Source organism: Pseudohalioglobus sediminis, assembly GCF_008370495.1.
Classification (GTDB): domain Bacteria; phylum Pseudomonadota; class Gammaproteobacteria; order Pseudomonadales; family Halieaceae; genus Halioglobus.
In genome coordinates this window covers 225,810-283,480 of the sequence record NZ_VTUX01000005.1, presented here as the reverse complement: position 1 = coordinate 283,480, position 57,671 = coordinate 225,810, and the positions used below count along the sequence as shown (strand labels likewise).

The 57,671-nt window shown below is 61.3% G+C and carries 51 protein-coding genes and 1 pseudogene (2 of these 52 cut by a window edge); 23 read left to right on the top strand and 29 right to left on the bottom strand.

Annotated features, from left to right (window positions below; genetic code table 11):
- Positions 1-190, bottom strand: partial view of a TonB-dependent receptor plug domain-containing protein gene (locus F0M18_RS12585; protein ID WP_149611795.1) — the start only. It extends 2,657 nt beyond the left edge of the window; 190 of the gene's 2,847 nt are visible here — the first part of the coding sequence; it begins with the start codon at positions 188-190; its stop codon lies beyond the left edge, outside the window.
- 334 nt (positions 191-524) lie between these two features.
- On the bottom strand, positions 525-1,655 hold the full coding sequence (locus F0M18_RS12580) for a tetratricopeptide repeat protein (protein ID WP_188109704.1): 1,131 nt from the start codon (positions 1,653-1,655) through the stop codon (positions 525-527).
- Between the two features lie 156 nt (positions 1,656-1,811).
- On the opposite strand from F0M18_RS12580, the gene F0M18_RS12575 reads away from it, so the two are divergent.
- Positions 1,812-2,417, top strand: a complete 606-nt coding sequence (locus F0M18_RS12575; RefSeq protein ID WP_149611793.1) for a YhgN family NAAT transporter — start codon at positions 1,812-1,814, stop codon at positions 2,415-2,417.
- A gap of 48 nt (positions 2,418-2,465) precedes the next feature.
- Here F0M18_RS12575 and F0M18_RS12570 read toward each other — a convergent pair whose 3' ends face one another.
- The 4 genes from F0M18_RS12570 to F0M18_RS12555 all read right to left on the bottom strand — a co-directional run bounded on the left by F0M18_RS12570 (position 2,466) and on the right by F0M18_RS12555 (position 6,458).
- On the bottom strand, positions 2,466-3,053 hold the full coding sequence (locus tag F0M18_RS12570; protein ID WP_223177978.1) for a YceI family protein: 588 nt from the start codon (positions 3,051-3,053) through the stop codon (positions 2,466-2,468).
- A 104-nt stretch (positions 3,054-3,157) separates the two neighbouring features.
- Positions 3,158-5,044, bottom strand: a complete 1,887-nt coding sequence (parE, locus tag F0M18_RS12565) for a DNA topoisomerase IV subunit B (RefSeq protein WP_149611791.1) — start codon at positions 5,042-5,044, stop codon at positions 3,158-3,160.
- A gap of 110 nt (positions 5,045-5,154) precedes the next feature.
- On the bottom strand, positions 5,155-6,000 hold the full coding sequence (gene cpdA / locus F0M18_RS12560; RefSeq protein ID WP_149611790.1) for a 3',5'-cyclic-AMP phosphodiesterase: 846 nt from the start codon (positions 5,998-6,000) through the stop codon (positions 5,155-5,157).
- A gap of 14 nt (positions 6,001-6,014) precedes the next feature.
- Complete coding sequence (locus F0M18_RS12555) at positions 6,015-6,458, bottom strand: DUF1249 domain-containing protein (RefSeq protein ID WP_149611789.1); 444 nt, start codon at positions 6,456-6,458, stop codon at positions 6,015-6,017.
- A gap of 211 nt (positions 6,459-6,669) precedes the next feature.
- Between F0M18_RS12555 and F0M18_RS12550 the strand changes: the two genes are divergently transcribed.
- The gene (locus tag F0M18_RS12550; RefSeq protein WP_149611788.1) at positions 6,670-8,082 is read left to right on the top strand and encodes a TolC family outer membrane protein; all 1,413 of its coding nucleotides are present in this window, start codon (positions 6,670-6,672) and stop codon (positions 8,080-8,082) included.
- Positions 8,083-8,106: 24 nt separating this feature from the next.
- Here the strand turns inward: F0M18_RS12550 and waaA are convergent, their stop codons facing one another.
- A complete protein-coding gene (gene waaA / locus F0M18_RS12545) occupies positions 8,107-9,387 on the bottom strand; it encodes a lipid IV(A) 3-deoxy-D-manno-octulosonic acid transferase (protein ID WP_149611787.1) in 1,281 nt (426 codons plus the stop codon).
- A gap of 160 nt (positions 9,388-9,547) precedes the next feature.
- Here waaA and F0M18_RS12540 point away from each other — a divergent pair, with 160 nt between their 5' ends.
- Complete coding sequence (locus F0M18_RS12540) at positions 9,548-10,744, top strand: FAD-dependent oxidoreductase (RefSeq protein WP_149611786.1); 1,197 nt, start codon at positions 9,548-9,550, stop codon at positions 10,742-10,744.
- Positions 10,741-11,526, top strand: coding sequence for an aldo/keto reductase (locus F0M18_RS12535; RefSeq protein ID WP_149611785.1), 786 nt, complete (start codon positions 10,741-10,743; stop codon positions 11,524-11,526). Before F0M18_RS12540 ends, F0M18_RS12535 begins: the two co-directional genes overlap by 4 nt.
- 4 nt (positions 11,527-11,530) lie before the next feature.
- On the opposite strand, the gene hldE is transcribed toward F0M18_RS12535, so the two are convergent.
- Complete coding sequence (hldE, locus tag F0M18_RS12530) at positions 11,531-12,961, bottom strand: bifunctional D-glycero-beta-D-manno-heptose-7-phosphate kinase/D-glycero-beta-D-manno-heptose 1-phosphate adenylyltransferase HldE (protein ID WP_149611784.1); 1,431 nt, start codon at positions 12,959-12,961, stop codon at positions 11,531-11,533.
- 111 nt (positions 12,962-13,072) lie between these two features.
- On the opposite strand from hldE, the gene F0M18_RS12525 reads away from it, so the two are divergent.
- On the top strand, positions 13,073-13,690 hold the full coding sequence (locus F0M18_RS12525; protein WP_149611783.1) for a class I SAM-dependent methyltransferase: 618 nt from the start codon (positions 13,073-13,075) through the stop codon (positions 13,688-13,690).
- A 306-nt stretch (positions 13,691-13,996) separates the two neighbouring features.
- On the opposite strand, the gene F0M18_RS12520 is transcribed toward F0M18_RS12525, so the two are convergent.
- Genes F0M18_RS12520 through F0M18_RS12510 form a run of 3 tightly spaced genes read right to left on the bottom strand, consistent with a single transcriptional unit; the run spans position 13,997 to position 17,008 of the window.
- Positions 13,997-15,067, bottom strand: a complete 1,071-nt coding sequence (locus tag F0M18_RS12520; RefSeq protein WP_149611782.1) for a prenyltransferase/squalene oxidase repeat-containing protein — start codon at positions 15,065-15,067, stop codon at positions 13,997-13,999.
- Positions 15,064-15,780 (bottom strand): class I SAM-dependent methyltransferase, encoded by a 717-nt coding sequence (locus F0M18_RS12515; RefSeq protein ID WP_149611781.1) that lies wholly within the window; start codon positions 15,778-15,780, stop codon positions 15,064-15,066. The genes F0M18_RS12520 and F0M18_RS12515 overlap by 4 nt, the downstream gene beginning before the upstream one ends.
- Positions 15,767-17,008, bottom strand: coding sequence for a glycosyltransferase family 4 protein (locus F0M18_RS12510; RefSeq protein ID WP_262500932.1), 1,242 nt, complete (start codon positions 17,006-17,008; stop codon positions 15,767-15,769). Before F0M18_RS12510 ends, F0M18_RS12515 begins: the two co-directional genes overlap by 14 nt.
- 287 nt (positions 17,009-17,295) lie before the next feature.
- Between F0M18_RS12510 and rfbA the strand changes: the two genes are divergently transcribed.
- Positions 17,296-18,201 carry a glucose-1-phosphate thymidylyltransferase RfbA gene (gene rfbA / locus F0M18_RS12505; RefSeq protein WP_149611780.1) on the top strand — a complete coding sequence of 302 codons (906 nt, stop codon included), beginning with the start codon at positions 17,296-17,298 and terminating at the stop codon, positions 18,199-18,201.
- A complete protein-coding gene (gene rfbC, locus F0M18_RS12500; RefSeq protein WP_149611779.1) occupies positions 18,191-18,739 on the top strand; it encodes a dTDP-4-dehydrorhamnose 3,5-epimerase in 549 nt (182 codons plus the stop codon). The genes rfbA and rfbC overlap by 11 nt, the downstream gene beginning before the upstream one ends.
- A gap of 15 nt (positions 18,740-18,754) precedes the next feature.
- On the opposite strand, the gene rfbB is transcribed toward rfbC, so the two are convergent.
- The 3 genes from rfbB to F0M18_RS12485 all read right to left on the bottom strand — a co-directional run bounded on the left by rfbB (position 18,755) and on the right by F0M18_RS12485 (position 22,875).
- On the bottom strand, positions 18,755-19,819 hold the full coding sequence (rfbB, locus tag F0M18_RS12495; protein ID WP_149611778.1) for a dTDP-glucose 4,6-dehydratase: 1,065 nt from the start codon (positions 19,817-19,819) through the stop codon (positions 18,755-18,757).
- A 1-nt stretch (position 19,820) separates the two neighbouring features.
- Positions 19,821-20,690, bottom strand: coding sequence for a dTDP-4-dehydrorhamnose reductase (rfbD, locus tag F0M18_RS12490; protein WP_149611777.1), 870 nt, complete (start codon positions 20,688-20,690; stop codon positions 19,821-19,823).
- 136 nt (positions 20,691-20,826) lie between these two features.
- Positions 20,827-22,875: an acyltransferase family protein gene (locus F0M18_RS12485; protein ID WP_149611776.1), complete on the bottom strand. Its 2,049-nt coding sequence runs from the start codon at positions 22,873-22,875 to the stop codon at positions 20,827-20,829.
- Positions 22,876-22,971: 96 nt separating this feature from the next.
- Between F0M18_RS12485 and F0M18_RS12480 the strand changes: the two genes are divergently transcribed.
- Both F0M18_RS12480 and F0M18_RS12475 read left to right on the top strand, forming a co-directional pair.
- On the top strand, positions 22,972-24,507 hold the full coding sequence (locus F0M18_RS12480; protein WP_149611775.1) for a hypothetical protein: 1,536 nt from the start codon (positions 22,972-22,974) through the stop codon (positions 24,505-24,507).
- A gap of 78 nt (positions 24,508-24,585) precedes the next feature.
- Complete coding sequence (locus F0M18_RS12475) at positions 24,586-25,299, top strand: lipopolysaccharide kinase InaA family protein (RefSeq protein WP_149611774.1); 714 nt, start codon at positions 24,586-24,588, stop codon at positions 25,297-25,299.
- A 1-nt stretch (position 25,300) separates the two neighbouring features.
- Here the strand turns inward: F0M18_RS12475 and F0M18_RS12470 are convergent, their stop codons facing one another.
- Positions 25,301-25,915: a sulfotransferase family 2 domain-containing protein gene (locus F0M18_RS12470; RefSeq protein WP_149611773.1), complete on the bottom strand. Its 615-nt coding sequence runs from the start codon at positions 25,913-25,915 to the stop codon at positions 25,301-25,303.
- Positions 25,916-26,046: 131 nt separating this feature from the next.
- Between F0M18_RS12470 and F0M18_RS12465 the strand changes: the two genes are divergently transcribed.
- On the top strand, positions 26,047-26,817 hold the full coding sequence (locus tag F0M18_RS12465; protein ID WP_149611772.1) for a sulfotransferase: 771 nt from the start codon (positions 26,047-26,049) through the stop codon (positions 26,815-26,817).
- 5 nt (positions 26,818-26,822) lie between these two features.
- Here F0M18_RS12465 and F0M18_RS12460 read toward each other — a convergent pair whose 3' ends face one another.
- Genes F0M18_RS12460 through F0M18_RS12430 form a run of 7 tightly spaced genes read right to left on the bottom strand, consistent with a single transcriptional unit; the run spans position 26,823 to position 36,256 of the window.
- The gene (locus F0M18_RS12460; protein ID WP_149611771.1) at positions 26,823-27,581 is read right to left on the bottom strand and encodes a lipopolysaccharide kinase InaA family protein; all 759 of its coding nucleotides are present in this window, start codon (positions 27,579-27,581) and stop codon (positions 26,823-26,825) included.
- On the bottom strand, positions 27,578-28,423 hold the full coding sequence (gene rfaP / locus F0M18_RS12455; protein WP_149611770.1) for a lipopolysaccharide core heptose(I) kinase RfaP: 846 nt from the start codon (positions 28,421-28,423) through the stop codon (positions 27,578-27,580). The genes F0M18_RS12460 and rfaP overlap by 4 nt, the downstream gene beginning before the upstream one ends.
- The gene (locus tag F0M18_RS12450; protein ID WP_262500931.1) at positions 28,416-29,603 is read right to left on the bottom strand and encodes a glycosyltransferase family 4 protein; all 1,188 of its coding nucleotides are present in this window, start codon (positions 29,601-29,603) and stop codon (positions 28,416-28,418) included. Before F0M18_RS12450 ends, rfaP begins: the two co-directional genes overlap by 8 nt.
- Complete coding sequence (gene waaC / locus F0M18_RS12445) at positions 29,564-30,559, bottom strand: lipopolysaccharide heptosyltransferase I (RefSeq protein WP_149611769.1); 996 nt, start codon at positions 30,557-30,559, stop codon at positions 29,564-29,566. The genes F0M18_RS12450 and waaC overlap by 40 nt, the downstream gene beginning before the upstream one ends.
- A complete protein-coding gene (gene waaF, locus F0M18_RS12440) occupies positions 30,559-31,602 on the bottom strand; it encodes a lipopolysaccharide heptosyltransferase II (protein WP_149611768.1) in 1,044 nt (347 codons plus the stop codon). The genes waaC and waaF overlap by 1 nt, the downstream gene beginning before the upstream one ends.
- Positions 31,602-34,484 (bottom strand): bifunctional [glutamate--ammonia ligase]-adenylyl-L-tyrosine phosphorylase/[glutamate--ammonia-ligase] adenylyltransferase, encoded by a 2,883-nt coding sequence (glnE, locus tag F0M18_RS12435; protein ID WP_149611767.1) that lies wholly within the window; start codon positions 34,482-34,484, stop codon positions 31,602-31,604. The genes waaF and glnE overlap by 1 nt, the downstream gene beginning before the upstream one ends.
- A gap of 23 nt (positions 34,485-34,507) precedes the next feature.
- Positions 34,508-36,256, bottom strand: a complete 1,749-nt coding sequence (locus tag F0M18_RS12430) for a GspE/PulE family protein (RefSeq protein ID WP_149611766.1) — start codon at positions 36,254-36,256, stop codon at positions 34,508-34,510.
- Positions 36,257-36,478: 222 nt separating this feature from the next.
- Here F0M18_RS12430 and F0M18_RS12425 point away from each other — a divergent pair, with 222 nt between their 5' ends.
- From F0M18_RS12425 to ilvD, 7 genes are all read left to right on the top strand, one after another.
- Positions 36,479-37,159: a TIGR00153 family protein gene (locus F0M18_RS12425; RefSeq protein WP_149611765.1), complete on the top strand. Its 681-nt coding sequence runs from the start codon at positions 36,479-36,481 to the stop codon at positions 37,157-37,159.
- 17 nt (positions 37,160-37,176) lie between these two features.
- Positions 37,177-38,457 carry an inorganic phosphate transporter gene (locus F0M18_RS12420; RefSeq protein WP_149611764.1) on the top strand — a complete coding sequence of 427 codons (1,281 nt, stop codon included), beginning with the start codon at positions 37,177-37,179 and terminating at the stop codon, positions 38,455-38,457.
- 145 nt (positions 38,458-38,602) lie between these two features.
- A complete protein-coding gene (argE, locus tag F0M18_RS12415) occupies positions 38,603-39,754 on the top strand; it encodes an acetylornithine deacetylase (protein ID WP_149611763.1) in 1,152 nt (383 codons plus the stop codon).
- A gap of 400 nt (positions 39,755-40,154) precedes the next feature.
- Entirely contained in the window at positions 40,155-41,459 is a 1,305-nt protein-coding gene (argA, locus tag F0M18_RS12410; protein WP_149611762.1) for an amino-acid N-acetyltransferase, read from the top strand.
- Between the two features lie 4 nt (positions 41,460-41,463).
- The gene (locus F0M18_RS12405) at positions 41,464-42,642 is read left to right on the top strand and encodes a porin (RefSeq protein ID WP_188109703.1); all 1,179 of its coding nucleotides are present in this window, start codon (positions 41,464-41,466) and stop codon (positions 42,640-42,642) included.
- Between the two features lie 4 nt (positions 42,643-42,646).
- Positions 42,647-43,669, top strand: a complete 1,023-nt coding sequence (locus F0M18_RS12400; RefSeq protein WP_188109702.1) for an MBL fold metallo-hydrolase — start codon at positions 42,647-42,649, stop codon at positions 43,667-43,669.
- Positions 43,670-43,744: 75 nt separating this feature from the next.
- Complete coding sequence (ilvD, locus tag F0M18_RS12395; protein WP_149611759.1) at positions 43,745-45,589, top strand: dihydroxy-acid dehydratase; 1,845 nt, start codon at positions 43,745-43,747, stop codon at positions 45,587-45,589.
- Positions 45,590-45,612: 23 nt separating this feature from the next.
- Here the strand turns inward: ilvD and F0M18_RS12390 are convergent, their stop codons facing one another.
- From F0M18_RS12390 to leuA, 4 genes are all read right to left on the bottom strand, one after another.
- A complete protein-coding gene (locus tag F0M18_RS12390) occupies positions 45,613-46,464 on the bottom strand; it encodes a DUF6279 family lipoprotein (protein WP_149611758.1) in 852 nt (283 codons plus the stop codon).
- 23 nt (positions 46,465-46,487) lie between these two features.
- A complete protein-coding gene (locus tag F0M18_RS12385) occupies positions 46,488-47,432 on the bottom strand; it encodes a pyridoxal-phosphate dependent enzyme (protein WP_149611757.1) in 945 nt (314 codons plus the stop codon).
- 1 nt (position 47,433) lies between these two features.
- On the bottom strand, positions 47,434-48,120 hold the full coding sequence (locus tag F0M18_RS12380) for a Frag1/DRAM/Sfk1 family protein (protein ID WP_149611756.1): 687 nt from the start codon (positions 48,118-48,120) through the stop codon (positions 47,434-47,436).
- Positions 48,121-48,207: 87 nt separating this feature from the next.
- Positions 48,208-49,881, bottom strand: coding sequence for a 2-isopropylmalate synthase (gene leuA, locus F0M18_RS12375; protein WP_149611755.1), 1,674 nt, complete (start codon positions 49,879-49,881; stop codon positions 48,208-48,210).
- A gap of 313 nt (positions 49,882-50,194) precedes the next feature.
- Here leuA and F0M18_RS12370 point away from each other — a divergent pair, with 313 nt between their 5' ends.
- The 4 genes and pseudogenes from F0M18_RS12370 to F0M18_RS12350 all read left to right on the top strand — a co-directional run bounded on the left by F0M18_RS12370 (position 50,195) and on the right by F0M18_RS12350 (position 53,867).
- Positions 50,195-50,689: an Lrp/AsnC family transcriptional regulator gene (locus F0M18_RS12370; RefSeq protein ID WP_149611754.1), complete on the top strand. Its 495-nt coding sequence runs from the start codon at positions 50,195-50,197 to the stop codon at positions 50,687-50,689.
- 103 nt (positions 50,690-50,792) lie between these two features.
- Positions 50,793-51,566: pseudogene (locus F0M18_RS20120) on the top strand (SDR family NAD(P)-dependent oxidoreductase).
- 39 nt (positions 51,567-51,605) lie between these two features.
- Positions 51,606-52,805, top strand: a complete 1,200-nt coding sequence (locus F0M18_RS12355) for a multidrug effflux MFS transporter (protein WP_149611751.1) — start codon at positions 51,606-51,608, stop codon at positions 52,803-52,805.
- 54 nt (positions 52,806-52,859) lie between these two features.
- A complete protein-coding gene (locus tag F0M18_RS12350; RefSeq protein WP_149611750.1) occupies positions 52,860-53,867 on the top strand; it encodes a cysteine synthase A in 1,008 nt (335 codons plus the stop codon).
- Positions 53,868-53,951: 84 nt separating this feature from the next.
- On the opposite strand, the gene F0M18_RS12345 is transcribed toward F0M18_RS12350, so the two are convergent.
- The 3 genes from F0M18_RS12345 to F0M18_RS12335 form a co-directional block, all read right to left on the bottom strand.
- Positions 53,952-54,584, bottom strand: a complete 633-nt coding sequence (locus tag F0M18_RS12345; RefSeq protein ID WP_149611749.1) for a thiol:disulfide interchange protein DsbA/DsbL — start codon at positions 54,582-54,584, stop codon at positions 53,952-53,954.
- A 114-nt stretch (positions 54,585-54,698) separates the two neighbouring features.
- Complete coding sequence (locus F0M18_RS12340) at positions 54,699-55,322, bottom strand: c-type cytochrome (protein WP_149611748.1); 624 nt, start codon at positions 55,320-55,322, stop codon at positions 54,699-54,701.
- Positions 55,323-55,357: 35 nt separating this feature from the next.
- Positions 55,358-55,651: a c-type cytochrome gene (locus F0M18_RS12335; protein ID WP_149611747.1), complete on the bottom strand. Its 294-nt coding sequence runs from the start codon at positions 55,649-55,651 to the stop codon at positions 55,358-55,360.
- 116 nt (positions 55,652-55,767) lie between these two features.
- Between F0M18_RS12335 and yihA the strand changes: the two genes are divergently transcribed.
- Together yihA and F0M18_RS12325 are read left to right on the top strand one after the other, a co-directional pair.
- Entirely contained in the window at positions 55,768-56,430 is a 663-nt protein-coding gene (yihA, locus tag F0M18_RS12330; RefSeq protein ID WP_149611746.1) for a ribosome biogenesis GTP-binding protein YihA/YsxC, read from the top strand.
- Between the two features lie 504 nt (positions 56,431-56,934).
- Positions 56,935-57,671, top strand: the 5' portion of a protein-coding gene (locus F0M18_RS12325; protein ID WP_149611745.1) for a M90 family metallopeptidase. The gene runs 85 nt beyond the window's last position; 737 of the gene's 822 nt are visible here — the first part of the coding sequence; it begins with the start codon at positions 56,935-56,937; its stop codon lies off the right edge, out of view.

The window sequence follows — 57,671 nt, the reverse complement described above, 5'->3', positions numbered from 1 at the left end:
TCTGCTCACCTGAAGTGATGGACATCCCACCAAGGTAGGACTCGGGATTACGAGTAATACGCGAACCGGTTACTACCACCTCTTCCAGCATGGTCTCTTCCTGGGCGAATGCGCCTGGAGAGGACAAGCTCAAAGAAGCCAATCCCAGCGCAGCGGACACTGCTACCGACAATCGGTTTTTCTTGATCATTGTTTTACCCCTGATATTTTGACTTTAAGACTGGACCCTCATCACGGATTGAGAGTTCCTGTGCCAATAAGAAACGAATTAGTTCCGTAAAACCACAATGCCAACCGCCAATTTGTGCAAAATTCACATCAATTGCCTTGTTTCGCACAATATTCACGCAATTTTTTTCTTCAGGTCGTTCAGGAACTGCCAGTGTTAGTGGGAAATGGACCACGGCCAGCTGAACCAGCTGGAATCTTGTTGAGGGTCAATCACGTGACGGCGCTGGTGCTTGCGATTTGTTCAACCCCAGTGAGAACCTGGATAGCAGGCTGTCTGCTGAAGCCAAACCCATTCAGAGGTTCGCCAGCAGGGACAGCTTGCGGTTATAGGTGCCGCGCTGCAACTCGTCCACCGCCCGCTCGCGCGCGGATTCGAAGGCGTCACTCGCGCGTTCCACCTTACCCAGGCGCACATAGGCGAGCCCCAACAGGCGATGGAACTCATGCTGGCTGCGATCCCTGCGAATAGCTGATCTAGCGCGCTGCACAGCAAGTTCGTAGTCGCCCGCGGCATAGGCTTCGGTGGCCAGGTTGTGCAGATAGTACGGGTTCTTGCGCCGGAACAGCTCCACTTTTTCTTCGTAATACGTCGCCGCCGCATCGCGGCCCTGGTGCCGGTACAGGCGCGCGAGATTGCTCATGCCGGCCGCGTCTCGGGAAACCTCTATGGCCGTCAGGTAGGCAGATTCCGCCGCCAATTCCAGATCGGCGCGGCGATAGAGACTGCCAAGATTAGTCCAGAAATAGCCGGTGCGAGGAGACAGCTGTAACGCGGTGCTGAAATGCGTAAACGCGCGTGCGGTCTGGCCAGCGGTCATGTGATGCACGCCTACGTTGTTGTGATAGCGGGCGAGGGCTTCATCATCATCCAGCAGGCGCCGGCGGAAATCTGAATCGAATGGCTCCCGGGCGAAGTCGATCATAATGCTGCTACCATGCAGGTCGACCACCGCATTGATATGCTTGTTATACATCCAGGTGTCGCCCTGTGATTCCCAGGAAGGCGGTACCTCCACTTCCTGGAACCGCACGCGCAGGCCGGATTCACGGGCCAGCGCGACAAACAGGCTGGTAAACGACATGCAATTACCCTGGCGGGAATAAAATGCCTCCTCTGCCGTCAGCGTCTGGAACAGGTTGTAGTCCAGCCTGAGGCCGTCATCCAGGATTGCCGCAAGTATCGCCTCGACGCGCTGCTTGCTGCTGGCACCGGGCGGCACGTGCGCTGCAAGGAACGCCCGCATGTCATCATTGACCGCCAGCAACTCCGCCTCCGCCGCCTGCGGCAGCGGCAGGTCCAGCAACTCACCGCTCAACAGGGTCTGCCGATCAAAGGCATTGGCAGCCATGCCGGACAACACCGGCTGCTGCGAACAGGCAGCAAGGGCTGCGATCAAGCCTGCCGCAAGAGCTAAACGACTCATTGTGCGCATCATAGGGCACCTCCATGCAGTGGCATCCTGCCCGGGGATCACTGCAGCTCCAATACCCCTGATTGTAGTCGGTTTAATTGCATGGGTTAACCACACTTAAGGCGATATACTGCGTCGACACCCACGCCACCGGGAATACTCGATACCTTGGACACGATTTCTGCCTTTATCACCCTGCTTTTTGTCATGGACCCGCTGGGTAACGTGCCCATCTTCCTGTCTGTGCTCAAGGACGTGGACGAGAAACGCCGCCAGTGGGTGCTGGCGCGGGAGCTGCTCATTGCGCTGGTGGTGTTGCTGATCTTCCTCTGGCTCGGTGGCGCACTGCTGGACATACTGGGGCTGAAGCAGGAATCCATCAGTATCGCCGGCGCCATTATCCTGTTCCTGATCGCAATACGCATGATTTTCCCCTCGCCCTATGGCCTGCTCGGTGAAACGCCGGAAGGCGAACCGTTCATCGTGCCACTCGCCATACCCATGGTAGCCGGGCCCTCTGCCCTGGCCATTACCGTATTGCTGGTCTCCTCCGACCCCAATCGCATGTTCGACTGGACGCTGGCGCTGGTCGGCGCCTGGGCGGCGGCCGCCGTACTGCTGATGTGTGCACCGCTGCTGCTGCGGGCGCTCGGCAACCGGGGACTGATCGCGGTTGAACGGCTGATGGGAATGATACTGGTGATTATTTCAGTGCAGATGTTCTTTGATGGCGTGGGCGCCTTCCTGCACCTGAACGAGACCCCGGCGTTCTGAAGGCCATGCCGGGCGCTTCAGCGCTGCAGCTAGCTTACCGGCAATACTTCACTCTGCCTGCCGGAACTGCAGGTTTAGCGTTACCGGTATCGCAGTGCTGATGCTCGACAGGCCGGCAACTTCACGCAGTGCGTCCACACCCGCCGCGAGCCCGAAATCTTCTGCACGCAGCAGCACCGGCCTGGAAGACATAACCCTCAGGTGGCCGCTGTCACTGAACACCACTACCGGCACGGAAACGCTCTGTTCCACCCCGTGCAGCGAGACGTTTACGGGCAACTCGGTCGTCACCGTGCCGCCGCGACTGGCCTCTGCAAGCACTTCTGTGTCGACCTCTGCAGACACTTTCGCCGCAGGGAACTTCGCCGTGTTGAATAGCATTTTACGCATGCGCTCATTGCGGATGGGTATCAGTGTTTCCACGCTGTTGAGGTCGATGCTGACGCGCACAGCACCCTGCTCGCTGATGTAGCCCATCAACACCGGGAAGCTGTGGGTCTCGGCGATACTCGCATTTTTCACCGAGACAAAATTGATCACGGAATTACTGTCGTTGAGTTCCCACTGGGCATTGGCCTGGGCAGCGATCAGTGCGCTGCCGAGAATGATGCCGAGAATCCTGCCTGTAATTGCCACGTTTCTGCCTCCTCTTCGCCGCGAGCTGCGCGCCCTGCCTGCTCCGCCCATCCTGGCGCCGCCTCGACCCGCTGGCCAAGGTTTGTGAATAAAATAGACTGCGATCAAACCACCTCGGCAAGGTCGCCCTTCTTCTCCAGCCAGGCCTTGCGATCCGAGGCGCGTTTTTTGGCCAGCAGCATGTCCAGCATGTTGTTGGTGCCATCGCCAGCATCCAGTACCAGGCGCACCAGACGGCGGGTATCCGGGTCCATGGTGGTCTCACGCAGTTGCAGCGGGTTCATTTCACCGAGGCCTTTGAAGCGCTGAACATTCACCTTGCCGCGCAGTTTTTCCGCCTCGATTCGGTCGAGCACGCCCTGCTTCTCGCCCTCGTCCAGAGCATAAAATACCTCTTTGCCCACGTCGATACGATATAGCGGTGGCATCGCCACATACACATGCCCGGCGGCAACCAGGGGGCGGAAGTGGCGCACAAACAGCGCGCAAATCAGGGTAGCAATGTGCAGGCCGTCGGAGTCGGCGTCGGCGAGGATGCAGACCTTGTGGTAGCGCAAACCGGAGAGATCGTCCGAAGCCGGGTCGATACCGAGGGCCACGGAGATATTGTGTACCTCCTGGGAGGCCAAAATCTCCTGCGAGTCCACTTCCCAGGTGTTGAGGATCTTGCCACGCAGCGGCAGGATGGCCTGGAATTCCCGGTCGCGGGCCTGCTTGGCGCTACCACCGGCAGAGTCACCCTCCACCAGGAACAATTCGCCGCGGCTGGGATCCTCGCCGGAGCAGTCTGCCAGCTTACCCGGCAGGGCGGGGCCAGCGGAAACCTTCTTGCGCACCACTTTTTTCGCGCTGCGCATACGGCTCTGGGCATTGGAGATACACATCTCCGCCAGTTTTTCCGCTTCCTCGGTATGCTGGTTGAGCCACAGGCTGAAAGCGTCCTTGGCGATACCCGAAACGAAGGCAGCCGCTTCCCGCGATGACAGGCGCTCCTTGGTCTGGCCGGAAAACTGGGGGTCCTCCAGCTTGGAAGACAGGACATAACAACAGCGGTCCCAGATATCATCCGGGGTCAGTTTGATGCCACGCGGCAGCAGGCTACGCAGCTCGCAGAAGTCACGCATGGCATCGAGCAGCCCGGTACGCAGGCCGTTGACGTGGGTGCCGCCCTGGGCGGTGGGAATCAGGTTGACGTAGGATTCAGCTATCACCTCGCCGCCCTCCGGCAGCCATTGCACAGCCCAGTCCACGCCCTCGCTACTGCCGCTGAAGCTGCCGACAAAAGGTTGTTCAGGAATAGCCGGGAAGTCAATGGTGGCATCGGCGAGGTAGTCGGTGAGACCGTCCTCGTAAAACCACTCCTGTGATTCGCCTTTTTTCTCGTCCTTGAACTTCACCCGGAGCCCCGGGCACAACACCGCCTTGGCGCGCAAAACATGCACCAGGCGCGAGACCGAGAAATTCACCGAGTCAAAATACTGCGCATCCGGGGTAAACGTCACCGTGGTGCCGGTATTGCGTTTACCGCAGGTGTCGATAACAGTGAGGTCGGAGGTTTTTTCACCACCGGCGAAGCGGATCTCGTGCACCTTACCGTCGCGACGGATAGTCACCACCAGGTCGCTGGAAAGGGCGTTCACAACCGAGACACCGACACCGTGCAGGCCGCCACTGAACTGGTAGTTCTTGTTCGAAAACTTGCCGCCAGCGTGCAGGGTGGAAAGAATCACTTCCACTCCGGGCTTACCCTGTTCCGGGTGGATATCCACCGGCATGCCGCGACCGTTATCGCTGACCGATACCGAGCCGTCTTTATGCAGGATCACGTCGATCTGGTTGGCATGGCCCGCCAGCGCCTCATCCACGGAATTGTCTATCACTTCCTGGGCGAGGTGGTTGGGCCGGGTGGTGTCGGTATACATGCCCGGGCGCTTGCGCACAGGCTCAAGTCCCGTGAGGACTTCGATATCTTCGGCGGTATATTGACTCATTATGGAGAACGCGTTGAAACGACTGCAAGGAAGTTGCCGCCATTGTACATGAGGGTAGCAGCATGGTGACGCAGCCCGGCAAAAAAATTAGCCAGGAAACGCGGGTGAGACTAGAGGTAGCCGCCTGACTCCAGGTCCACGTTGAAGCTGGCGTCCATCACCCGGGAAATACCGGTGCCGATACCCCCGTCAGCCTTCAGTTCAAGCCAGCGGTAACCCGGGGGCTGGGCATCGGCCTTGAACTGCTCACTGCCAGGAGCGAACTGCACACAGGTTGAAGGGGACGCCATCAATGCGACATCGCCGCGCCAGGTATCGATTTGCTGGTGTACATGGCCCCACAACACACCGCGCACCCCGGGATGCCGATCGACCGTCTGCCAGAATTGCTCTGCGTCAGCCAGCTGTTGCTGGTCTATCCACGCGCTGCCAACAGGTACGGGCTGGTGATGCAGGCAGACCAGGGTGTACAGGCCCTGCTCCTGCGCCGCCTGCAACGCGCTTTCGAACCGCTCTTGCTCCGCGGCACCGAGCTCTCCCCCTACCTCACCGGGAATCTGTGAATTCAGCATCAGTATCTGCCAGTTGGCCGCCCGCACTTCACCACACAGATGCGCCTGACCGGCGATCGCAGCAGCCATCTGCTCACGGTCATCGTGGTTGCCCGGCAGCCAGAAGCTCTCGGCGTCAAAAGCCTGCAGGTACTCGATCAGGCGCTGGTACGCCTGTAAATATCCGCGGTCGGACAGGTCGCCAGTGCAGAGAACACCGTCGATCACCTCGCGCTCGCGCAGTACTTGCCTGATCACCAGTTGCAGGGAGCGGTCCGTGTCCATGTCGAGCAGGGTGCCGCCGCGCTGGGCGCAGAGATGGGTGTCGGTCAACTGCACCAGGTGCACGCTGTCACCCGCTGGCTGGATGCGGCAAAGGGGTGCTGAACTGCTGAGGTTACCCACGTTGACGCCGCCGCTCAGGCCCTGACCGCAACGGGATGCGCACTGAGGCCATTGCCAAGGCAGTGCTCCAGCCAGTCCGCCAGAAAACGGTTCTGCTGCGATTTTTCATCCTGCTGGTGCATCTTGCTGTTGGGGTAATCGTAACGGGGCTGGATTCGCTGATGGGACTGGAAACTGCCCACCTCCAGCATGCCTGCGTCATGGTACGCGCGCACCTCGACTTTCAGGCTGCCCAGCCAACGGGCTTCCGCGTGCTGCTGGTGGATGCGAAAAATCGTGGTGTAGCGACAGCGCTCGACCACTTCGAGGCGTACCCGGGAGGGGCCGATCTGGAAGCCATGGTGGTTACTGCTTTCGTAATGCGGGAACAGGCGCAACAGGCGGGCATAATTGGCTTCACACACCGCATGTAGCTCGGCGATATCCACTTTGAATGGCTTGTTAACTGGCTTTTGCACTACAACCGTTCTCCAGACCCACCCTGCGAAAGGCTGGGAATTAGGCTTCCGAACATGATCTGCGACATGGTTCAGCCACGAGTTTAACACTTATGATAACTAACACTAGGCGCATTTTTGAGTGGCAGTTCACACAATGCAAGACTGTCCGGGTACTGCTAGAATCGTGCCCGCGGCGCATTGAGCCGTCGCGCATCATCGAGGAGAAATCATGAAACGGACCGGAGTCGCGCTGATCGCGCTGACACTTACCCTGGGAACGCTGGGCGCAAAGGCCGAGTCCCTGCTGGACATTTACGAGCTGGCGCTCGAAAACGACGCTCAGTTGAAGGCGGAGGAAGCCACCTACCTGGCCAATCGTGAAGCAAAGAACCTGGGCATGTCGGCCCTGCTGCCAAAAGTGAACGCGAACTACTCGCGCGCGGGCTCTGACACCAGCACCGATTCAGAGACCTTCCAGGTGGTAGAAGACGGCATTACCGCGGTGAACTCCACTACCGACAACGACACCATAACCGATGCCTTCCAGGTGTCACTGAACCAGGCCCTTTTTGACCTGCCGGCGTGGTTCAGCTTCAAGGCCGGAGAGGAGACCACGAAACAGGCTGAAGCGACTTTCGCCGGTAACCAGCAGAACCTGATCGTACGCGTGGTGGATGCTTACCTTGGGGTACTGCGTGCGCAGGACAACCTTGAAGCATCCAGGGCCCAGGAACGCGCCTTTGAACGCCAGCTGGAGCAGACCCAACAGCGCTTCGAGGTGGGCCTGATTGCCATTACCGATGTGTATGAGGCACAGGCAGCGTATGACCTGTCGCAGGTTAACCGCATTGTCGACGAAAACAACGTGGCCGTTGCCCTGGAGCAGTTGTCAGTGCTTACCGGGCAAAAACACGGCAACCTGAGCGTGCTCAAGGAAGACTTCGAGATCAATCCGCCGGAGCCGCTGGATCGCTCCGCCTGGGTGGATTTCGCGCTGGAGAACAACTTCAGCCTCAAGGCTGCCAAGTTCCAGGAAGAAGCCGCTCGGCAGTCCTCCAAGTCCGCGGCCCTGGAACATGGCTTCAAGATCAGCGGCAACTACAGTTATTCCGATAACCAGACCGACGGTCGTCGCACCATCACGCCGGAAACGCAGTTCAACAGCTCGCCTTTCAACAATACCGACGGCGACCGCTGGGAGCTGCGCGTGGATATGCCGCTGTATTCCGGTGGCGCCATCAGTGCCAATCGCCGCCAGGCAGCGCAGCAATTCAATGCCGCGCGCGAGCAGCGCATCAACCTCGGCCGCACTACCGTGACTAATACGCGGTCGCTGCACATGACCGTGGTCAGTGACGTGTCCCGGGTCAAGGCACGCAAGCAAAGTATCGTTTCGTCCAGGAGCGCACTCGATGCGACCCAGGCCGGTTACGAGGTAGGTACACGGAATGTGGTAGACGTACTGAATGCGCAGAACACCTTGTTCGCCGCGCAGCGGGATTACGCCAACAGCCGCTACGACTACATCATCAACATGATGCGCCTGAAAGAGCAGGCGGGGTTGCTCAGCCCGCAAGACGTGATCAACCTGGATTCCTACCTGCTCACACCACCAGCACCAGCGGCCAGCAGTTCCAAGTAGCTGGCCCGGCCGGCCGGCGCCACCTCAGGCGCCGGCGGATTCCAACACCTCACCCACCAGCTCCAGCAGACGCGCCAGCGCGCCCCGATTGGCATCGACGACAGCCTCGGCGGCGTGCCCCATGTCACGGCGCCGGTTTTCATCGGCCAGCAGTTCCCGCAGCGTTGGGGTCAGTTCGCCGGCGTCGGCCACCTGTATCATGCCGCCCGCGGCAAGCAGCAGTTCAGTAATTTCGCTGAAGTTGAACATATGCGGCCCGCTGACCACGGGCACTCCCCAGGCTGCGGCCTCGAGCACATTCTGCCCGCCGTGCTCGATAAAACTGCCACCGATCACGCAAACCGTGGCCACGCCGGAGAGCAGGCGCAACTCACCCATGGTGTCGCCGAGCAGGACAGCGTGCTCCGGGGACACCGTCTCTGCCTGAGAGCGCCGCGCTGTATGCAATCCCCTTGACTGGCACAGGGCGTACACGGATTCGAAGCGCTCCGGGTGTCGCGGCACGATGAGGCAGAGCAGCTGTGGCTGTGACTGTCGCAACTGACAGAAAGCATCCAGTACCACTTCGTCTTCGCCCTGGTGGGTGCTGGACGCCAGCAACACCGGCCGCTGACCCAGCGCCACCCGCAGCGATTGCGCCTGGGACCGCAGCGCCGCATCCAGTTCAATATCAAATTTGATACTGCCGGTCAGGCGCAGGCGCGACGCCTCCAGACCCAGCGTTAGCAAGCGCTCACCATCAGCCTCCGACTGGCAGGCAACGCGATCCAGCCCGGCAAGCATAGACCCGGTCAAGCCGGCAAAACGCGCGTAACCACGCGCGGAGCGCGCCGACAGGCGGGCGTTGGCAAGTACGATGCGACACCCGCCCCGCTTGCTGTAGTGGATCATATTGGGCCACAGTTCTGTCTCCATGATGATCAGCAATTCGGGGCGCACCCGGGCCAGGAAGCGCTGCACGGCGCCGGGGATATCCCAGGGCGCATAAACATGGAACACCCGCGCGCCGAACTGGGCGCGAACACGTTCGGAACCGGTCGGGGTAGTGGTGGTCATCACCACGGAGTGTTCCGGCCACTGCGCGAGCAACTCCTCCACCAGCGGCACCGCTGCCAGCGCTTCACCAACGGACACCGCATGCACCCAGATGACTCGCCCCTCGATGATCTCCCGCGGGCACTGGAACACCCCCAGACGCTCCGCCAGGCGCTGTCGGTAAGCGGGTGCTCGCCGGGAACGCAGCAGCATGCGCAACCACAACAGCGGCAGCAGCGCATAGAACAACGCGCTATACAGGTAGCGCATGGGTGACTCCTTTTAACTGAATAGCGAGAGAATACCAGCCAGCAACCCTGCGGGCCTGTTTCCGTGGCGTGTTTTTTTCACTCAGTTGGTGACCCGGCAGGCGGCACCACAATCGCGTTATCGGGCTATAATCGCGCTTTGCAATTTCCTGGAGCGCCCAATGGGCACGCCTGTGCTACACACAGACATAGCCATTATCGGCGGCGGTATCGCCGGGCTGTGGACTCTCAACCAGCTGCGCAACCGCGGCTTTAACGCCGTGCTGATGGAACGGAATGCCCTTGGCAGTGAGCAGACGATTGCCTCCCAGGGCATGATTCACGGCGGCATCAAATACGCACTGTCAGGCGCCTGGAGCGGCAGCTCCGAGGCGATCTCGGCCATGCCTGCCATCTGGCGCAGTTGCCTGCGCGGCGAGGGCAAGGTCGATCTGCGCACTTGCAATGTACTGAGCGAGAATTTCTATCTCTGGTCACACACCGGGCTGACCTCTCGGGTCAGCTCCTTCTTTGCCAGCAAGATGCTGCGCGGACGCGTGGAAAAACTCACTCGCGATGCCCTGCCCCGGCCGCTGGCATCACCCCGCTTCAAGGGCCAGGCCTACCGGCTGGTGGACCTGGTACTGGATGTTCCCTCGCTGGTGCAAACCCTCGCCGAGCAGCACCGGGACGCTATTTTCTCCGTGGACTGGAACACAGCCTCGCTGGAAGTTGAGAACCGCCTCGCCTACCTGCGGTCGCCACAGATGGAACTGCGACCTCGGCAACTGTTGCTCACAGCCGGCGTCGGCAACGAGGCCCTGGTGCAGGCCCTCGGCGGCAGTGAGCCCGCCATGCAGCGCCGGCCGCTGCAGCAGGTCCTGGTCAAGCATCAGTATGCGGAGCCGTTCTACGCACACTGCACTGGCGCCAGTTCTTCACCACGACTGACCATTTCCAGCCATCGCACGAGCGCGGGCGAACCGGTCTGGTACCTGGGAGGTGACCTGGCCACGGAAGGCGCCGATGCGCCTGCCGAAGAGGTGATTGCCCGGGCGCAGGCTGAACTTAACGAACTGCTGCCCTGGATCGACTTTGGCGATTGCCAGTGGCGCACCCTGCGACTGGACCGCGGGGAGCCGCGACAGTCGGCCCTGCTGCGACCCGACAGCGCCTACGTGGGTGCTGTAGACAGTGTCGATAACGCCCTGGTCGCATGGCCTACCAAGCTCAGCCTGACGCCCAACCTGGCAGATGAAGTTGACCTTGCCCTGGCAGCCCGCGATATCGCGCCCGGCCCGGAGACAGACATCGCGCCGCTGGCGGCCTGGGGTCGTCCGGGTATCGCCGAGACCTGCTGGGACACGCTGTTCTCGTGAGCTGGCTGCGGCAGTTGGGAAGCACCGGCATAGAGGTCAGTGCACTGGGGCTGGGCACGGTGAAGCTGGGGCGTGACCAGGGCGTCAAGTACCCGCGGGGCTTCACCATTCCAGACGACAGCGAGGCGACAGCGCTAATCAACCAGGCCCGTGACCTCGGCATCAACCTGATCGACACCGCACCGGCCTATGGCAACAGCGAGGAGCGCCTGGGGCAGCTGCTGCGCGGTCAGCGGGGGCACTGGGTGATATGCACCAAGGTCGGGGAAGAATTTGACGGTAGCCAATCCAGTTTCGACTTCAGCCCCGAACACACCCGCTTCTCGGTGCAGCGCAGTTTGCAGCGCCTGCGTACCGACGTGATAGACATGGTGCTGGTGCACTCCAATGGCGACGACCTGGACATTATCCAGCGCTGGGGCACGCTGGAAGCCCTGGATGAACTCAAGTCTGCAGGGCTGATTCGCGCCTTCGGCATGTCCACCAAAACCGTCGCCGGCGGCCGGGCAGCTGCCCGCGCCGCAGACCTGGTAATGCTGACCTACAACCTGGCACAGCGGGAGGAAGCTGCAGTACTGGATGCCTGCGCTGAACTGGGTAAAGGTGCGCTGGTGAAGAAAGCGCTGGCCAGTGGCCACCTGCAGCCGGTAGCCGACCCGGTACAGGCGGCCATGGACCTGGTATTCGGCCACCCGGCCACCGGGGCCGCCATTGTCGGCACTATCAATCCTGAACACTTACGGGGGAACGTCGAGGCTGCCCGGCGCTCTCTACAGAAGTAAGCGCTTACTTGTTACCCTGTATGCGGCTGACAATGGCGGTCGTGGAAAGGTCGTCTACAACACCCAGGACCTTCACCTCCCCACCGTAGGCTTCGACTATTTCCCAGCCCACCACGGCTTCCTTGTCGGCATAGTCACCGCCCTTGACCAGCACATCCGGCTGCAGCGCCTCCAGCATGGAGCGCGGCGTGTCGTCCTCGAAACAGACCACCCAGTCCACCGCTTCCAGGCCCGCCAGCACCGCCATACGCCGCTCCTGTGGGTTGATCGGGCGGCCCTTGCCCTTGAGCCGCCGCACCGAGGCATCCGAGTTCACCGCCACGATCAAGCGATCGCCCTGCCGCCGCGCCTCTTCGAGGTAGGTGACATGCCCGGCGTGAATGATGTCAAAACAACCATTGGTAAACACCACTTTCTCGCCATGGCTGCGGGCATCGGCTACGGCGATCTGTAACTGCTCCAGGGTCACCGCACCGCGCTCCGAGCCCTGGTCCTGCTGCACCGCGCGCCGCAGTTCCGGGCCGCTCACTGTCGCCGTGCCCAGCTTGCCCACCACGATGCTGGCGGCGATATTCGCCAGGGCAACTGACTGTGGCAGCGAGGCCCCGGCGGCGACGGCGGCGGCGAGTACGGCAATCACCGTGTCCCCGGCGCCAGTGACATCAAATACTTCCCGGGCCCGGGCCGGCAAATGCAGTTCTTCCGCGCCGGGACGCAGCAGGGTCATGCCGTGCTCGCCGCGGGTAACCAACAGGGCCTGAAGTTGCAACGTATGCATCAGTTCTTCGCCGCGTTCCACCAGTTCAGCTTCGGTGGGGCATGGGCCCACCACCGCCTCGAACTCGTGGAAGTTGGGGGTCAGCAGGGTGGCGCCGCGATAACGCGTGAAATCTGTCCCCTTGGGATCCACCAGCACCGGCACGCCCGCATCGCGGGCCGCCTCGATCAGCGGCGCCGGATCATCCAGCGCGCCCTTGGCATAATCCGACAGCACCAGTGCGCCACAGTGCGGCAACAACTGCGGCAGACTTTCTTTCAGCGGGGCGCCGGAACTGGACAGCCCGGGCTCTTCAAAATCCAGGCGAATCAGCTGCTGGTGCCGACTGAGGACCCGCAACTTGGTAATCGTGGGGTGGCCCACTACGCGGGTAAAGCCACAGTGCACGCCGGCGCCGGAAAGCATGTCTTCCAGCGAGTCGGCCATCTCGTCGTCACCGGTGTAGCCGGCCAGCTGGGCACCGGCGCCGAGGGCGGCAATATTCAGGGCCACGTTACCTGCGCCGCCAGGGCGGTCCTTGATCTGCTCTACCTTGACCACGGGCACCGGCGCCTCCGGCGAGATTCGCGAAGTGCCGCCCTCCCAGTATCGATCGAGCATGATGTCCCCCAGAACCAGTACCTGCGCCTGATCGAAACGCGGCATTTCCAGTTTCATCGCTAGCTGTCCTCGGGGTTGTTTGACCTGCGGCATGATAGCACGGCGGGCGCTTGCCAAGGCTCGACAAAAACGCTACTTTGCCCTGCCCGTTACCCCGAGATTTCTCGCATGATCCCCGACCTTCCCGGCAATATCGACGAGATCAAGGGCTTTCTCGCCGACGACGAGGCCCATGCATTGCACCATCACGCGCTGGTGGAGAGCCGCAAGGGTCCGGTGCTGGAAATCGGCAGCTACTGCGGTAAATCCACTATATACCTGGGCCTTGCCTGCCGCCGCAACGGCGCCACCGTGTTCGCGCTGGACCACCATCGTGGCTCCGAGGAGCACCAGCTGGGTGAGTATTTTCACGATCCGGACCTGTACGACACTGGCGAGGGCCAGGTCGATACCTTCCGGGAGTTCCGCCGCAATATCCGCAGCGCGGGGCTGGATGAAACCGTGGTGCCGCTGGTGGCCGGCTCAGATGCCGCAGCCCGGCAGTGGCAGACACCTTTGGCCATGGTGTTCATCGACGGCGGCCACAGCCTGGATGCGGCGCTGACCGACTACCGCTGCTGGACCGCGCACCTCATGCGCACCGGGATACTGGCCATTCACGACCTGTTCGAAGATGCCCACGAAGGTGGTCAGGCACCCTGGGCCATCTACCGTATGGCGCTGGCGTCGGGTTTGTTCGAAGATCTGGGGCGGGTTAACACGCTGGGGCTGTTGCGCAGGCTGTAGCGGTCATTGGTGTCTTCTCTTGGCCGGGCCGGCCTGGGCGATGACGATTCCCTCTCGAAAACCGCAAAATCGTGCCATCCCTGGCTGCTTGGGCTCCCGGTGCGCCGGCCGCGCCATCCATGGCTCCGCACATTTTCGTGAGGGAATCGTCATCACCCAGTCCTTGCTCAGCAATCCACGAATTCAAGTTCTTTGCGGGAGGGTGTTGGTTCTCGCTTGGCGACACAGCAAGTGCTTCTGGCGGTCCCGCCAAGAGGTCATACCCTCCCCGGGCCCGGCCGGCTCAAAGCGCTCAGATACCAGAAATCAATCTGCTTTCACGATCCGCTTCTGGGCACCTTCACCCAGCAACTGCACAGAACAGAATAGCCGGGACGCCGACGTGTGCTCGGTGAGCGCATCAGCGGCCATAAGAATCGCGCCCGCAGTCCAGGTCGGCTTTTCGTCCGGCCACAGCAGGTCTTCCACCATCTGGTAACCGGTCCAGTAGGACCCGTCCTGCAGGCGCCACTGGTGCAGCCAGCTGTAGACCTCCACCGCGCGAGCGTGATCACCCGCTGCGAGCAGGGCCAGCACCAGCTCGCAGGACTCGGCCACGGTCACCCAGGGTTCGTCAGAAACACAGCGACAACCCAGCCGGTTTTCCACGAACTCATCCCAGCGCGCCGCGAGACGGGCACGGGACTCTTTCTGCGGCAACACACCCGTGAGCACCGGGTAGAACCAGTCCATGGAATAGCGCGCCTTGCTCTCCCAGTTGCGGTCGAAGCGCTCGGGCTTGTGCCGCAGGGCGTTACCAAGGCGTTGACGCGCCTGCAACCAGTGCGGTCGCGGCTCATCGAGGGTATAGGCGATATTGTGGGCGCATTCCAGGCTCTTGTAGATAGAGCTGCAGCCGGTTACCAGTGCGTCATCCTTGGGCCTGCCCTCCCCATCTACCGCCCAGAGAATCTCACCGTGCTCTGTCTGCAGCGCCAGCACGAAGCCGATAGCGCTATCCACCATGGGCCACATGGCGCGCAGGAAATCGCGATCTTCGGTTATCAGGTAGTGATGCCAGATACCGGCTGCGATGTAAGCGACGAAATTGGTCTCGCGGCGCTCGTAATTGTCCACCTCTTCACCGCGATAGGCGGCCCACCAACTGCCGTCCGCCAGCTGCATGCTGTACAGCCATTCATATGCCTTGCGGGCGGCATCGTATTCTCCGCCGATAGACAGGCCCATCGCCGCCTCGACATGATCCCAGGGATCGGCGTAACCGCCTTCAAACCACGGTATCTCGCCGCTATCCCGTTGCGTTTGCAGGATAAATTCCACGGTGGGGCGCAGAAACTCGGCGGGGAACAGGCCGCGGCTCAGGTACAGACCGCTCATGCCGCGGCTCCCTTACGAAAATACATCACCACACTCTTGCCCATCAGTGGATTCATCATACGCTCGGTAACGCGCGTAAGCGCCGGGCGCTCCATCAGGTCCCAGACCAGCAGGCGATGATACTGGTTCACCAGCCAGTTGCTGTCCTGCTGCTCCCAGAACAGGCACTTCAGCCACCAGAACGGGGCGTGCAAGGCGTGCGCCCAGTGGCGGTGGTAGTGCTTGAAACCGAGCTGCTCGATATCGCCGCGCAACTCACTGGCGCGAAATATGCGGATATGGCCGCCCGGCGTATTGTAGTACTCCTCACTCAGGGCCCAGCATATTTTCTCTGGCCAGCGCCTTGGCACACTGGCACAGAACAGGCCCCCGGGCTTGAGTACGCGCTGGATCTCACGCAGAGCACCCTGGTAGTCAGGGATATGCTCCAGCACTTCACTGCAGATGACCTTGTCGAAAGTGTTGTCAGCGAAAGGCAGTTCCAGGGCATTGGCTGAAGACAGGCCAAAAGACTTTGCCGGGTTATCGGGTTCGGCGAAGTCGCTGAACTTTTCCTGGGTGGTCCTGAGGTCATCGAGAGACAGATCCACCCCGATGGAATGCACCTCTGCTTCCAGATACGCAGAGATCACATGGCGCCCCTCGCCACAGCCCAGGTCCAGGACGGTGTCGCCGGCCTGCAGCGGGAAGTGCTTGAAATCAACTGTTTGCATTAGCCAATACTTCCCGATAGTAGGCGGTCATTTCCCGTGCGCAAACCTGCCAGCAGAAGGCGTCGTCGATGCGCTGGCGCCCTGCCTCTCCGAGTTGGGCACGCCGCTGCGGGTCGCGCAAAAGACCATCTATCGCGTCAACCATGGCCTCCACATTTTTTGCCGGCACGATAATGCCGGCATCGCCAACCACTTCCGGCAACGCGCCGCCGTCTGTCGATACCACCGGTACGCCGCAGGCCATGGCTTCCGCTGCGGGCAGACCGAAGCCTTCATATACCGAGGGCACAATGGCCACGGTGGCTTCTGCGTAATAGCGCACCATCTGTTCGGTGCTGATACCGCTGACAAACTGGATGCGGTCGGTAAGCCCCAGCTTCTTCACCAACCTCTCGGTCTTGCCGCCGGGCAGCGGCTTGCTCACCATCAACAATTCCAGCTCCGGGTAGGTCTCCAGCAACCGGGCATAGGCCCTGACCAGGAACCGCGTGCCTTTGAGGGGAGCGTCAGCGCTGCAGGTGGCCATCAGGCGCAGGGGCCGGCGCTGGACGCCCTCCAGAGGGCGGAACATGTCTGTGTCGACGCCGTTGTGGACGATGCTGATGCCCGCAGGCTGCAGGCCGAAATCGCGGGCGATATCCTGGCGTGAGCAGTCGGAGACAGTGACAATATTGTGCAGCTGCTTGACCACTTTCTTCTGCATCTCCAGAAACGAGTGCCAACGCCGAATCAGCAGCCGCTCCCAGGGGTTGCGCGCAGCATTCAGGGCTATGCGCAAGTCCGAGGTAATCGGGTGGTGCACTGTGGTGACCAGCGGCAGGCCCATCTCCTGCAGTTCGAGCATCCCGTAGCTGAGACTCTGGTTGTCGTGGATAAGGTCGTACTCAGCGCCGTGCTGGCGCAGGTACTTCACCGCCCGACGACCAAACGTGTAGGGCTCGGCAAAGCCTCCGGTCAGCTTGCTGGTCCACTCGATGATGTTGGTAAACGAGCGCAGGTGATGTGGCCTTAGAGACAGTAGCCCGTTTTCGAACAGATCCAGGCTGGGTAGCTTGATCAAGCGTACCCGCGGGTCCAGGTGCGGATAGGGCGGCCCCGAAATCACGTCCACGGTGTGTCCCGCGTCAACCAGCCCTTTACTGAGGTAACGCAGGTAAACCCCCTGCCCGCCGCCGTGTGGCTGGCTGCGGTAACCCAGCAGGGCAATACGCAGCGGTTTATCCGCCAAGCCGGGCGCGGCGGCGTCTGCCGCTGCCAGGGGTTGCGCCGCTGCGGCGGATACTGACTCTAGCTGCCTGATGGGGGCATCCTCGTTTGCTGATGGCGGGGTAACAGTCTTTCGGGGCGGTGGACGCGCCTTCAAAGCGACTTTGCCCGCAAGACAAAAGCCCAAGATTGTAAGCAGCGCCTGCTCAAAAATCCACCCCCTGCAACTGCGGCGCCGGGGTACCGGCTCGCCAAATCAGCGCTGTTACCAGTATAATCAGCGCTCATATCCGGGGAATCCAGACATCCATGAGCGACACGGCCTACAAGGGCATTATCCTGGCAGGCGGGTCCGGCACTCGCCTGCATCCACTTACCAGCACCGTCTCCAAGCAACTGATGCCGGTATATGACAAGCCGATGATCTACTACCCGCTGGCAACCCTCATGCTGGCGGGCATTCGCGACATCCTGGTCATCACCACACCTCGCGACCAGGAAGCCTTCGCAGACCTGCTTGGCGATGGCTCCCGGTGGGGCGTCAGCATAAGCTACACGGTACAGCCGGATCCGGACGGCCTGGCTCAGGCTTTTATACTGGGCGAGGAATTCATCGGCACCGACAAGGTAGCCCTGGTACTGGGCGACAACATTTTCTACGGCGGCGGCTTCACCCTGAAACTGCGCAACGCCGCGCAGCGCGATTCCGGCGCCTCGGTCTTCGCCTACTACGTGCAGGACCCTGAGCGCTATGGCGTGGTGTCATTCGACAAGGACGGCGTGGCCCGGGACATCGAGGAAAAGCCCACCGACCCGAAGTCGCATTACGCGGTGACCGGCCTGTATTTCTACGACAACGACGTGGTGGATATCGCCAGGAGCATTACCCCCTCACCGCGGGGCGAGCTGGAGATCACCGACGTCAACAAGCGCTACCTGGAGCGCGGCGACCTCAAAGTGGAAGTCATGAGCCGCGGCAGCGCCTGGCTCGACACCGGCACCCACAACTCGCTGCTGGATGCGGCCAATTTTGTGCGCGTGGTCGAAGAGCGGCAGGGATTGAAAATCGCCTGTCCCGAGGAGGTCGCGTTCCGTATGGGTTACATTTCCGCGGAAGAGCTGCTGGCCCTGGCCGCACCACTGGAAAAGAGCGGCTACGGCCTCTATCTGAAGAGTCTGCTGAACGAACAGGGCATGGTGTTTCATGAAGTTTGAGCCCACCACCTTGCAGGGCGTCTACCTGCTGACACCGGATGTTTACGGCGACGAGCGCGGCTTCTTCATGGAGAGCTGGAATGCGCGCACCTTTGCCAACGCCGGCTTCGATATGGAATTTGTGCAGGACAATCACAGTCGCTCCGCCCGCGGTATTCTCCGCGGCATGCACTACCAGACGCAGCATACGCAGGGAAAATTGGTGCGGGTAACCGCCGGGGCAGTATTTGACGCAGTGGTGGATATGCGCCGCGACTCGCCCACCCTGGGACAGTGGTTCGGCGTTACCCTGAGCGAGGAAAACCGGCAAATGCTATGGGTACCGGCCGGGTTTGCACACGGCTTCTATGTGCTAACTGACGTTGCCGATTTCCAGTACAAGTGTACCGATATGTACCACCCCGAAAGCGAGATTTCGCTGGCCTGGGACGACCCCGCAGTCGGTATAGAGTGGCCGCTTATAGATGGCCAGGCGCCACAGCTCTCGGGCAAGGACGCGCAGGGGCTGCCCTTCAGCGAAGCCCCGCTGCTGGATTGACCCAAAGCGTATCGACTAAACCAGGAGCGGTCGCCACCAGGTCTCGTTATCCAGGTACCAGTCCAGCGTTTTCGACAACCCCGTCTCGAAGGTTTCAGCCGGAGAAAAGCCGAGTTCATCACTGATTTTTGTCGCATCGATGGCGTACCGCCAGTCGTGACCGGCCCGATCTTCGACAAAGGTGATCAAATCGCGGGCGCTGCCGCCACTGGCACCGGGGGCATCGGGAAAGCGCTGCGCCAGGTCCGGGCTGGCGCCAAAGCGCGAATCGAGTTGATCGCACAACAGGTGCACGATATCCAGGTTTGTCCACTCATTGTTGCCGCCGATGTTGTAGGTTTCCCCGACCCGACCCGCTAGCAGCACGTTTTCGATTCCCCGGCAGTGATCTTCCACGTACAGCCAGTCACGGATGTTGCTGCCATCACCATACACCGGCAAAGGTAATCCCCTGAGAATATTGGTGAGGCAAAGCGGTATCAGCTTCTCAGGGAAGTGATATGGCCCGTAGTTATTCGAGCAATTACTGGTTGTTACCTGCAGGCCATAGGTGTGATGGTAGGCCCGTACCAGGTGATCCGAGGCGGCCTTGCTCGCCGAATAGGGCGAATTTGGCTCGTACTTCTGCTCTTCATAAAAGCCCGGGGCATCCGCCGCCAGCGAGCCGTAAACCTCGTCTGTGGAAACATGGTGGAAACGATGCGACATCGCAGCGTCACCCCCGAGCCAGTATTCACGCGCGGCCTTCAACAGGGTGTGGGTGCCCACAACATTGGTTTCGATAAATGCATCCGGGCCGGTGATGGAACGATCCACGTGGCTTTCCGCAGCAAAGTGCACCACCGTATCGACCTCGTGCTCGCGCAGTGTGGCCAGCACCGTCGCCTGGTCGCAGATATCCGCATGCACGAAGTGAAAGCCCGCGCTACCCTCAAGCGTCGCCAGGTTTTCGCGGTTACCCGCGTAAGTGAGCGCGTCGTAGGCAACGATCACATCCTGCGGATGCTGGCGACGCCAGTAGTGCACAAAGTTGGCGCCGATGAAACCGGCCGCACCAGTGACCAATAGTGAACGGGGCAAGTTAACTCTCCTTCAGTTCCTGCAACATTTTCCGCAGCTGAACCCGCCAATGCACGCCGGCCACGCCAAGGGCTTCCCAGGTGTCCTGTTTATCCAGCACGCTGAATGATGGGCGCCGCGCCGGGGTCGGGTAAGCGCTGCCGGGAATCGGTAACACTCTCGGTGCGCAGTCTAGCAGGCCAAGGGCTGCTGACTCCTCGGCGATCGCCACCGCAAAATCATACCAGCTGCAGACACCCGCATCGGTCCAGTGATAAATGCCCTGCAGGGTCGGCCGATCGACGACCTGCCAGAGAGCGCGCGCCAGGCCGTTGGCCCAGGTTGGCGTGCCGACCTGGTCCGCAACCACGGACAGGGTGTCGCGCTCGGCCATCAAACGCAGCATGGTCTTGACGAAGTTGCCGCCAAAGGCGGAATACACCCAGGCCGTGCGCATGATGACCGCCGCCGGCAACGCGTTTCGTACCGCCTCCTCCCCCGCCAGCTTGCTGCGACCGTACTCGCCGAGGGGCGACGTGGCCGCCTCAGCCGTGTAGGGAGTAGAACTGTTGCCATCGAACACGAAATCGGTAGAAATATGCAGCATGCGTACGCCATGCTCGGCACACGCCGCTGCCAGATTGCCTGCGCCCTCAGCATTGATGCGCATGGCGGCATCCGCCTCGGTCTCGGCCTGGTCAACTGCGGTATAGGCGGCGGCGTTAATCAACACCTCGGGGCGCTGTTCGCCGACCACCCTGCTAACCGCTGCACTATCGGCAATGTCGAGTTGCCCTCGGCCCAGGGCCAGGCAGTCAACGCCATCCGGCACGCTGCGCTGCAGTTCACGCCCCAGCTGCCCACCGGCACCTGTCACCAGTACCCTGGTCATATTCTGTATCCGTCGCGCCCCATCTTCGCTGGTGCCTCCGCAAAAAGTTCGTCGTAAACCCGACAAGTGTATTGGGCCGCCGCGAGAATGCCCAGAATTTTTACGGGTCGCTGAAGATCCTGCGACAAACCCGGACTCAGTCCGACGCCGACTGCAGGATATTCGAGCCCGCTTGCAGCATCACTCGCGCCAGGGCGCCTCCACCGGAGAAGTTGATGTGGGTGACATCATGGTAGATGTAGCGCCCCTCCAGCGCAGCCCTGCACTGCCCCTGCTCACAGAGAAATGCCATGGGATCGATCATCCTCACCCCGCTTATGCCGGCGGCAATATGCTCCAGGCGCTGCCGTGTGCGGGTACGATTGTCTTCGTGCAGGCCCGCGGGATAAACCAATTGCAGCTCCTGGCAACTGTTGCCCGGGTGCAGCAGGCCGCTGCTGAACAGGCCACTCCAGCGCTGCGAGAGATCGAAACTGTCCAGGCCGATACAGCGCACCTCGGGATTGTCCGGCAGGTCCTGGATTGCCAGGTAGATAACCACCTCGTTACCGTGGTCCGCGAGCCAGCGCAGGGTATGCGCCAACGCATCTTCGAATTCGGGCTTGAAGTTGATGCTTCGGTCATCGAGATAGCGGTGCCAGGCCGCTGCCAAAACCACCGTACCGCGGTACCCGCCCTCAATCCATTCACGGATGTTCTCCATGCGCTCACGGTAACGCGGCCGCAGCTCGTTCAGGCCAGCTGAGTCAACACGATAGCGGTCCGCATCGACCAGGAAGGGAGAGCTGCCCGAGGTAATCATCAACCCCTGTTGGCCGGCGGCTTTCCCCAGCTGGTCAAACACCCCGGCAGCGGAATTGGCGTGGGAGTCACCGAGCAACAGAAAGCCCGGCGTCGAATCTGCATGCTCCCCGGCACCTATCAGGCAGCGTGAACTGGTATCTATTACCACCGACTTGTCATGGCAGGTCGGGAACAGCCGACCGGGTTCGTCATTGAGATAGGTAAGCGCCACGCCGCGCAAAGGTTCAACCAGGCGCTGCGGCCAGCCCTCGGTTTTGCGCAGGTACTGGTGGAAACCGACCGCACACACTATCGGCAGCACAAAAAGAACGGCAAAAACGCCGGTGAAATGCCAACCCGCCTGCCGCCGCACGGGCTGCTCTACCAGCAACCAGGTAAGCCACGCCAGTACCAGGCTGGCCAGCACAATAGCCAGGCCGGTGAATCCGCCCAACGCAATGTTCAGGTAATTGGCTGTTGCCACCAGCGGCCAGTGCCAGAGGTAAAGTGAATAGGAAATCAGGCCGATAAAAACCAGGGGGCCCTGCGACAGCAGGCGATAGCTGGCCGCGCGCGTGCTGACACCCCCGGTGTAGATGACCAACGCCGAGCCCAGGCAAACCCAGAACGCGTTGAAACCGGGAAAAACACTTTCGCGGGTCAGGGTGAACGCGGGCCACAATATCAACGCCAGACCAAGCAGGGACAGCAGCGACAGCACGGTCTCGCGAGGTCTCGGCAGATAGGCGCCGTACACCGCCAGCAGGCCGCCCAGCATCAGCTCAAACACTCTCGCCGGCAACAGGTAATACGCCAGCGCCGGTGCGTGGCGGGCCAGATACTCGGAACCAACCAGCGCCAGCATAAACAGCAGGGCCGCAAACGCAGTCAACTGCTCCCGCGGCATGCGCCGGGTGAGCGCATAGACTCCCAGCAGCAGTGGCGGCCACAACACGTAGAACTGCTCTTCCACCGCCAGGGACCAGGTGTGTATCAGCGGTATCAGCTCGGCATCGGCGGCAAAGTAGCTCTGCGTGGTTTCGAAAAAATGGAAATTGCCAAGGCCGACCAGTACGTAGCGCAAGCTTTCGCCGAGCGCGAGGTAGTCGCCAGGCATGAATACCAGGCCAGCTATCAACACGCTGGCTGCCACCACCAGGCAAAGGGCCGGCAGCAAACGCTTGAAGCGTCGCAGGTAAAACGCGGCGAAGCTGAAACGCCGCGAACGTACATCAGCCCATACCAGCCCGGTAATGAGGTAACCGGATATCACGAAGAACACATCCACGCCGACATAGCCGCCACTGACAGGGAAGCCGGCGTGATACCAGAGCACCAACAACACCGCGATGGCTCGCAGCCCGTCTATGTCTGGCCGGTATGTGCTTGCTGCTTTATACATGGTGGCGCTGGCGCTGTAATCGTGTGAGGCCCGGTCAGGCGCGCTAGCTTACGCAATTGCGCGCGGTTAGACTATGCGGCAAACAAAAACCTCCTGGTGCCCGAGATTTCCGACATCGCTTCCGAAGCCAACATTCGCTACCGGTGGATCGTTGCCGCAAGCCTGCTGGTCTCAGCCTGGCTGATCTGGCTCGACCCGCTGATAAACCGGGACGCCATCATATACTTGCGCGCGGCAGAGGCCTACCTGCAGGACGGGCTCGCCGCCAGCCAACAGGTATTCGGCCGCCCGCTGCTGCCTGTCTGCATCGCTTTGCTGCACCAACTCACCGGCATTCCGCTGCTCTATTCGGGCCTGCTTATCACCACCTTTTTTTACGTGGTGCTGTGCCTTGCCTTTGTGGATACGGTCCGGGTACTCGGCGGCAAGCGCAGCGTACAGCTGATCGCGGCCATCGTGATCCTCTCTCACCCGTGGATAAACCATACCCGCGCGTCAATTATGCGCGACCCGATATACCTCGCTTTCGTAATGCTGTCGCTGCGGGAGCTACTGCTCTATGTCCAGCACCAGACCGTAACACGGCAACTGCGCTGGACAGTGTTCGTATTGCTGGCGACCCTGTTTCGTTTCGAGGGTGCCTTTCTCGCAGTGCTCGCACCCCTGGCGCTATTGTTTACCAGGGACCTGCCACACCGGTTCCGGCGCTGCCTGCAATTCCTGGTGCCAGTGCTGCTGGCCGGCGGCATCGCGATGCTGGCGGTCTATGCGTACCAGAACCTGAGGGCTGAAGGCACACCCCTCTTCCCTGCGATCGGGCTGTATGTAGACAGGCTGCTTGCTTTTCCCGGGGTATTTACTGAACTGGCACGGGCCTCCGCTGAACCCATGCTCTTGTTCACCTCCCGGGAGGACGCACCGGTTGCGGCCGTCGCCGGGCTCGCCGCCATATTGCTGCTCAATCTGTGCCGGGCCATCACCTGGCCGTGGGTCCTGGTGCTGTTCTGGGGCGCGCGCGCCGGCATCGGCCACCGCTTCCGGCGCGACGACCTCGCAATTATCTTTGGCTACCTGCTGACGGTACTGCTCTACCTGTGTATTTTCACAGCGATCAATCGCTTCATGCTCGAGCGCTATGCCATACAGGCCGGCGTCTTGCTGTTGCTGTTCCTGCCCTTTTTCCTCAGCTCACTCTGGCACCGGGGCGGCTGGAAGAAATACCTGGTTGCCATTCTCCTGCTGGGTACCACCGCTGACACCCTGCACAACGGTGAACGTGACAAGCTGTTTATCGTCAGCGCGACACGCTGGGTTGCCGAGAACACTGCAGAACAGGCATCCGTGGTCACCAATGAGAAATACATCGCCCATTTCAGCCATAGGCAGGTCGACTGGAGTACGCTGCAGCGCAAGCGCTTCAAACTGGAATCTATCCTTGACGAGCCCGCGATCTGGCGGGACAGCGACTATCTGGTGGTGTACCTGCGCCCGCGCCAGGAAGCTTTCTGGCAACAGTTCGTGGCAACACACGCCCTGCAGGAACTGCGCTCGTTCGAAGGCGAGCGCACCGGGCGCGCCGTGGTCGTTGCCCTGAGACCCGCTGGTCCGCAGCTGCCGCCGCGCATAAACTAGTGCAGCGCATTCACTGAGGCTGCGACAATCGAAACCGAAGACAAAGCACCGCGCCAGCTTGAGCAGCTGGCACTGCAGTTGGCAAGCGACCAGCTGCCACAGGGCTGGCACATGGTGGGCAGTTCCGCCTATGCGCGCGTGATCGCGCAGCCCGACGAGAAACTTTATTACAAGGAGTTCCTGCCGCGCAGCCCACTCGAGACCGTGAAAGCTCTCGTCAAGGGCAGTCGCGCGACGCGGGCGCGCAAACAGAATGACGCCCTGCGGGAAGCCGGCATCGATGCCCCGCTCAACATCGCCTGGGGAAAGCTTCCCGGCGGCAGGGAATACCTTTTCAGCACGGCGATGCCCGGATATGGCGTGACCCGATGGCTACGCGAAGAATTGCCAGGGCGGGGTGATAGTTTCATGCGACGTCGCCGTAATTTGCTTTGCGGCCTGGGAGAGTTCATTGGCCGGCTGCATGCGGCCGGCTTTATCCACGGTGACCTGCGTACCAGCAACGTGCTGGCAGACTGGCGCGAAAACACTTTTCACTTTTCACTGATCGACAACGAGCGCAACACCCGGCGACAGCCCCCGGCAGGACGCGACCTGCTGCGCAACCTGATGCAACTCAGTATGTTGACGCCCGCGGACGTCAGCAACACTGACCGTATGCGATTTTTCCGGCAGTGGCGTCTGCAGATGCCGGAGCTCAATGACGCCGAAGCCAGGCTACTGGCCGTGGAGGCTCACCGCTGGGCGATGCGCCGGCTGCGCGCCAAGGGCAAACTCCAGGCCCCTGACTGATTCAGAATTCGTAGCCGAAGAGTTGCAGGTCTTCGGCGAAGTGTTCCCTGATCAAGGCCTCGCTGTCGGCGTCGTAGTACTGCCGGTAACTGCCGCGCGATGAGGGTTTGGCATGACCCAGTGTCGCGTTCACACCCAGGCGCTGGCAGATCGTTGCGAAATCCTGCTCCAGATTTTCAAAACGACCGATGAATTCCACCAGCAGTTCATCATTCTCGTTCACCAGCCAACGCCGCTGCGGCATGAACATTCGCGGCTGGTCGTAATAGCGGGGATCACGATCGACGTAACATCGCTGTAACCATTCGCTGAAGGGCAAGGTATGCTCAGCCAGCCCCGTCTGGTTGGTCCGCACGCGATAATGGTAGTGACTGACGACCTTGTCCCAGGGGTTGCGCACCATGGTAAAGGTGAATTTGCCTCGCCAGGCCTTTGCCCCCAGCTGCTGGTATTTTTCCAGGGCTGTACTGTGGTCCAGGCCAATCCCCAGCGCTTTCTCGATGCTGCTGCCCCCGGTTTTATTGATATGTATGAACACGTAGGAACGGAGATGACGCTCCCTCAGCGTGCGGTGCCAGTGCCTGAACTTGCTCGCCCCGTCCTGCAACAGGCCCATGAACGTACTCCTGTGATTTGTACACCCGCCCGGTAGCAGACGCAGCGGTCATCGTAGGGCTAGAATACCACGACACCACCAGCGACAGGACGCCTCATGAACCTTTACCCACCGCCGCGGGAGCACAACGCGTGAAACGTGTACACATCGTTGGCTGCCCTCGCAGCGGCACCACGCTGCTGATGGAACTTGCCAGCACCTGCTTTCATGCCGGCGGGTTTTGCGAGCACGAGCTGAGCATCTTCGAACCTGTAGTCGAGGTAGAGGGCGTCTACTTCACCAAGCAACCAAACGATATCAAGCAGTTGCGTCATATTTTCTATGCAGACCCGGCATTGCATATCATCTACATGGGCCGTGATCCCCGGGCGGTTATTACCAGCAAGCATCGCGAGAGCCCGGACCAGTATTTTTGCAACTACCGCGTATGGCGAGAGTGTGAGGACAGCGCCGAACGCTACGAGGCCCACCCCCGTTTCCTGCGCCTGCGCTACGAGGACCTGGTAAGCGACCCCGACGCGGTGCAGCAACAGATCCAGCAGCGCTTTACTTTCCTGCAACAGCTGCATCGCTTCAGCGAGTTCCAGCAGTTCGCGCGGCCTTCCGCAGCCTCCCAGCGCGCCATGAACGGACTGCGGGCCGTAAACCGCGAGAGCCTGCAGAAATGGCATGCACACCTGCCCCGGATCGCCCAGCAACTGGCGGCACACCCGCAAATGCAACAGGACCTGGTGCGACTGGGTTACGAACCCGACGAGCAATGGACGCAGATACTGCGAGGCGTCGAGGCGCAATCTTTCCCGTGCCGCTACCCGGAACGCAAGCCCTACCTGAAGGACTGGGAGCGCGACCTGCGCGTGTGGCTGAAGTCGCGGCGCTACCTGCGCCGCCGCACCGACTGAAAGCGCTACAGCAGGCGCGCGCCGCGCTCACCGTATTTTTCCAGGTGGCGTGCGCGAAAACGTGCCAGGTGGGGTTGTATGCGCGCCGCGACATCAGCGGCCGACTCGCCCATGGCGCCACAATACACCTCTAGAAACTGCCTGTAGGCGGCGCTGTCGACGCCGAGATCCTCGGCATTGACGGTAAAACGTGCCAGGTCCCGCGACTGCTGGCCGTGGCCTCTGGCGCATTGCTCCACCGCCTCCAGGTCCACCAGGAATAGCTGCTCACCCTGCCACAGCAGGTTACTCCACTTGCAGTCACCGTGGGCAAAACCGGCACTGTGCAGTTGCGCCAGCAGGCTACCGGCGTTGTCGAGCACGCGCTGGCGCCATGCCCGGGTGGACTCATCCAGCCAGATGGCCTTGATGTCGAGCGCACCGCGCAGCCCCTCTGTCACCAGCAACAACCCGTCCTGTCGCCGCAGGCAGGCCAGGGGCGCTGGCACCGGGATATCGCGATCCTGCAGCAGTCGGGCGGCATCGAACGCGCGCACGGCACGCCCCAAGCCAAAGCGAAAAGCCACGCGCTGCAGCAAGTGCTTGGCTGCGAAATACTTGCAGTACCGAAGCTGGCCCGCGTGTTCCAGCAGTGTGACCAGACTGTGATCGTCCCGCTTCAGCACGCGGCCATTCTCTGCCAGCCAACTGGCCGTGGCGCCACCCGGCAACACATCAGCCAGAGCGAAAGCTTCCGCTCCACCGCGCAGAACGGCCGCTGTCATCGCTGCTCACCCGGCGGTTCGCGCTGGTGTTCACTACGGTAGAGGCGTTCAGCGCGCACGGCCACCTCGCGCCACAGAGCGGCCTCGCCACGCAGCGCCTGGCGCAGGCCGCCGTCACTGTAGTGCGCGATAAACCGCAGCAGATCGCGCCGGGAGAGACCGCAGTCCATGGCCGAGAAGTATAGCCCGGCAAGGTCCTTGACCTGCCAGCGGCGCGGAGTACTGCCACGGATCTGCGCACGATGCAGATCGATCAGGTAACACCGCGGCACAGCCTCTGACAAGGTCGCCGTGTCGAGGTGAAAATGGCAAATGTAGAAATCGCGGTGATTGATCCCGGCGCGGTGCATACGCCCGGCACTGTCGGCCAGCTTGATAACCAGCTTCAGTCGCTCGGCAAAGGGCGGGGGTCGCTGTGCCCAATCGCGGCAGTAGTCCTCAAGACTTACCGTGCCGACGAGGTCGTCCGTCACGATCATTGAACGACGGCGGGCGGGATTCAGGCCCATGCTCGCATAAGCCGCCACGGACATGGTATCAACGCCTATTCCACGCAGTGCGGCAATGGCACGGTATTCATTGCTCGCGCCCAGCACCGGCAAACGCCCCTGCAGCAGATTCTTGAAAATCTCCTTCCAGCCGACGCCGGTATGCAGCTTGAGAAAGTAGGACTGCCTACCGAGTCGGAAGCGCAGGGTCTTGCGGCCTTCCTTGTTGCGATAGACGTCTTCCGGTGCCGCACTGTTCGCCACTGAAGCCGACCACTCCAACAGTGCCGGTGCACTACTGTCCACGGTACCGCCCGCTACCGCCAGGTCGTCACGGAGGAACGCTTCAGGCATTTTCATTTCCCTGTTTACCTTGCAACAACTGCTCTATCAGCTGTGCGCCCGTTGCATGCATGGAATACAGGTCTGTGAGGCGCGCGTAGGTCAATCCGGTCTCGCGACACTGGGAACGGTAGACGCCATCAAGCGAGCGCAGCAGCGCTGTGTTGAGGTCGTCCTGGGAATACGGGCTGCGCAGAACCATGCCGGCACGCGCGTCGGCGATGTGGTGGGCGTAACCGCAAACATCGGTGGTGATGACAGGCAGCCCGGCAACGAGCGCCTCCAGCAGCACGATGCCCGCCGCCTCGTCCAGGGCCGGATGTACCAGCGTGTCCGCCGCCAGCAGCAGGTCAGCCACGTCATCGCGCCCGCCGAGAAAGTGCACGCAGTCCGCTATGCCCAACTTTTTTGCCAGACGCCGGAAGCGACGCTCGCGGTCCTGCCCCACCACCAGCAGGCGCATGGGGTGATGCGGTTGCTCGGCACGGGCATTGGCGAGACCGCGTATGGCCCTGTCCAGGCCTTTCTTGATGAAACCGGAGCCCACGAACAGGAATACCTGTTCGCCCTCGGCAACAGCCAGTGCAGCGCGCGTCGCACGCCGCCGGGCCGGGGCGTCTTCCCCGGCACAGCGATCCCGTGAAATTCCCGGCGGCAACATGTGCATGCGCGCCTCGGGCGTCTGGTAGTAATGCAGGAACTTGGCCTTCTCTGTCTCCGATATCAGCAGTATTTCGGTAGCGGAATCGCGTCCGAATACGGCCTCTTCATAGGCGGCAAAGTGGCGAAAGCGTTTGCTCATTCGGTACAGGCGGCCGCGCTCATTGAAGGCCTTGTCGAGATAACAGGAGTCAGCCGCGTAATACACATCAAGGCCCGGCATCTTGTTGAAACCGATTACCCCGTCAACCGGATCCTGGTCCAGGTCGCGCTCCACCCATGCACTGAAACGTTCATTGCGCAGGTGGTTGCTGCGCGCCGAAACCGGTACGCGGCGCAGTTCGGCATCGGCGATTTCGTCACCCTGCCAGCTGTTGTAGTAGACACGGCAGTGATGCCCTCGCGCCTGTAGCGCTTCCACAAAGCGGCGAAAGTCGCGCTGCATGCCACCGTAGGGAAAATACTTGTACAGCAGCAGGGCCAGGCGCATGCTCAATCCGCCTGCGGCAGCATCGGCTGCAGTGCTGTCCATACCTGCTCCGGCTGGATGGCGTCCATCATGGCCACCGGGTCGTTGGTATCGGCAGCGCCCACCGGGGACTGGATATGCACCTGGTTGTGCCCATAGGCGCCAATCAGCCGGGTACTCGTGGGGCCGTAAAGCGACACTGTGGGCACGTCCAGCGCAGCGGCCAGGTGACCCAGGCCGGTGTCCACTGCAACCGCGCCACTGGCCTCCAGCAACAGTCCGGAGAGGCCCAGGAGATCCAGCCGCGGCAGCACTGCAGTGCCCGAGCTTTGCCCGGCAATGCGTTCGGCGCGGGCTCTCTCAGCCTCGCTGCCCCAGGGCAACCACACCGCATAACCGTCGGCCTCCGCCAGTTTCGCCAACTGCACCCAGTGAGGCTCGGGCCAGAGTTTTTCGTCGCGCGCCGTGCCGTGGAAGAATAGCAATCCGCGGGTGCTCTTGGTTTTACCATGGGTGAGATTTTCGCGGACACCGTAATCCCCCTGTGCCGTGGGTACGGGATAGTTAAGCGCCTTGGCAAACAGCATGCGCGTACGCTCCACTGCATGCATGTCTCGAGGCACGGCAATGCGGTAGTGATACGCCCTCGCAGCCAGCGGCTCGCGTGCGGACTGCTTGTCCAGGCCATAAATCGGTGCCTTGATCAGCCGCGAAACCAGCGCACTCTTCAGCAGGCCCTGCGCATCAATCACCGCGTCGTAATGCTGTGCCCGCACCTGGCGGCGAAACTCCCGCCACTCGGGACCGGTGAAATCCCGAAACGGGTGCTTGCGCCAACGGCGCAAAGCGATGGGCAGTGTCCGCTGCACCGCCGTGTGCCAGCCCGGAATCTCCGCGAACGCCTCCTCCACCACCCAGTCAAAGCGGATGCCCGGTATTGCCCGAGCCGCGTCGGTAAGCGCCGGCAGCGTGTGTACCACGTCCCCGAGGGAAGACATTTTAATGAGCAGGACGCGCATCAGTTTTCAGCAGCCGCAGCCATAAGATCGTCAAGTTTAGCAGCTACCAGTTCCACCGGCGTATCGCGCATGCAGCGATGGTGCTGCAGCGGGCACTCACGCTGGAAACACGGTGCACAGTCAATGTCGCCGATAACCACGCGGCTGTTATCGTTGAGCGGTGGCGTAAACCCGGGCGAGGTAGGTCCGTAAACCACTACCAGTGGTCGCGACAGCGCCGCCGCAATGTGCATCAACCCGGAATCATTGCTCACCACCGCATCTGCCAGCGACAGCGTGTCGACGGCTTCCGCCAGGGTGGTGTGGCCAGCCAGGTCATGACAGCGGTCGCCAGCGCCCGCATACGCGGCGATGGCTGCGGTCACCTCACGATCATTGGCGGAACCGAACAGCACCACCTGCCAGTCGCGCTGCAGGTATTGCTGCGCCAGCTCGGCGTAATACTCCGTCGGCCAACGCTTGGCCCCGCCAAACTCCGCACCGGGGCACAAAGCCAGCAGGGGCCGATCCTCGGCCAGCTTGAAGCGCCGACGACAGGCCTGTGCCTGCTCACCGTCAACCACCAGTCGCGGCGCGGGCAAGTGCTGAGGCAGCGACGCATCTTCGTCCAGTGCCAGCGCCGCGAACTGCTGCACCATCAGCGGCAATGCGTTCGGGTCCAGGCGGCGCAGGTCATTGAGCAGGCCGTAACGCATCTCGCCTCGCCAGCCGGTACGCCGCGGAATTCCGGCGAAGAATGGAATCAAAGCGGATTTGAATGAATTGGGCAGCAGGATCGCCTGGCCATAGCCCGCACAGCGCAGGCCGCGGCCTAATTTCCAGCGACGACCCAGAGCCGGCTCTCCGTGGCCGATAGGTTTGGTGATGGCGCGCTGCACCTCCGGCATCCTCGCCAATATGGGTTCGCTCCAGGCCGGAGCCAGCACATCGATTTCGACACCCGGTCGGGTCTGCTGCAGAAAGCGGTACAGCACCTGGGACATGACCATATCACCGACCCAGGAGGGACCAACCACCAACACTTTGTCTGCGCCGGCCGTCATCACTCGATCGCTTCGGCCTCAGCAAAGAGCGTATTCCAGCAGCGCACAACCTGTTCGCGCTCGGTGGCAAACAATGCGGCATCCACTTCCCCGGGTTGCTGTTGCAGAGCCAGCTGGTGGGCTGCGCCGCGGTATTGCAGGTAGGCCTCGGTAAGCGCCTGAGCCTCGCCTTCCGGCAACAGCTCTTCCCGCGCCAGGGTCTCCAGTATGCGCACGTTGTCCGACCAGTGCGCCAGCCGCGGATGACGGTTGGCCCAGGCGAGGACCGCGAACTGCACGATGAACTCGATATCCACAATACCACCGCTGCCCTGCTTGAGGTGGAAGCGGTCAGGCGCCTCCCTCGGCAGCAGGTGGTCGCGCATGCGCCGGCGCATTTTCACCACTTCAGCGGCCACTTCCGATTCATTCCTGGGCAGGCAGAGCACCTGTTCGCGAATGCCTGCAAACCTGTCTGCCACGCCGGAGTCGCCGGCGACAAACCGCGCCCTCACCAGGGCCTGGTGTTCCCAGGTCCAGGCGTCATCCTGCTGGTAGCGGGCAAAGCGCTCCAGCGAGGGTACCAGGGTGCCGGAATCGCCATCCGGCCGCAGGCGCATGTCCACCTCGTATAGCTGGCCCAGCGCCATGCGCGCTTCCAGTATGTGGATAATGCGCTGCCCCAGTCGCATGTAGAACACGGTGTTATCCAGCGCGCGCGCGCCACTGGTGCTGCCCTGCCTGGCGGCGTCGCTGACGAAGACCAGGTCAAGGTCGGAACCATAACCCAGTTCGATACCACCGAGCTTGCCGTAACCGAATACAGCAAAACCATAACCCTCCCCTTCACGCTGGGGCTCCCCGTGTTTGTGGGTCAGGTTGGCCCAGGCCACCGCCAGGACCTGCTCCAGTATGACTTCCGCGATCCAGGTCAGGTTGTCACTGACCTTCATTACCGGCAGCCGGCCCGCTATTTCACTTGCGGCCACACGCAACACCTGCGCAGCCTTGAAATAACGCAGTGCATCCATCTGCGCCTCGAGGTCATCCAGTGCCAACCGCGCCACCTGCTGGTTCAGCTCGCTGCGTAGTTCCTCTTTATCGGGAGGCTGGTACAGGCTGGCGCGGTCGAGCAACTCGTCCAGCAATACCGGGTGCCGCGCCATCTGCTCTGCAATCCACGGGCTGGCGCCACAGAGCATGACCAGCTCCGCCAGCGCCGGCAGGTTCTCGATCAATAGCACCAGGTAGGCACTGCGGCGGACCACGGCAACTACCAGCGGCAGCACGCGCTCCAGGGCAAGGTCAGGGTTCTCTGTCTCGCCGCAGGCGCGCAACAGCTGCGGCATGAACTGGTCCAGTCGTTCGCGGCCCTCGGACTGCAGGGCCACCACGCGTTTACTGGCGCGCAAGTCATGCAGGCGCTGCAAGCTGGCTTCCGGGTCGGCAAAGCCGATATCTGACAACGCCTCAACGGATATATTGTCGCCCCACAGGTCGCTGTCATCGGCAGCGACCTCTGCATCGGCATCATCTTCCGGCGGAGCGATCAGCTCAGAAAAATGCGCCGACACGGTCGCACGGTGGCTCTCCAGTGCGGCGCGGTAGGTATCCCATTCCTCAAATCCCATCACCGTCGCCATGGCCAGGCGCTGCAACTCATCTGTGGGCAATTCCTGGGTCTGCTGGTCGCGGTAACCCTGGATCGCGTGCTCGCTATCGCGGAGGAACAGGTAGGCGCTTTTCAGTTCATCTACCGCGTGGCGTGGCAGGCAACCCAGTTCTGCGCACTCGTCCAGTACCTTGAGCAGTTCCCGCTGCTGCAGCCCGAGATCGCGGCCGCCGCGAATCAGCTGGAAGCACTGGGCGATAAACTCGATCTCCCGGATGCCGCCATGCCCCAGCTTGACGTTGTCCTCCAACCCGCGGCGACGAACTTCCGCCGTGATCATCTGCTTCATGCCGCGCAGACTTTCGATAACCCCGAAATCCACATAACGTCGATAGATAAAGGGGCGCAGGCTCAGCATCAGCTCTGCGGCGCAGTCGGCATCGCCAGTAACCGGGTTAGCCTTGATCAGGGCATAACGCTCCCAGTCGCGCCCCTGGTCCTGGTAGTACTCCTCCAGCGCAGTGAAGTTGTGCACCAGCGCACCGCTTTCGCCATACGGACGCAGGCGCATGTCCACGCGAAAAACGAAGCCTTCGGGGGTAATCTGGTCCAGCGCTGCGATCACGCCCTGACCTACCTTGGTGAAAAATTCCTCATTGCTGATCGGGCGTTTTTCGCTGTCGGTGTACCCTGCCTCGGGGAAGGCAAAAATCAGGTCGATATCTGACGACACGTTCAGTTCCCTGGCGCCCAGCTTGCCCATGGCCAGCACTATCAGCTGTTGCGGCCGCCCGCTGCGTTTGCCGATGGGTGTGCCAAAGCGCCGCTCCAGCGCCTGCTGGCTAACACGCAAGGCCTCGCCGATGCAGGCCTCGGCGAGCAGTGACGTGTCGCGCACCGTTTCCAGAGTATCTGCCAGGCGGCAAAAATCGCGCCAGACAATACGCAACATGTGACGTTGTCGGTAACGTCGCAGCACGGATGACAGTTCCGCACCCTCGGCCTCCAGCTGCCCACGCAAGCCTTCGCGAAACTGCGCTTCCGGCAGGGTTGCCTGCAACTCACCGCTGGTCAGCAGCTCAAGCAGCAGGGCGGGCTTGCGCCGCGCGAGATCGGAAACAAACGGGCTACAGGCAAGCATGCGCGCAACTTGTGACGCCAGCGGTGCCGGCGCCACGGCGTCCTGCAGGGCCTGGGCACCGGGCGCGCTGGCGCGCTCCAGGATGTTGCTCCATGCAACGTCGGCCTGGGCGGCCAGGGGTTCGGGTAACGGGACTGTACTCAAACTCATATCGACGATCTTTAACGGCAGGCTCAGGCTTCGAGAACCGGCGCCACCCGCATCACTTCCTCTATGGTGGTTTGGCCACGGGCGACGCGAGTAGCGCCCGACAGGCGCAGCGTCCGCATACCTTCGCTCATGGCGCGCTCGCGAATGCTGCTGGTTTCCAGCTGTGTATGAATTTCGGCCTGGATCGCGGGGCTGTTAACCAGTACCTCATAGATGCCCTGGCGGCCCATGTAACCGGTGTTGCGACAGGCTTTGCAGCCGACCGGTCGCGCCACTTCCTGCGGCGCCTCCACCCGCCAGGGCGAGGTCAGCTGCTGCCAGGCGTCATGATCCAGCGGCTCGGTCGTCTTGCAATGGGTACAGAGCATACGCACCAGGCGCTGTGACATGACGCCGCGGACCGTGGCCTTGATCAGATAGGCCGGCACGCCCAGTTCCAGCAACCGCGACAGCGAGCTCGGGGAATCGTTGGTGTGCAGGGTGGACAGCACCAGGTGGCCAGTCAAAGCCGCCTGTACCGCCATGTTGGCGGTCTCCAGGTCACGTATCTCACCGATCATGATGATATCCGGGTCCTGGCGCATCAATGCGCGCACGCCAGAGGCAAAATCCAGCTCGATGCCGTGATTGACCTGCATCTGGTTGAAGGCAGGCTCCATCATTTCGATTGGATCCTCAATGGTACACACGTTGACCTCGGAGGTGGCCAGCTGGCGCAGCGTCGAGTACAGCGTCGTGGTTTTACCCGAACCGGTCGGCCCCGTGACCAGCACGATGCCGTTGCCCATACTCGTCATCTGGTGCCAACGGTCGAGGTCATCCTCGGCCAGGCCAAGTTGCTGGAAACTCTTCTGCAGCACGTCCGGGTCGAAGATGCGCATGACCAGTTTTTCGCCGAAAGCCGTGGGCAGCGTGGCCAGGCGCAACTCCACCTCGTTGCCCTCCGGGGTGCGCGTTTTCAGGCGACCATCCTGGGGTCGGCGTTTCTCCGCCACGTCCATGCGACCCAGAATCTTGATGCGGCTGGTCACTGCTGCGCCCACCTGCTGTGGCAATTCGTACACGCTGTGCAGAACCCCGTCGATACGAAAACGCACGTTGCCCACATCCCGCCGCGGCTCGATATGGATGTCACTGGCGCGCTGCTCGAAGGCGTATTGCAGAAGCCAGTCAACGATATTGACGATATGCTGGTCGTTGGCGTCCGGCTCATTCATCGAGCCGAGTTCCAGCATCTGCTCCAGGTTGTTGGTGCCCGGTCGCGCCTCCAGGCGTTCGGTGCCGCGTGCGCCGCGCACCGAGCCAGCCATGTTGTAGAACTCGGCAGTATGGCGGGCAATGTCCCGGGGATCTGCCAGCACCCGACGGATGCGCTTGCGCAACACGTGCTCCAGGTTGCCCTCCCAGGCATTGATATACGGCTCTGCGGAGGCGATCCACACCTCGTCGTCGTGAACTTCCACCGCGAGGATACGATGACGCTCGGCAAAGGCCTGGGACATCACCTCCGCCACGGCAGTAACGTTGATCTTGAGCGGGTCAATCTCGTAGGCGGGCTGGCTGGTCTGCTCACTAAGCCAGGCCAGCAATGCGTCCATGTCCAGGACGTGGCCCGGCCGCGCCCGATCGGCAATGCGCTGTTCAGCGAGGTAGATCAGGGGATGCACCTTAACGTGTGCGTTCTGGGCTACCCTGGCCAGATCCTCATCACTCAATCGACCGTCACTGTGCAATTGATGCGTCAGTGGCGCCAGCTCAAGGCGATGCTCCATTTTTTCTCCCCGAATGTTCCGCCAGGCCCCGCGCCCCTGCGCCACCGCCCTTCCAGGGGCAGCCCTCAACACTGGCCCGCTATGCTAGCACAGGGTCGACACACGCACCTCTTGATGTGGGTCATGGTGAAATGTGTCAGATATGTGAAGCTTTTGTGACAAACTCGCGCATGCTACCTACAATGCGTGCCTGCATCGCCTCCCATAACTGGAGAATAAGACATGGCCAGCAGAAATCCTCTGGGCAATTTGTTCGGGCGCTCACCTATCGGCCCGATTCAGGAACACATGCAGATCGCCACCGAGGCGGCTGAACATTTACCTGAGCTAATCCAGGCCGCGGCGGACAACGACTGGACCCGGGCCAAGGAAATCCACAAGGCGATCAACGCCGCGGAAAAAGAGGCCGACAAGCTGAAGCGCTCGGTGCGCCGCCACCTGCCCAAGAGCCTGTTCCTTCCCGTGCCCCGCTCCGACCTGCTGGGACTGGTGACCATCCAGGACCAGGTAGCCAATACCGCCAAGGATTTTTCCAGCATCGTCATGGGCCGGGACCTGCGTTTCCCCGACAAGTTGTTGCCTGCGGTTATGGATCTGACCGCTACCTGCGTGGCCTGCTGCCAGAACGCGCTGGCTGCCATTCAGGAGCTGGACGAACTGCTGGAAGTAGGCTTCACCGGACTGGAAGTGAAACGCGTTGAAGCCATGCTCAAGGAACTCGACAAACTCGAACGCAGTACCGACAAACAACAGTTCACCCTGCGTCGCAAACTTTTCCGCCTGGAAAGTGAACTGCCCCCTGTCGATGTGATGTTCTATTACCGCGCTATGGCGCTGCTGGGCACCCTGGCAGACAGCGCTGAAAGCGTGGGCGACCGCCTGCAAATCCTGTTGGCCAAATAAGAGAGGGGGGTCCAAGCATGGAAATTATCGCCCAGTACGGCACTATCTTCCTGATCATGGCATGCATGTTCGGCTTCTTTATGGCCTGGGGCATCGGTGCCAACGACGTCGCCAACGCCATGGGAACCTCGGTGGGTTCGCGCGCGTTGACCATCAAGCAGGCGATCCTCATCGCCATGATTTTCGAGTTCCTCGGCGCCTATCTCGCCGGCGGGGAGGTCACATCCACGATACGCAAAGGCATCATTGACCCGGCAGTCATGGAAGACGAGCCCCAGCTGATGGTGTACGGCATGATGTCGGCACTGCTGGCGGCGGGCACCTGGCTGCTGATAGCGAGCATGAAAGGCTGGCCCGTCTCCACTACCCACTCTATCGTCGGCGCAATTGTCGGCTTTGCCTCGGTTGGCATCTCCATGGATGCGGTCCACTGGGGCAAGGTGGGCGGCATTGTCGCTTCCTGGGTGGTGTCGCCCGTGCTCGCGGGCACGATCTCCTTCGGCCTGTTTATCAGCGTGAAGAAGTTGATCCTGGACACGGAGGACCCGTTCAACAGGGCCAAGAAGTTCATCCCGGTGTACATGTGGATGGTCGGCTTCATGATCTGCATGGTCACCTTGCTGAAGGGTCTCAAGCACGTGGGAATAGACTTCGATCTTGGCCTCGGCAGCAAGTTTGCCAATGCCCTGCCAATCGCGGCCCTGGCTGGACTGCTGGTTGCCGGCTTCGGTGCGCTGCTACTGCGCAACATCAAGGACGACCGCGACCACGAAAACCGCTTTGGCAGCGTGGAACGCGTATTCGCTGTGTTGATGGTATTCACCGCCTGCTCCATGGCCTTTGCCCACGGCTCCAACGACGTGGCCAATGCGGTTGGTCCGCTGGCCGCCATCGCCAGCACCGTGCAGTCCGGTGGTGAAATTGCGGCCAAGTCCGCCATGCCCTGGTGGATCCTGCTGGTCGGTGCGCTGGGTATTGTCATCGGCCTGGCCACCTATGGCTGGAAAGTGATTACCACCGTGGGCCGCAAGATCACCGAACTCACCCCCAGTCGCGGTTTTGCTGCGGAGCTGGGTGCGGCCGCGACCGTGGTACTGGCCTCGGCAACCGGTCTGCCGATATCGACAACCCACACCCTGGTGGGCGCTGTACTCGGTGTCGGCTTTGCCCGCGGCATCGCCGCGCTCAATTTGCGGGTGATCGGCAACATCTTCATGTCATGGATCATTACCCTGCCCGCCGGCGCCGGCCTGGCGATTCTCTTCTTCTTCCTGTTCAAGGGTATATTCAACCCCTGATTCAGGCTCAAAGCGCGGTAACGGGCAGCGTTCGCAGTCCGGCCGCGCAACGACTACACTAGGCGCTCCCCTCCTGCAGTGACAAGGTGTCATCGCGGGGTTCTGCTGTTGCAGCCCAATCACTTGTCACAGTGGCCGAGAGCACATGCCTAGCATCGAACAACGCATCATCGAACAACTCACACAACTGGTCGGCACGGCCTCGGTGAGCTCCACCGATCCGGCGTGGGACCAGGGCAATCGCGGTGTCATCGACCTGCTGGCCGGGTGGCTGTCCGGCATGGGTTTCTCCACGGAAATCCAGGAGGTCAACCCGGGCGGCAACAAAGCCAACCTGATTGCCACCCGCGGCAGCGGTCCCGGCGGCCTGGTGCTGGCGGGACACACCGATACGGTGCCCTTTGACGAAGGCCGCTGGCAGAGCGACCCGCTGGCGCTGAGCGAACGTGACAACCGCCTTTACGGTCTTGGCAGCACCGACATGAAGGGGTTTTTCCCACTGGCGCTGGCCGCCGCAACCAGCTTTACCGACGTCGAACTGCAACAGCCACTGATTCTGCTGGCCACCGCCGACGAGGAGAGCTCCATGAACGGGGCCCGGGCGCTGGCTGCCGCCGGCCGGCCGAAAGCGCGTGCGGCCATCATCGGCGAACCCACCTCCCTGGTGCCGGTGCGCATGCACAAGGGCATCATGATGGAGGCGGTGCACATCAACGGGCAGTCTGGCCACTCCTCCAACCCTGCGCTGGGTAACAATGCGCTGGAGGGGATGCACGCGGTCATGGGTGACCTGGTCAACTTCCGCGCCGAAATGGCCGAGCGCTACAGCAATCCGCTATTTGAGGTGGCCTACCCGACACTCAACCTGGGTCATATCCACGGCGGCGACAGCCCCAATCGCATCTGTGGGCAAAGTGAGCTGCATTTCGACCTGCGCATGACCCCCGGTGGTGACAACGCCGAGGTGCGCGAGGATATTCGCCAGCGCCTGGCCCTGGTCGGGCAGCAGCGCGGCCTGGACATTGAGCTGCGGTCGCTGATCCAGGATGTGTCACCGTTTGAAGAAAGCGCGGACAGCGAACTGGTACAACTGGCGGAGAAGCTCACCGGCCACAGCGCCATCGCCGTGGCTTTCGCCACCGAGGCCCCGTTCCTGCAGCAGCTGGGCATGCAGACCATCGTCATGGGGCCGGGCTCTATCGACCAGGCCCACCAGCCGGACGAGTTTATGCCGCTGGATCAGATCAAACCGTGCATCGCCCTGCTGGAACAGTTTATTCGGCATTATTGCCTGTGATTCTCTCGTAACAGCTCCATGCCTTTTGGCCCGGCCGGCTTTCCGCCCGGATGCAACCGTTTCCCTTTCGCTTCAAGCAAGTAACGAGGGCCGTTGGCGGGGGGATACCCTGGCAACAATCAGGCCGCCGCATTTTGCGCAGTCGCGTTTCCGGGGGCAGTCCGCTGTGGATGTCTGAGGCCGCTTAACGGTTGCGAGCAGCAACCGTTGCCGAGTTACGCAGCGGCCCGAAAACGCGACGGAGCTTGCGGTCGTTGACAGGGTATCCCCCCGCCGACGGACCGGCGCCCGCCAAAAAACACCCCGCCTCATCAGGCTTGTGCAAAATTGCCATTAGGTAAACTGCCCGGACTTCGGTAACCTTGATAATCCGCTATTAATCAACAAGTTGGACAACAACGTGACAACGCCAGGCCGGTCCCACATCCGCTGGTTCAGGAACACCGCACCCTACATCAACCTGCACCGGGGCAAGACCTTCGTGCTGATGTTGGGGGGCGAGGTGGCGCAACACGAAAACTTCCCCAACATCATTCATGACATCGCCCTGCTGAAAAGCCTGGGCGTGAAGCTGGTACTGATCCACGGCGCGCGCCCGCAAATCGCCCAGCGGCTGGAAACTGCGGGCCTGGAGACCGGTTTTCACCAGGATGTGCGCATCACTGATACCGCTGCGCTGGAACACGTGAAGGATGCCGCCGGATCGCTGCGGGCACAGATCGAAGCGCTGTTATCCATGGGCCTGCCCAATTCCCCAATGCAGGGATCACAGATGCGCGTGTGCTCCGGCAATTTCGTCACCGCCAGGCCGATCGGCGTGGTGGGCGGCGTGGACTTCCTGCACACCGGCAAGGTGCGCCGCGTCGATTCCGAGGGCATTCACCGCCAGCTGCAGGACGATTCTATCGTGCTGCTGTCACCGCTGGGGTACTCCCCTACCGGCGAAATCTTCAACCTGGCACTGGAAGATGTCGCGGTAAGTTGTGCTGCGGCGATCTGCGCCGACAAGTTGATCCTGTTCGGTGCGGAGAAAGGTATCGTTGACGATAGTGCAGAGCTGATTCACCAGCTTGCCGTGGGAGAACTCGACGAGCTCAGCCCGGACGATGCCGAGCAGGCCGACCTGATTCACACCGCCCGGCAGGCTTGCCGTGAGGGCGTGCCCCGTTGTCACGTGCTCAGCTATCGCGATGACTGTGCGCTGCTGGAAGAACTCTTCACCCATGACGGCAGCGGCACCCTGGTGTCGGCCAGTGACTATGAGAAATCACGGCGCGCCGACATCGACGATGTGGGCGGCATCATTGAACTGATCGAGCCGCTGGAGCAGGAGGGTATCCTGCTGAAACGCTCACGGGAGTTGCTGGAGCAGGAAATCGACCTGTTCCGCGTACTGGAGCGCGATGGCCGCATCATCGCCTGCGCCGCGTTATACCCCTTCCCTGAAGACGGCTGCGGCGAGCTGGCCTGCATCGTGACCCACCCGGACTACCGCGGAGGCAACAGGGCGAAACGCCTGTTGCAGGAGCTCGAACAGGAGGCCATGGGCTTTGGCCTGGACAGGGTATTCGTGCTCAGCACACAAACGGCGCACTGGTTCCTTGAACAGGGCTTTGCCGAGGCGCAGCGCGATCAATTGCCGGAACGCAAGCAGGCGCTGTACAACCTGCAGCGCAGCTCCAAGGTATTTTTCAAGGAGCTCTAGCGGCTTGCAGCCGAATGGGCAGGGGCAGGCCGTGAGCTACCAGGGGGAGAGCAGGACATTGCAGCGGACCAGCACATTGCACCGGGCACTGCAGTTTTCATTGCTACTGTTGTTCACCGGCTGCGTGCCGCTGGCGAGCGCTGCAGACGAGCGCTACCAGGAGATCTGGCAGCACGCCACTTTCTACACCTCGGAACAGGGGCCGCTGAGGCGTATCGCCTTAAGTGGCCGCCTGCAGGCTGACGCCAGTTACTTCGATGCTGATGAAGGCGACTTCGAAGATATCAACTGGCGCCGCTTCCGCTTTGGCTTCACGGCCGGGTTCAGCAACGACTGGATGGCCCAGCTGGAAGCCGACTTTGACCTCAATGAATCGCACCACGACTGGTACTCCCGCCTGACCGACGCCTATATCGGCTGGCAGCCGGACAAGGCGCGCGACCTGCGGCTGCTGAAGCACTCAGCGGGCTTCACACTGGATGGCGCCACCTCATCCAAGAAGCTACTGACCCTGCAGCGCAACAATCTCACCAACAACCTCTGGTTCACCGCAGAATATTTCACCGGCGCCAGTATCAAGGGCGCGCTCGACAACAACTGGACCTACCGGGTGGGCGTTTTTTCCAGCGACGGCAATGATGAGTTCAGCAAGTTCGACGCCGGCATCTTCACCCTGACCTCAGCCGGCTACGACTTTGCGCAGGCTTTGGGCATCGACCGCGCACTGGTGCGCCTCGACTATGTCTATAACGAGCGCGACGAAAACGCCAACACCCGCGACCTGTCCAACGTGACCACCCTGTCGGCGCAGTGGGAAGATGGCGATTGGGGGCTATGGACAGACCTGGGATCCGGTCGCGGATATATGGGCCAGAGCGATATCAGCGGCGTGACGATAATGCCGTTTTACAACGTATCCGAGCTAGTACAACTGGTAGTACGCTATACCTATATTGACAGCGATGAAGCCAACGGAGTTCGCCTCGGTCGCTACGAGAACGAAATCGTGGACGGCCGCGGCGACCAGTACGACGAACTTTACCTGGGCTTTAACCTGTTCTTTTACGGCCACAAGCTCAAGTTGCAATCAGGCCTGCAGTTCGCCGAGCTGAAGGACCGCGCTGGAGACGGCGGTCGCTACCGCGGCTGGGGCATCGGCACCGGCCTGCGAATTTCATGGTGATAATTTGAAACGTAGACTTGTCACAATCCTTTCGCTATTGCTCATCCTGCTGTTGGTATCCGGTGGCTGGTATCTGCATACACAACAACAGGGTCGCGAGCGGGCCGTTCGCCTGTTTGCGCAGTTCAAACCCGCGCCGCTGCCGGACATCGGCTCAACCCGCTCCCTGCGCATTTTGCCCCTGCTCGAATACCGAAGTGCGCGCCCGGACCTGCTAACCGAAGTGGGTATCTCCTACCTTGTGGAAACGGACAGCCAGCGCATCCTGTACGACGTGGGCCAGAACAGTCGCGGTATCAGGCCCTCGGCACTGGAGCGGAATATGGCGACGCTGGGCGTTGAACTGGAGTCCATCGATACCGTATTTATTTCGCACAATCACCTGGACCACGTTGGCGGACTCAACTGGCAGAACAACAACACCTTCTCGCTTGGCGCTGAACAGAAACCCTTCCCCAACCCGCGAACGCAACTGATCGTGCCCGGCAGCATGAGCTATCCCGGGATGACGCCCATCACCGCGGAGCAGCCAATGGCAATCGGCCCCGGAATCGGCAGCACCGGACTCGCCTCAACCGGCAGCATAGGCCGGCAGCTGGCCATCGGCTGGATCGAGGAACACTCACTGGTGGTAATGGTAGAAGGTCTGGGCGGCGTCATCATCGTGGCCTGTGGGCACCAACCGGTACCGAACCTGCTCAAGCGCTATGACGACCTGTTCGAAGCCCCACTGTACGGCATCATCGGCGGCCTGCACTTCCCCGTTCCCGAGGGCAGGATCAGGCTCGGGCCGGTCGATGTGCAGCGGCAACTGGCCTCCGGAGAGGGCCTGTTGTCGCCCCTGTCCGCGGCGGAGGTCGATCGCCAGCTCGCCATGCTGCAGCAATACCAACCCCGGGTGATCGGTGTTAGCCCGCACGACAGCAGTGACGAAGTCATCGCCCGCGCGGAACAGTTGTTTGGTAGCGCCTATCGACACATCAGGGTGGGCGAGGCCATTGTAATCGGCGAAAGCGCAGCACAGTGATTTTTGCTATCCTCCGTGCCTGATTTTTTACCCGCCCTGTAGTCACCGACCCGGGCCAGCAACACGGACAGTATCATGCCTCAATATCGCTCCAAGACCTCCACCGCCGGCCGCAATATGGCCGGCGCCCGCGCCCTGTGGCGCGCCACCGGCATGCAGGATGGTGATTTCGAAAAGCCCATCATTGCGGTGGTCAATTCCTTTACCCAGTTCGTGCCGGGTCACGTGCATCTCAAGGACCTGGGCCAGCTGGTTGCCCGCGAGATCGAGGCCGCCGGCGGTGTCGCCAAGGAATTCAACACCATCGCCGTGGACGATGGTATCGCCATGGGCCACGACGGCATGCTCTACAGCCTGCCCTCGCGCGACATCATCTCGGACTCGGTCGAATACATGGTCAACGCGCACTGCGCCGATGCCATGGTGTGTATTTCCAACTGCGACAAGATCACCCCGGGAATGCTCAACGCCGCCATGCGCCTGAATATACCGGTGGTGTTTGTCTCCGGCGGCCCCATGGAAGCGGGCAAGACCAGGCTCTCGGAACACAAACTGGATCTGGTTGATGCCATGGTCATCGCCGTTGATGACAGTGCCGACGACGAAACCGTCGCCGAGTACGAACGCTCCGCCTGTCCCACCTGCGGCTCCTGTTCCGGCATGTTCACGGCTAACTCCATGAATTGCCTGACGGAGGCCCTGGGCCTGTCGCTGCCCGGTAATGGCTCCACGCTGGCGACTCACGCGGATCGCGAACAGCTGTTTCTGCGCGCTGGCCGCCTCATCGTCGACCTGTGTAAACGCTATTACGAGCAGGATGACGAATCGGTATTGCCCCGCAACATTGGCTCGTTTGAAGCCTTTGAAAACGCCATGAGCCTGGACATCGCCATGGGTGGTTCTACCAATACCATTCTCCACCTGCTCGCTGCGGCGCAGGAAGCGGAGCTGGATTTCACCATGACCGACATCGACCGTCTGTCGCGCAAGATCCCGCAGCTGTGCAAGGTGGCGCCGAATACCCCGCTGTACCACATGGAAGATGTACACCGCGCCGGCGGGATTATGGGAATCCTCGGCGAACTCGATCGCGCCGGCCTGCTGCACACCAACTGCCCCACCGTGCACAGCAGGACCCTGGGCGAGGCCCTGGACCAGTGGGATATCGTGCGCACCCAGGATGCGGACGTACGCAAATTTTTCAGTGCAGGGCCGGCGGGCGTGCCCTCCCAGACCGCCTTCAGCCAGGACACGCGCTGGCCCAGCCTGGACGACGACCGCAGCGGCGGCTGCATCCGTTCACTGGAGAATGCCTACTCGCTGGAGGGCGGACTCGCCGTGCTCACCGGCAATATCGCCGAGGACGGCTGCGTGGTGAAAACCTCCGGCGTGGACGAATCCATTCTCGTGTTTTCAGGGCCGGCGCACGTTTGCGAGAGCCAGGAAGCGGCGGTGGACGACATTCTCAACGACCGGGTCCAGGCCGGGGATGTGGTCATCGTGCGCTACGAGGGCCCACGCGGTGGGCCCGGCATGCAGGAAATGCTCTACCCGACCAGTTATATCAAGTCAAAGGGGCTGGGCAAGGCCTGTGCCCTGCTCACCGACGGTCGCTTTTCGGGCGGCACCTCGGGGCTGTCTATCGGCCACGCCTCACCCGAGGCCGCTGCGGGCGGCGCCATCGCGCTGGTTGAAGATGGTGACATCATTGAAATCGACATCCCCAATCGCAGCATCAACGTAAAGCTTTCGGACGCAGAACTCGCCACGCGACGCGACGCGATGGAGGCGAAAGGTGAGCAGGCGTGGAAGCCCGCCGCCCCGCGGCCGCGCAAGGTCACACCGGCGCTCAAGGTATATGCCAGCATGGTCACCAGCGCAGACAAGGGCGCAGTGCGGGATTTGTCACTGCTGGATTGAACGCCTGCGTGCAGGCGCTGAGGTCAAGCCGCTGGCGCCTGCCCGATCAGCTCTTCAAGGTCCTCGCGCAGGTCGTCCAGCTTGCCGCGCAGCCGCCGGTCCTGTTTTTCACTGCGTGAATTGAGCACCTGTGCCAATGCTGCATACAGCACCTGCGCATTGTGCTCATAGATCGCCTGGTACTCCGCAGAAGTCGTCTGCTCACGCTCCCGCAAGCTGTTGCGCAACGCCTGTTGCCAGTCCGTTTCACGCAGCAGGATCGACTCCAGGCGGTCCAGCCAGGCAGCGCGCTCGCGCAACCAGGCGGCGTCAGAACGTCGTAACTGTGCGGCGGCGTCTTCGTAGATGCCGCGCTGGCCCCAGTCCAGGCGACCGAGGTAGTCCTGGGTAGAGTCCTTGAGGTTGTCGTAGGCGTCCTCGCGGTACTCCTCATCACTGCGCGTGAGGTACTCCTCTTCGTATTCTTCCTGCTTTTCGCGCAGCTCCGCGATGAATTCCTGCATCTGTTCGACAGACAGCTGTTCCCCCAGGGCTATCATCCACTCCAGCCCGCGCGCTTCAGTGCGCAACCAGGCCCGCTCCAGCTCCCCGACCAGGTCCTCGATATCCGCGGCTTCCAGCTTGCCGTCAAGACGCTGCTGCGTATCTTCCAGAATCAGCAGGTAGGCGGGCAGTTCTTCACTGCGGTGCCAGGCGAGGAAGGGGTCCAGCTGCTGTGCGAGGAACTGTTTCTGCGGCCGCTCAAGGTCGACGTACTTGCCGACATACCAGGGAATGATGAAATCCAGGCGATTGTAAACAAAGGTGGTGCTGCTACACCCGGTTACCAGGAGCAACAGTATGATCAGCATAGCATTGCGAGCGTTGCGTGCCATCGTTCCCTGCCCTCCTCTGCCGCCTACCAGGGCAGATTATCAAGATCCACGTTACCGCCACTGATGATCACGCCGACCCGGCGACCCCGAAAACGCTCGGGATGTTCCAGCAGTCCGGCAAAGCTCACTGCGCCAGATGGCTCGACGACCTGTTTCATGCGTGTCCACTGCAGTTGCATGGCCTGCACGATTACCGGGTCGGGTACCGTCAGGATGGTGTCTACATGGTTACGGATAATATCGAAGTTGAGTTCACCGAGGCTGGCGCGCAAGCCATCGGCGATCGTGTCCGGGTTGTTCTGCGGCTGCAACTCGCCCAGCCCAAAGGAACGAAAGGCGTCGTCGGCTCCAGCCGGTTCTACCGCCACCACCTCGATACGCTCCCGCATGCCTTTTGCCGCCAGGGCCGTACCGGCGAGCAGCCCACCGCCACCGACCGGCACCACTATCACGTCCAGGTCCGGCACCTGCTCCAAAAACTCGAGGGTCGCGGTACCCTGCCCGGCGATGACCCGCGCATCGTTGTAGGGATGTACGACAGCAGCGCCGGTCTTTTCCACCACGGCTGCCAGGGTCGATTCGCGCGCAGCCAGGGTGGGAGCACAGGAAATGATCTCGGCGCCGTAACCAGCTACTGCCGCTTTTTTTACCGCCGGTGCGTTGTCGGGCATCACCACGTAGGCAGGAATGCCCCTGGCCCGCGCAGCCATCGCCAGCGCTGCGCCGTGATTGCCTGAGGAGTGGGTGGCAACACCCGCTGCCGCCGCAGCTTCCTCCAAGGCGAATATGGCGTTGCTGGCGCCACGCGCCTTGAACGCGCCCACCTTCTGCAGGTGTTCGCACTTGAAAAAGACACTGGCACCGACATGAGCGTCGAGTTGCCCGCTTTGCATCACCGGCGTCTCGTGCACAGCGGCGGCGATACGCTCGCGAGCGGCCTTAATGTCCTCTAAACCGGGTCCAACCATCCTAATCTCTCTCTTTGACTACCAGTTTCCAGCCGGCCTGGCGCCAGACGAAATAACCGGCCAGGAAATTGCTCTGCAGCAACAGGGTCAGGACCCACTCAAAGGCGTCCTCCACGGTTTCATACCAGGCTTCGTCCCAGGCTTGCAGCACCACGGTAAGAACACCGACGGCGAGCAAGGTTCCACAGGCCCAGCCCATGTACGCCAGCACCCCGGGGCGCACTCCCGCCACCTGCAGGCGACGCAGTTGCGACAGTAGCAGTAACTGGGCCATGAAAGTAAACGAAAAGAACAGCACAGTGCCCACCCGGCGCTGCGTGGCCCAGGCATCGCCCCGCTCACCCAGTACCGTGACGTAAAGGATCAGGCCGATACAGGCCAGCACTCCCAGAACAAGCATCCAGTGGTTGGCATGCTGTCGCTCGCTGCCGGCCCGGGCGTGTAACGCGGCAAGCCAGGTATGGTTGAGCCACCAGTAGGCCATCATGATCACCGCCGAGGGCAGCATCGTTGCGCGGAAAAGGTAACTTGCCGGGGGTTTACGTCCGGTGGCACTGATCGAGGTGCAGCTGTCCAGATAAGGGGTACACCAGTCCACAACGCCGTGGCTTGCCGCTACCAGATAGGTTGCGTGCACCGCGAGAAAAGGCACCAGCGCTGCCAGTAATGCGACGATCCTGACGTTCATGCCGGCAGTCTAGCAGATGCTCCGTCCAGCCCCGCAGCCGGCACCGGCTAGCGGGTCGCGTACGGGCGACGCCCGGGCTTCACGGCATCAGGCCGCGGCGTGCTGCTCGCCCGCGGCGGATTTGTTGATGGCTCGCAGGATGCCGTCCAGTGATGCCTGCACGATGTCGTGACTGCGGCCGCAACCGCAGTAGCGCTCACCGCCGATATTCAGCTGAATGTAACACACCGCCTCGGCATCGGCGCTCTGGCTCAACGCATGCTCGTTGTACTCCACCAGCACAATCTGCTTACCGGTAAAAGTTTCCATGGCGTCGACAAACGCCGCGACCACGCCATTGCCCGTGCCGGATATGGTCTCCCTGGCACCACCACGGTTCAGCTCAGCCTGGAACCTGTCGACGTGGTCCTCGCGGCTGACATTGTAATTACCCAGCTGCCAACGCCCCTCGCCGTTGAGATAGGTTTTCTGGAACAGATCATAAATCTGCTCCGACCCCACCTCGGACTCGCTCTCCTCGGCAAAGGCCTGCACTGCCGTGCTGAAATCGATCTGCAGCCAGCGCGGCAACTCGTAGCCGTAATCCCTTTCCAGTACATAGGCGATACCACCCTTGCCCGACTGGCTGTTGATGCGGATAACCTCCTGGTAGGAGCGGCCGATGTCCGCCGGATCGATAGGCAGGTAAGCCACCTCCCAGGGCTGGCGTTCGTCCCGCCGCGACAGGCACTTCTTGATGGCGTCCTGGTGACTGCCGGAAAACGCGGTGAACACCAGTTCGCCGGCCCAGGGGTGGCGGGGATGCACCGGCAGCTGCGTGCAAGCCTTGACGGTCTGGATGATCTCATCCATGTTGGCGAGGTTGAGCTTGGGGTCCACCCCCTGGCTGTAGAGATTCATGGCCATGGTGACCACGTCCATGTTCCCAGTGCGCTCGCCATTGCCCATCAGCGTACCTTCGACACGGTCCGCACCGGCCATTACACCCAGCTCTGCAGCCGCCACGGCACAGCCGCGGTCATTGTGCGTGTGCAGCGAAATCAGCAGGCTGTCGCGGTTCTCCACGTTGTCGCAGAACCATTCAATCTGGTCGGCGTAGACATTGGGAGTACTCATTTCCACCGTCGCTGGCAGGTTGATAATCACCGGCTTCTCCGGCGTGGGCTGCCACACCGCGGTGACGGCGTTACACACCTCAACGGCAAAATCGAGTTCGGTGCCGGTAAAGCTTTCCGGCGAGTATTCAAATACCCATTCGGTCTCCGGGTAGCGCTCGGCGCATTCCTGCACCAGTTGCGCGCCGTTAACCGCGATATCAATAATTCCCTGTCGATCCAGGCCGAACACCTGTTCACGCTGCACCGTGGAGGTCGAGTTGTAGACGTGAACAACCGCCCGGCGCGCGCCTTTCAGGGCCTCGAAGGTCTTCTCAATCAGCTCCTTGCGCGCCTGCACCAGGACCTGGATGGTGACGTCCTCGGGGATGCGGTCGTTCTCGATCAACTCACGCACGAAATCGTAGTCATGACTCGAAGCCGAGGGGAAGCCCACCTCGATCTCCTTGAAGCCGACTTTTACCAGCTGGTCCCAGAGGCGGCTTTTCTGCCTCGCGGTCATGGGCTCAATCAGTGCCTGGTTACCATCGCGCAAGTCGACGCTGCACCAAACCGGCGCCTTATCGATGACCTTGTCCGGCCAGCGCCGGTCACGCTTGTTGATGGGCGCAAACGCCTTGTACTTGCTGTGATCGAATTGACTCATGACCTATCCCAATGTGTTGGTGTAATTAGGTGGCTGTCACCTGCGGGTGCGACCCTCGTGAGGTCTGCGCACAGCGCGCCAGTCAGGGTAAGACCAGAGCGGCATTCCGGCAGGTGTAAAGTCAGCCAGACCCATAGTATAGCCAGCCGCATTGGGTGATTGACTGCAAATATCGCGCAATAATGCCTTATTTTTGCAATACATCCCTTTAATATATGTAATAAATAGATAATTATTGCGTGACAGTCACATATAGGCAGCATTCTCTGCTAGAGCATCTGCTGATAGCGCATCCGGCACAGGGAACCCCGTCATGAAACTCGATCGCACCGACCGCAAGATACTCAAGGCCATGCAGCGCAATGCACGCATCAGCAACCTGGAACTGGCCGAGCTCGTCGGTCTCTCCCCGACCCCCTGTTCCAGGCGGGTGAAGCGACTCGAGGAGTCCGGCCTGATCAAGGGCCACGTGACCCTGCTCGACCAGTCGATGCTGGGTCTCAAGCTGACCGCCTACATCGGTATCGCCATGGACCGCCACACCCCGGACCGTTTCGAGGCCTTCGAACAGGAAGTGGCAACCTACCCGGAAGTGATGGAGTGCTCGGTGGTAACCGGCCAGTCTGCGGACTACCTGCTCAAGGCGGTGGTAGCCGACATGGAATACTACGAGCGCTTCCTGCTGGGCCGCCTGACCCGCATTCCCGGGGTCACCGGCGTGCAATCCAGTTTCGAATTGCGCCGCGTGGTGCTGCGCACAGAACTACCGCTGGAACACATTGACGACGACACCGTGCTGAGACAGTGAACCGACGCCAAAACAGGCCAGCCGTGGTGGCCGCACAGGCGCTTGCGGCCGGCCTCCGGCGAGGCCAGGCTGCGTCCTGGGCATTGATATTGGGCACAGGACAATGATAGCAGCGGGTAAAGTGGCACTGGTCACCGGGGGTGCAAGCGGAATGGGCCAGATATTTGCCCGGCGGCTGGCCGCGTCCGGCGCGAAAGTGGCGATTTTCGATGTCAACGAAGCAGGGCTGCGCCAGACTGCGGACGCAGACAACATCACCGCGTTCCACTGTGACATCGCCGACCAGGAAGCGGTCACCGCCAGGGTCGCTGAGGTGGAAGCCGACTTGGGCCCGGTTGAATTGCTGGTGCACGCCGCGGCCCTGATGCCGGCTTATGCGCTGGCGGACCACAGCCACGAGAACATGGAAAAACTGTTCCGCGTTAACTTCTTCGGTACCACTTACCTGTGTCGTGCCGTGTTGCCGGGTATGCAGGCTCGCGGGCATGGCCGCATCATCGTGTTTGGCTAGATCGCAGGAGTCGCCCTGGTGCCAAAAATGGGGGCCTATTGCGCCACCAAGGCGGCGGTAAATGCCTACGCCGAAGTACTGCAGAACGAAATTCGTGACACCGGGGTACGCGTGCACCTGGTCTGCCCGCCGGCGGTAGATACGCCACTGATGGAACAGACGCTCAATACCGACTCTCCGGGAAGCATCAAAGAAGCCCGCGAAAAAGGCCGTCTGGCGCAACCGGACAAGATTATCGACGCTATTGAAAAGGGCGTGGCCCGCAATCGCGATATCATCTATCCCGGCCCGGCAAAATGGCTGTACCGGTGGCGCACGCTGGCGCCGGGCCTCTGGTGGAAGACGGTAATGAACTTCGAGAAGTAGCTTTTCATCGAGCTGGCCATCGGCTACCCTGCCCCGCCCATGGCCAGCCGATACCTCAAACCCGAATCTCCCTGGCTGCTGGCCCTGTTGGCGGCGCTGGTGGCGCTGGGCCCGCTCAGCGTGGACATGTACCTGCCGGCCATGCCACTGATGATGCGCGCCCTGGACACCGATATAGCGCAAATGCATCTCACGCTGAGCGCCTACCTCACGGGCTTCGCCGTCTTCCACCTGATCTGTGGCCCACTGGCCGACCGCTTTGGCCGCAAGCCGATACTCGGCGGCGGCACCCTGATCTTCGTTGCCGCCTGCCTGGGCTGTGCGCAATCATCCACGATCGAGGAGCTGCTGCTGTTTCGCTTTCTGCAGGGCATTGGTGCCTGCGTAGGCCCTACCCTGGCGCGCACGGTAACCCGGGACATCTTCGGCCCTCGCCGCGCGGCCCGGGCCCTGTCACTGATCGCCATGCTGATGGCCCTCGGGCCTGCCGTAGCCCCGACCATCGGCGGCTTCGTGCTACTGGTCTTGCCGTGGCCGGTGATCTTCCTGTTCCTGGCTGTCTACGGTGCACTGATGGTGGTGCTGCTGCAGGTCTATCTGCCGGAGTCGCTGCCGCAGCGGCAGAGCCTGCACCCGGTAAGCATTGTCCGTAACTACGCAGAGCTGGTGATGGATCCGTCCTTTCTTTCCGTCACCGTGGCCAGCGCACTGGTCTACAGCGGCCTGATGGCCTACCTGTCCTCTTCCAGCTTCGTCTACATCGACATGCTGGGCGTGCCGGTGCAGTATTTCGGCTTCATTTTTCTCAGTACCGTGGCCGGCTACATGGCCGGCAGCGCCATCAGTGCACGTCTGGCCAGTCGCTGGGATTCCAGGAGAACGATGCTGGTGGGGAATGCCCTGTGTGTCGCTACGGCAGTTGTGATGTGGCTGGCACACACTCAGTTTCCAACCAATATCTGGGTACTGATGCTACCAATGAGCTGCTACGCGATTGGCATGGGGCTGGTGTTGCCGCATGCGATGGCCATCGCCATGGCGCCCTTTCCGCATATCGCCGGCACCGCCTCGGCACTGCTCGGTTTCCTGCAGATGGGTCTGTCCGCCCTGGGTACGGCCCTGGTCGGCGTGCTGCTGGAAGACACGCCACAGCCAATGCTGGCATCCATGGTTGCCTTCACGCTGTGCGGCCTGGCACTGGCGCTGCGCGTCTACGTGCGGCGCATCCCGCAAGCCTGACCGGGGGCAGCGACTGTGGCATACTCTGCGGGCATTTGTCCCGGAGAACACCGCGTGCACACCGCTGCTGATGTCACCCAACTGATTGGCAACACCCCCCTGTTACACCTCAAGCAGGTATCGGAAAAAACCGGGTGTACGATTCTGGGCAAGGCCGAATTCCTCAATCCAGGCGGCTCGGTGAAGGATCGTACCGCCCTCGGCATTATTCGCGCAGCGGAAGCTGCCGGGGAATTGCAACCGGGTGGTCGAGTCGTCGAAGGCACTGCCGGTAATACCGGCATCGGACTAACACTGCTGGCCAATGCGCTGGGTTACAAAAGCACCGTGGTAATGCCGGTGACCCAGAGCAAGGAGAAAATCGATTCGCTGGAGTTGCTCGGCGCCGACCTGCACCTGGTCGCAGCCACCTCCTATGCCGACCCCAACCACTACGTGCATACCGCCGCACGCCTGGCGGAAAAATTTGCCCGCAAAGAAGAGCACGGCGCCATCTGGGCCCGGCAGTTCGATAACCCGGCAAATCGCGAGATCCACGCGCGCACCACCGGCACGGAGATCTGGGAACAGACAGATGGCAAGGTAGACGGGTTCATTTGCGCAGTGGGCACCGGCGGCACTCTTGCCGGGGTGTCCAGCACACTGAAAGGTAAAAACCCGGAAATAAAAATCGGCATTGCCGATCCAAACGGGGCCTCGCTGTACAGTCATTACACCCGCGGTGAACTCCAGCCCAGCGAGGGCTCGTCGATTATTGAAGGCGTGGGCATCAACCATATCACCGACAATATTGCCGCTGCGGAAGTTGATGCCGCTTTCCAGATTGACGATACCGAGGCCCTGCCCTACGTATTCGACCTGCTGCGCAATGAAGGCCTGTGCCTGGGTGGCTCCTCGGGACTGAACATCGCCGGTGCCGTGCGCCTCGCCGAAGAGCTGGGTCCGGGCCACACCATCGTGACCATACTCTGTGACTATGGCACTCGCTACCAGAGCAAACTGTTCAACCCTGTGTTCCTGCAGAACAAGGGCCTGCCCGTGCCGGAGTGGTTGCAAATATAGTCCCGCGGGAGGGGCCAGCGGCGCGAAAATGCGGGCATAAAAAAACCCGGCGCAGGGCCGGGTTCCTGGGGCGTTGGCGTCGGATCAGCTGCCGGCTGCCGCGCGCTCTTTCTCGATCAGGAACTCAGCGATCTTGAGCATATTCGCCGTGCTACCCGCCTTGCGCGGACCGATCAGGTACTTGCCGTTGACCATCATTGCCGGGGTGCCAGTGATCTTGGCAGCGCGCGCGGTCGCATCAGCCTGGCGCACCTGGCTGCTGACGCCAAAGGAATTGTAGGCCTTGAAAAAATCGTCCTTGGATACACCGTGCTCGGCAAACAGCTCGGCAATCTCATCCTCGGAACGCAGGGGTTTGCGGTCGACGTTCAGTGCCTGAAAGATGGCCTGGTCCATTTTCTCTTCTACCCCCAGCGCCCGTGCGGCGTAATAGGCCTTGGCGTGCAGCTCCATCGCCCCGCCCCACATGGCGGGTATGCCGCGAAAGACCACGTCATCCGCGAGCGTTGTCTTCCACTTGGCCAGCACTGGCTCAAAGGTATAACAGTGGCCGCAGCCGTACCAGAAGAACTCGGCCGCCTCAATCTTGCCGGACTCGGCAGTGCGAATCGCAGGATTGATAACGTCGTAGTGCTTTCCGGCAACATAGGTTTCTTCCGCTTGCGCCGCGAGGGGCAACAACAATACGGTCAGGGTCAGCAGGACACGCTTGAACATGGTGAACATTCTCCTTCTAAAAAATCACCCTTTTATGACAGCTATGATGGGCGGATGTTCGCTCTGGATAAAAAAAAGGTGGCGCACTGCCACCTCTCTCGCGATGCGTAACGCTTACTTCAGGCCAGAGGCGTAACTGGCCACCGCTTCGATCTCTTTATCAGAGAGCCCGAATGCGTTGGTGCGCATGATCATGCTGTCACCGTCGTTGGTACGACCCGATTCATCCTCATAGCCCTTGCGATAGGCCTTGAGCTGGGCAGCGATGTAGTCTGCATGCTGACCGGCCAGGGGCGGGAATCCAGCCGGAGCGTTACCCTTGCCCTGGGGTGAGTGGCAACCGGCACAGGCCGCGACCTTGCGCTCGGCAACGCCGGCGCGGTAGATCTTTTCGCCAAGTTCAACCAGGGCGGGATCTGCCTGGCCACCGGAGCGCGGCTGGGCGTCGTAGTAGGCCGCAATATTGGCCAGGTCCTGGTCAGACATGTTGTCTACCTGCCCCACCATGGTGGGCACCGGGCGAGCACCGTCGCGGATGTCTTTCAACTGCTTCAGCAGGTATTTCTCACCGAGGCCGGCGAGCTTGGGAAACGTGGGCGCGGCACTGTTGCCGTCGGCGCCATGACAGGCCGCGCAAGTGGCGGTCAACGCCTCTCCTGCGGCAGCGTCGCCTGTCTGGGCGGCTACAAATTGGCTGCAGCCCATCAACAGGCTGGCCAGGATTACTACTTTCTTCATGATGGTTCCAGAATTAGCTAACAGAGTGGACCGGCTTATTCAGCGGGCTTGGCCATGTACTCGATCAGGGCCTTGTAATCTTCATCGGAGCAGTCGAAGCACATACCCTTGGGCGGCATGGCGTTCATACCGTTGCTCACGGAAGCGACCAGCGCGTCCATACCCTTGGCAATGCGCGGCTCCCAGGCGGCGACGTCGCCGGTCTTGGGCGCATTGGCAGCGCCAGTGGCGTGGCAGACAGCACAGCTCTTGTTGTACTTGTCCATATCGACTTCAGCCATGGCACCAGTGGCAACCAGCATCAGGGCAGCAGCAAAAATCTTCTTCATGAGAGACCTCTCGGTTGGTTTCGAGGCGCCTACGCCTCGCAAGCATTTGATAACAGGCGAAAAAAGCTGTGGCATTATATACGAGATGCCCACACCTAAAAAGGCAATACCGCACAATGACTGACCCGGATCAAACACTCACCCCCGCCGCCCCGGATTATCGCCGTGCGACCTTCCTCACCAGCGCCGCGAAGTTCAGCCAGTGCCCGCCGGATGAAGGCTGGGAGGTCGCCTTCGCAGGCCGATCAAACGCAGGAAAATCCAGTGCAATCAATAGCTTGACGAACAATAAAAAACTCGCCAAGACGTCCAAGACCCCCGGCAGGACCCAGCTGCTCAACTTCTTCGAGCTGTCGCCCAGCCAACGCCTGGTGGACCTGCCGGGGTACGGTTTCGCGAAAGTGCCGGTCAGTGTGAAGAAGGAGTGGACCCGCCAGCTGGAAAATTACCTGGCCAAGCGACAGTCCCTGCGCGGCATGATTCTGCTAATGGATGTGCGCCACCCAATGCAACCCTTCGATGAACAAATGCTGAACTGGGCAATGGCGGCGCATATGCCCGTGCATATCCTGCTGACCAAGGCAGACAAGCTGAAAAAAGGCCCGGCCAACAACAGCCTGCTCGCGGTGCGCAAGGCCATGAAACCACACCAGGAGCTGGTCAGCGTACAGCTGTTTTCAGCACTGAAACACAGCGGGCACGAACAGCTGATCGAAGTGCTTGATGGCTGGCTGACGGATGCGAGCGTCTACGAGGATGAGGAAATCGAGGAAGTGTAGGGCGATAACAACAAGGCGCACCAAGGTTCGCGGGCATGAGCAGCGGACTTAGCGCGAGTACCCTGGCGCTTCGAGGCCGCTTCATTATGGGCAAGGCCACTTCCAACTGAACCCACGCTCAATGGTCCAAGGCTCGACGGGGCAATGGGTCCAGGGTGAGTATCTTGGCCTTCCAAGCCCAGGACTCATTGCCCCGTCGAGCCCGTTTGCCGGCGTTGCAAAGTCGTCAGCCCTGGGACGTGCTCACCTTCGGACCGCGTCCCCTCCGGCATACCCGGTAAAGCGGGGCAGGCACTCCTGCCTCCCGGGGACGTACCGTACATCCTGTACATAAAAAAAACCCGGTTGCCTCTAGGGGAAGGCAACCGGGACACCTAGGGTCTCTGGGGAAAGAGACTTGCTCGTGAAGGCCCATGGAGACAGACCTTCAAAGGGATAGTAGCACTTGCTACGTAGACTCTGACTGGCCATAGTGGCGAAAGTTCACCCGCGTCGAAAAATTTTATGGACACTGTTACGACTGTTTTTTTGCTGATTTGTGCTGCCGGCCTCGGGCTGTTTGTGTTCCAGACTTTCTGGCGCGACAAGCTCATTCGCCGCCGGGCCTTCCCCGGGGCCTGGCGCGACATCCTGGACCGCAATCTGCCCCCCTATGGCGCCCTCTCCGACGAAGAGCGACAACAGCTTCACCAACTCATAAACCTGTTCCTGGCAGAAAAGACCTTCTATGGCTGTGCCGGCCTGGAGATCACCGACGAAATACGCCTTACCATCGCCGGCCATGCCTGCCTGCTGGTGCTCAACCAGGGTGGGAGCGTCTACCCCAAGCTGATGTCGATCCTGGTATACCCCACGGGTTTTCGCGTGGAGCGCGAACAGATGCTTGAGAACGGGACGCTCGCAACCCAGGACAACCACCTGCTGGGCGAATCCTGGAGCAACGGCAAGGTCATCCTGTCCTGGGACGATGTCGAAAAAGGCGCCTCCGACTTCAGCGATGGCCACAACGTGGTACTACACGAGTTCGCCCACCAACTGGACGGTCTATCCGGGTCTACCAACGGTGCGCCGCCACTGCGCCGCAACAGCTACCAATCCTGGGCCCGGGTGTTCAGCGACAATTTTGAAGACCTGCGCACTCGCTCCCTGCTTGGCCGCAAGACCCTTATGGACACTTACGGTGCTACCAATCCGGCGGAGTTTTTCGCCGTGGCCACCGAGACATTTTTCGAGCGCCCGCA

Bases quoted from the DNA above. Each gene is read 5' to 3' on its own strand.
- yihA (WP_149611746.1), top strand. From the start codon at position 55,768: ATGACTGACCCGGATCAAACACTCACCCCCGCCGCCCCGGATTATCGC.
- F0M18_RS12370 (WP_149611754.1), top strand. From the start codon at position 50,195: ATGAAACTCGATCGCACCGACCGCAAGATACTCAAGGCCATGCAGCGC.
- rfbA (WP_149611780.1), top strand. From the start codon at position 17,296: ATGAGCGACACGGCCTACAAGGGCATTATCCTGGCAGGCGGGTCCGGC.
- F0M18_RS12515 (WP_149611781.1), bottom strand. From the start codon at position 15,780: ATGCAAACAGTTGATTTCAAGCACTTCCCGCTGCAGGCCGGCGACACC.
- F0M18_RS12550 (WP_149611788.1), top strand. From the start codon at position 6,670: ATGAAACGGACCGGAGTCGCGCTGATCGCGCTGACACTTACCCTGGGA.
- F0M18_RS12450 (WP_262500931.1), bottom strand. From the start codon at position 29,603: ATGGACAGCACTGCAGCCGATGCTGCCGCAGGCGGATTGAGCATGCGC.
- F0M18_RS12345 (WP_149611749.1), bottom strand. From the start codon at position 54,584: ATGTTCAAGCGTGTCCTGCTGACCCTGACCGTATTGTTGTTGCCCCTC.
- F0M18_RS12340 (WP_149611748.1), bottom strand. From the start codon at position 55,322: ATGAAGAAAGTAGTAATCCTGGCCAGCCTGTTGATGGGCTGCAGCCAA.
- hldE (WP_149611784.1), bottom strand. From the start codon at position 12,961: ATGAAACTGGAAATGCCGCGTTTCGATCAGGCGCAGGTACTGGTTCTG.
- F0M18_RS12470 (WP_149611773.1), bottom strand. From the start codon at position 25,915: ATGGGCCTGTTGCAGGACGGGGCGAGCAAGTTCAGGCACTGGCACCGC.
- F0M18_RS12525 (WP_149611783.1), top strand. From the start codon at position 13,073: ATGATCCCCGACCTTCCCGGCAATATCGACGAGATCAAGGGCTTTCTC.
- rfbD (WP_149611777.1), bottom strand. From the start codon at position 20,690: ATGACCAGGGTACTGGTGACAGGTGCCGGTGGGCAGCTGGGGCGTGAA.
- F0M18_RS12485 (WP_149611776.1), bottom strand. From the start codon at position 22,875: ATGTATAAAGCAGCAAGCACATACCGGCCAGACATAGACGGGCTGCGA.
- rfbC (WP_149611779.1), top strand. From the start codon at position 18,191: ATGAAGTTTGAGCCCACCACCTTGCAGGGCGTCTACCTGCTGACACCG.
- leuA (WP_149611755.1), bottom strand. From the start codon at position 49,881: ATGAGTCAATTCGATCACAGCAAGTACAAGGCGTTTGCGCCCATCAAC.
- F0M18_RS12420 (WP_149611764.1), top strand. From the start codon at position 37,177: ATGGAAATTATCGCCCAGTACGGCACTATCTTCCTGATCATGGCATGC.
- F0M18_RS12430 (WP_149611766.1), bottom strand. From the start codon at position 36,256: ATGGAGCATCGCCTTGAGCTGGCGCCACTGACGCATCAATTGCACAGT.
- glnE (WP_149611767.1), bottom strand. From the start codon at position 34,484: ATGAGTTTGAGTACAGTCCCGTTACCCGAACCCCTGGCCGCCCAGGCC.
- waaA (WP_149611787.1), bottom strand. From the start codon at position 9,387: ATGCGCTACCTGTATAGCGCGTTGTTCTATGCGCTGCTGCCGCTGTTG.
- rfaP (WP_149611770.1), bottom strand. From the start codon at position 28,423: ATGCCTGAAGCGTTCCTCCGTGACGACCTGGCGGTAGCGGGCGGTACC.
- ilvD (WP_149611759.1), top strand. From the start codon at position 43,745: ATGCCTCAATATCGCTCCAAGACCTCCACCGCCGGCCGCAATATGGCC.
- F0M18_RS12385 (WP_149611757.1), bottom strand. From the start codon at position 47,432: ATGGTTGGACCCGGTTTAGAGGACATTAAGGCCGCTCGCGAGCGTATC.
- F0M18_RS12390 (WP_149611758.1), bottom strand. From the start codon at position 46,464: ATGGCACGCAACGCTCGCAATGCTATGCTGATCATACTGTTGCTCCTG.
- F0M18_RS12335 (WP_149611747.1), bottom strand. From the start codon at position 55,651: ATGAAGAAGATTTTTGCTGCTGCCCTGATGCTGGTTGCCACTGGTGCC.
- F0M18_RS12540 (WP_149611786.1), top strand. From the start codon at position 9,548: ATGGGCACGCCTGTGCTACACACAGACATAGCCATTATCGGCGGCGGT.
- argE (WP_149611763.1), top strand. From the start codon at position 38,603: ATGCCTAGCATCGAACAACGCATCATCGAACAACTCACACAACTGGTC.
- F0M18_RS12580 (WP_188109704.1), bottom strand. From the start codon at position 1,655: ATGAGTCGTTTAGCTCTTGCGGCAGGCTTGATCGCAGCCCTTGCTGCC.
- F0M18_RS12520 (WP_149611782.1), bottom strand. From the start codon at position 15,067: ATGAGCGGTCTGTACCTGAGCCGCGGCCTGTTCCCCGCCGAGTTTCTG.
- F0M18_RS12425 (WP_149611765.1), top strand. From the start codon at position 36,479: ATGGCCAGCAGAAATCCTCTGGGCAATTTGTTCGGGCGCTCACCTATC.
- F0M18_RS12355 (WP_149611751.1), top strand. From the start codon at position 51,606: ATGGCCAGCCGATACCTCAAACCCGAATCTCCCTGGCTGCTGGCCCTG.
- waaF (WP_149611768.1), bottom strand. From the start codon at position 31,602: ATGACGGCCGGCGCAGACAAAGTGTTGGTGGTTGGTCCCTCCTGGGTC.
- waaC (WP_149611769.1), bottom strand. From the start codon at position 30,559: ATGCGCGTCCTGCTCATTAAAATGTCTTCCCTCGGGGACGTGGTACAC.
- F0M18_RS12460 (WP_149611771.1), bottom strand. From the start codon at position 27,581: ATGACAGCGGCCGTTCTGCGCGGTGGAGCGGAAGCTTTCGCTCTGGCT.
- F0M18_RS12380 (WP_149611756.1), bottom strand. From the start codon at position 48,120: ATGAACGTCAGGATCGTCGCATTACTGGCAGCGCTGGTGCCTTTTCTC.
- parE (WP_149611791.1), bottom strand. From the start codon at position 5,044: ATGAGTCAATATACCGCCGAAGATATCGAAGTCCTCACGGGACTTGAG.